47 protein-coding genes are annotated in these 45,928 nt (G+C 70.2%); 31 read left to right on the top strand and 16 right to left on the bottom strand.

Features of this window, described 5'->3' with window-relative positions:
- The 6 genes from AB0395_RS36120 to AB0395_RS36095 form a co-directional block, all read left to right on the top strand.
- Window positions 1-623 (top strand): S41 family peptidase (locus AB0395_RS36120; protein WP_366288774.1); only part of this gene is annotated, 623 nt, incomplete at its 5' end.
- Window positions 624-714: 91 nt separating this feature from the next.
- Window positions 715-1,773: an ABC transporter ATP-binding protein gene (locus AB0395_RS36115; RefSeq protein WP_366288772.1), complete on the top strand. Its 1,059-nt coding sequence runs from the start codon at window positions 715-717 to the stop codon at window positions 1,771-1,773.
- Between the two features lie 124 nt (window positions 1,774-1,897).
- Entirely contained in the window at window positions 1,898-2,695 is a 798-nt protein-coding gene (locus AB0395_RS36110) for an ABC transporter permease (protein WP_366288770.1), read from the top strand.
- A 13-nt stretch (window positions 2,696-2,708) separates the two neighbouring features.
- Window positions 2,709-4,067 carry a sensor histidine kinase gene (locus AB0395_RS36105; RefSeq protein ID WP_366288768.1) on the top strand — a complete coding sequence of 453 codons (1,359 nt, stop codon included), beginning with the start codon at window positions 2,709-2,711 and terminating at the stop codon, window positions 4,065-4,067.
- The gene (locus AB0395_RS36100) at window positions 4,064-4,657 is read left to right on the top strand and encodes a response regulator transcription factor (protein WP_366288766.1); all 594 of its coding nucleotides are present in this window, start codon (window positions 4,064-4,066) and stop codon (window positions 4,655-4,657) included. The genes AB0395_RS36105 and AB0395_RS36100 overlap by 4 nt, the downstream gene beginning before the upstream one ends.
- Window positions 4,658-4,860: 203 nt before the next feature.
- Complete coding sequence (locus tag AB0395_RS36095) at window positions 4,861-5,178, top strand: STAS domain-containing protein (protein ID WP_366288764.1); 318 nt, start codon at window positions 4,861-4,863, stop codon at window positions 5,176-5,178.
- 96 nt (window positions 5,179-5,274) lie between these two features.
- Here the strand turns inward: AB0395_RS36095 and AB0395_RS36090 are convergent, their stop codons facing one another.
- The 7 genes from AB0395_RS36090 to nucS form a co-directional block, all read right to left on the bottom strand.
- Window positions 5,275-5,856, bottom strand: coding sequence for a TetR/AcrR family transcriptional regulator (locus tag AB0395_RS36090; RefSeq protein ID WP_366288762.1), 582 nt, complete (start codon window positions 5,854-5,856; stop codon window positions 5,275-5,277).
- A gap of 322 nt (window positions 5,857-6,178) precedes the next feature.
- Window positions 6,179-6,802 carry a response regulator transcription factor gene (locus tag AB0395_RS36085; RefSeq protein WP_366288760.1) on the bottom strand — a complete coding sequence of 208 codons (624 nt, stop codon included), beginning with the start codon at window positions 6,800-6,802 and terminating at the stop codon, window positions 6,179-6,181.
- A 3-nt stretch (window positions 6,803-6,805) separates the two neighbouring features.
- The gene (locus tag AB0395_RS36080; protein ID WP_366288758.1) at window positions 6,806-8,191 is read right to left on the bottom strand and encodes a sensor histidine kinase; all 1,386 of its coding nucleotides are present in this window, start codon (window positions 8,189-8,191) and stop codon (window positions 6,806-6,808) included.
- Window positions 8,188-9,363: a sensor histidine kinase gene (locus tag AB0395_RS36075; RefSeq protein ID WP_366288756.1), complete on the bottom strand. Its 1,176-nt coding sequence runs from the start codon at window positions 9,361-9,363 to the stop codon at window positions 8,188-8,190. Before AB0395_RS36075 ends, AB0395_RS36080 begins: the two co-directional genes overlap by 4 nt.
- Complete coding sequence (locus AB0395_RS36070; protein WP_366288754.1) at window positions 9,360-10,202, bottom strand: ABC transporter permease; 843 nt, start codon at window positions 10,200-10,202, stop codon at window positions 9,360-9,362. The genes AB0395_RS36075 and AB0395_RS36070 overlap by 4 nt, the downstream gene beginning before the upstream one ends.
- Window positions 10,203-10,309: 107 nt before the next feature.
- A complete protein-coding gene (locus AB0395_RS36065; RefSeq protein ID WP_366288752.1) occupies window positions 10,310-11,152 on the bottom strand; it encodes an ABC transporter ATP-binding protein in 843 nt (280 codons plus the stop codon).
- Window positions 11,153-11,294: 142 nt separating this feature from the next.
- Window positions 11,295-11,954 carry an endonuclease NucS gene (gene nucS, locus AB0395_RS36060; protein WP_366288750.1) on the bottom strand — a complete coding sequence of 220 codons (660 nt, stop codon included), beginning with the start codon at window positions 11,952-11,954 and terminating at the stop codon, window positions 11,295-11,297.
- 160 nt (window positions 11,955-12,114) lie between these two features.
- Between nucS and AB0395_RS36055 the strand changes: the two genes are divergently transcribed.
- From AB0395_RS36055 to AB0395_RS36040, 4 genes are all read left to right on the top strand, one after another.
- Window positions 12,115-13,584, top strand: a complete 1,470-nt coding sequence (locus AB0395_RS36055; protein ID WP_366288748.1) for a 3-hydroxybutyryl-CoA dehydrogenase — start codon at window positions 12,115-12,117, stop codon at window positions 13,582-13,584.
- Entirely contained in the window at window positions 13,581-13,901 is a 321-nt protein-coding gene (locus AB0395_RS36050) for an ATP/GTP-binding protein (RefSeq protein ID WP_366288746.1), read from the top strand. The genes AB0395_RS36055 and AB0395_RS36050 overlap by 4 nt, the downstream gene beginning before the upstream one ends.
- Window positions 13,902-13,973: 72 nt before the next feature.
- Entirely contained in the window at window positions 13,974-14,687 is a 714-nt protein-coding gene (locus AB0395_RS36045) for an alpha/beta hydrolase (RefSeq protein ID WP_366288744.1), read from the top strand.
- A gap of 75 nt (window positions 14,688-14,762) precedes the next feature.
- Window positions 14,763-15,548 carry an alpha/beta fold hydrolase gene (locus AB0395_RS36040; protein WP_366288782.1) on the top strand — a complete coding sequence of 262 codons (786 nt, stop codon included), beginning with the start codon at window positions 14,763-14,765 and terminating at the stop codon, window positions 15,546-15,548.
- Here the strand turns inward: AB0395_RS36040 and AB0395_RS36035 are convergent.
- The 3 genes from AB0395_RS36035 to mce all read right to left on the bottom strand — a co-directional run bounded on the left by AB0395_RS36035 (window position 15,508) and on the right by mce (window position 18,677).
- The gene (locus tag AB0395_RS36035) at window positions 15,508-16,650 is read right to left on the bottom strand and encodes an AI-2E family transporter (protein WP_366288742.1); all 1,143 of its coding nucleotides are present in this window, start codon (window positions 16,648-16,650) and stop codon (window positions 15,508-15,510) included. The two genes, AB0395_RS36040 and AB0395_RS36035, sit on opposite strands and share 41 nt — an antisense overlap.
- A 124-nt stretch (window positions 16,651-16,774) precedes the next feature.
- Window positions 16,775-18,055, bottom strand: a complete 1,281-nt coding sequence (locus tag AB0395_RS36030; protein WP_366288740.1) for a DivIVA domain-containing protein — start codon at window positions 18,053-18,055, stop codon at window positions 16,775-16,777.
- A 199-nt stretch (window positions 18,056-18,254) separates the two neighbouring features.
- On the bottom strand, window positions 18,255-18,677 hold the full coding sequence (gene mce, locus AB0395_RS36025; protein ID WP_366288738.1) for a methylmalonyl-CoA epimerase: 423 nt from the start codon (window positions 18,675-18,677) through the stop codon (window positions 18,255-18,257).
- 84 nt (window positions 18,678-18,761) lie between these two features.
- Between mce and AB0395_RS36020 the strand changes: the two genes are divergently transcribed.
- Complete coding sequence (locus AB0395_RS36020) at window positions 18,762-19,949, top strand: acetyl-CoA C-acetyltransferase (protein WP_366288736.1); 1,188 nt, start codon at window positions 18,762-18,764, stop codon at window positions 19,947-19,949.
- 86 nt (window positions 19,950-20,035) lie between these two features.
- Entirely contained in the window at window positions 20,036-20,974 is a 939-nt protein-coding gene (gene meaB / locus AB0395_RS36015) for a methylmalonyl Co-A mutase-associated GTPase MeaB (protein WP_366288780.1), read from the top strand.
- Between the two features lie 39 nt (window positions 20,975-21,013).
- On the opposite strand, the gene AB0395_RS36010 is transcribed toward meaB, so the two are convergent.
- Together AB0395_RS36010 and AB0395_RS36005 are read right to left on the bottom strand one after the other, a co-directional pair.
- A complete protein-coding gene (locus tag AB0395_RS36010) occupies window positions 21,014-21,688 on the bottom strand; it encodes a DUF4230 domain-containing protein (protein ID WP_366288734.1) in 675 nt (224 codons plus the stop codon).
- 264 nt (window positions 21,689-21,952) lie between these two features.
- Window positions 21,953-23,581, bottom strand: a complete 1,629-nt coding sequence (locus AB0395_RS36005) for a hypothetical protein (RefSeq protein WP_366288732.1) — start codon at window positions 23,579-23,581, stop codon at window positions 21,953-21,955.
- A 299-nt stretch (window positions 23,582-23,880) separates the two neighbouring features.
- On the opposite strand from AB0395_RS36005, the gene AB0395_RS36000 reads away from it, so the two are divergent.
- The 5 genes from AB0395_RS36000 (at window position 23,881) to AB0395_RS35980 (ending at window position 29,465) form a co-directional block, all read left to right on the top strand.
- A complete protein-coding gene (locus tag AB0395_RS36000) occupies window positions 23,881-24,414 on the top strand; it encodes a MarR family transcriptional regulator (RefSeq protein ID WP_366288730.1) in 534 nt (177 codons plus the stop codon).
- Between the two features lie 125 nt (window positions 24,415-24,539).
- Entirely contained in the window at window positions 24,540-26,207 is a 1,668-nt protein-coding gene (locus tag AB0395_RS35995; protein WP_366288728.1) for a methylmalonyl-CoA mutase family protein, read from the top strand.
- Window positions 26,208-26,335: 128 nt separating this feature from the next.
- Window positions 26,336-27,268 carry a tetratricopeptide repeat protein gene (locus AB0395_RS35990; protein WP_366288726.1) on the top strand — a complete coding sequence of 311 codons (933 nt, stop codon included), beginning with the start codon at window positions 26,336-26,338 and terminating at the stop codon, window positions 27,266-27,268.
- A 73-nt stretch (window positions 27,269-27,341) separates the two neighbouring features.
- Complete coding sequence (locus AB0395_RS35985; RefSeq protein WP_366288724.1) at window positions 27,342-27,971, top strand: cytidylate kinase-like family protein; 630 nt, start codon at window positions 27,342-27,344, stop codon at window positions 27,969-27,971.
- Window positions 27,972-28,052: 81 nt separating this feature from the next.
- Window positions 28,053-29,465 carry an NAD-dependent malic enzyme gene (locus AB0395_RS35980; protein WP_366288778.1) on the top strand — a complete coding sequence of 471 codons (1,413 nt, stop codon included), beginning with the start codon at window positions 28,053-28,055 and terminating at the stop codon, window positions 29,463-29,465.
- Here AB0395_RS35980 and AB0395_RS35975 read toward each other — a convergent pair.
- Window positions 29,360-29,866, bottom strand: coding sequence for a hypothetical protein (locus AB0395_RS35975; protein WP_366288722.1), 507 nt, complete (start codon window positions 29,864-29,866; stop codon window positions 29,360-29,362). The genes AB0395_RS35980 and AB0395_RS35975 overlap by 106 nt on opposite strands.
- A gap of 130 nt (window positions 29,867-29,996) precedes the next feature.
- Here AB0395_RS35975 and AB0395_RS35970 point away from each other — a divergent pair, with 130 nt between their 5' ends.
- Window positions 29,997-30,575 (top strand): YqgE/AlgH family protein, encoded by a 579-nt coding sequence (locus AB0395_RS35970; protein WP_366288720.1) that lies wholly within the window; start codon window positions 29,997-29,999, stop codon window positions 30,573-30,575.
- Here the strand turns inward: AB0395_RS35970 and AB0395_RS35965 are convergent.
- The gene (locus AB0395_RS35965) at window positions 30,536-31,273 is read right to left on the bottom strand and encodes a TetR family transcriptional regulator (protein ID WP_366288718.1); all 738 of its coding nucleotides are present in this window, start codon (window positions 31,271-31,273) and stop codon (window positions 30,536-30,538) included. The genes AB0395_RS35970 and AB0395_RS35965 overlap by 40 nt on opposite strands.
- Window positions 31,274-31,433: 160 nt before the next feature.
- Here AB0395_RS35965 and AB0395_RS35960 point away from each other — a divergent pair, with 160 nt between their 5' ends.
- From AB0395_RS35960 to AB0395_RS35930, 7 genes are all read left to right on the top strand, one after another.
- Window positions 31,434-33,026 carry an MFS transporter gene (locus AB0395_RS35960; protein WP_366288716.1) on the top strand — a complete coding sequence of 531 codons (1,593 nt, stop codon included), beginning with the start codon at window positions 31,434-31,436 and terminating at the stop codon, window positions 33,024-33,026.
- Between the two features lie 214 nt (window positions 33,027-33,240).
- Window positions 33,241-33,495: a DUF3039 domain-containing protein gene (locus tag AB0395_RS35955; RefSeq protein ID WP_366288714.1), complete on the top strand. Its 255-nt coding sequence runs from the start codon at window positions 33,241-33,243 to the stop codon at window positions 33,493-33,495.
- A 315-nt stretch (window positions 33,496-33,810) separates the two neighbouring features.
- The gene (locus AB0395_RS35950; RefSeq protein WP_366288712.1) at window positions 33,811-34,644 is read left to right on the top strand and encodes a zinc metalloprotease; all 834 of its coding nucleotides are present in this window, start codon (window positions 33,811-33,813) and stop codon (window positions 34,642-34,644) included.
- Window positions 34,641-36,197: an MFS transporter gene (locus AB0395_RS35945; RefSeq protein ID WP_366288710.1), complete on the top strand. Its 1,557-nt coding sequence runs from the start codon at window positions 34,641-34,643 to the stop codon at window positions 36,195-36,197. The genes AB0395_RS35950 and AB0395_RS35945 overlap by 4 nt, the downstream gene beginning before the upstream one ends.
- Window positions 36,198-36,546: 349 nt before the next feature.
- The gene (locus AB0395_RS35940; protein ID WP_366288708.1) at window positions 36,547-38,022 is read left to right on the top strand and encodes a hypothetical protein; all 1,476 of its coding nucleotides are present in this window, start codon (window positions 36,547-36,549) and stop codon (window positions 38,020-38,022) included.
- A 214-nt stretch (window positions 38,023-38,236) separates the two neighbouring features.
- On the top strand, window positions 38,237-39,988 hold the full coding sequence (locus tag AB0395_RS35935) for a DEAD/DEAH box helicase (RefSeq protein ID WP_366288706.1): 1,752 nt from the start codon (window positions 38,237-38,239) through the stop codon (window positions 39,986-39,988).
- A 56-nt stretch (window positions 39,989-40,044) separates the two neighbouring features.
- Window positions 40,045-40,545 (top strand): hypothetical protein, encoded by a 501-nt coding sequence (locus tag AB0395_RS35930; RefSeq protein ID WP_366288704.1) that lies wholly within the window; start codon window positions 40,045-40,047, stop codon window positions 40,543-40,545.
- 117 nt (window positions 40,546-40,662) lie between these two features.
- On the opposite strand, the gene AB0395_RS35925 is transcribed toward AB0395_RS35930, so the two are convergent.
- On the bottom strand, window positions 40,663-41,235 hold the full coding sequence (locus tag AB0395_RS35925) for a nicotinamidase (protein ID WP_366288702.1): 573 nt from the start codon (window positions 41,233-41,235) through the stop codon (window positions 40,663-40,665).
- A 48-nt stretch (window positions 41,236-41,283) separates the two neighbouring features.
- Window positions 41,284-42,567, bottom strand: coding sequence for a nicotinate phosphoribosyltransferase (locus tag AB0395_RS35920; protein ID WP_366288776.1), 1,284 nt, complete (start codon window positions 42,565-42,567; stop codon window positions 41,284-41,286).
- 46 nt (window positions 42,568-42,613) lie between these two features.
- Between AB0395_RS35920 and clpS the strand changes: the two genes are divergently transcribed.
- The 6 genes from clpS (at window position 42,614) to AB0395_RS35890 (ending at window position 45,682) form a co-directional block, all read left to right on the top strand.
- On the top strand, window positions 42,614-42,901 hold the full coding sequence (gene clpS / locus AB0395_RS35915) for an ATP-dependent Clp protease adapter ClpS (RefSeq protein WP_366288700.1): 288 nt from the start codon (window positions 42,614-42,616) through the stop codon (window positions 42,899-42,901).
- Window positions 42,902-43,064: 163 nt separating this feature from the next.
- Complete coding sequence (locus AB0395_RS35910; protein ID WP_366288698.1) at window positions 43,065-43,589, top strand: DUF2017 domain-containing protein; 525 nt, start codon at window positions 43,065-43,067, stop codon at window positions 43,587-43,589.
- A gap of 9 nt (window positions 43,590-43,598) precedes the next feature.
- On the top strand, window positions 43,599-44,015 hold the full coding sequence (locus AB0395_RS35905) for a M67 family metallopeptidase (RefSeq protein ID WP_366288696.1): 417 nt from the start codon (window positions 43,599-43,601) through the stop codon (window positions 44,013-44,015).
- 110 nt (window positions 44,016-44,125) lie between these two features.
- Window positions 44,126-44,263 (top strand): hypothetical protein, encoded by a 138-nt coding sequence (locus AB0395_RS35900; RefSeq protein WP_366288694.1) that lies wholly within the window; start codon window positions 44,126-44,128, stop codon window positions 44,261-44,263.
- A gap of 110 nt (window positions 44,264-44,373) precedes the next feature.
- Entirely contained in the window at window positions 44,374-44,652 is a 279-nt protein-coding gene (locus tag AB0395_RS35895; RefSeq protein ID WP_366288692.1) for a MoaD/ThiS family protein, read from the top strand.
- An 82-nt stretch (window positions 44,653-44,734) separates the two neighbouring features.
- The gene (locus AB0395_RS35890; RefSeq protein ID WP_366288690.1) at window positions 44,735-45,682 is read left to right on the top strand and encodes a cysteine synthase; all 948 of its coding nucleotides are present in this window, start codon (window positions 44,735-44,737) and stop codon (window positions 45,680-45,682) included.
- Window positions 45,683-45,928: the final 246 nt, after the last annotated feature.

The following is a 45,928-nucleotide window of genomic DNA, read 5'->3' as shown; positions in this document are numbered from 1 at the left end:
GCTATCTGCACGTCCCGGACATGGTCGCGGAGGGCTGGGCGCAGTTCCACCGCGACCTGCGCAGGGAGATGACCCTGGAGGCACTGGTCGTGGACGTCCGGGGCAACCGGGGCGGCCACACCTCCGAGCTCATCATCGAGAGGCTGATCCGCAAGGTCATCGCCTGGGACCTGCCGAGGGGGCTGAACCCGATCACCTACCCCGAGGACGCCCCACGCGGCCCGCTGGTCGCGGTCGCCGACCACAACGCCGGATCGGACGGCGACATCGTCACCGCCGCCTTCCAGGTCTACAAGCTCGGACCCGTGGTCGGCACCCGGACCTGGGGAGGCGTCATCGGCACCGAGGGCGACCACCGGCTGGTCGACGGAACGCACATCACCGTGCCGAGATACTCGTTCTGGTTCGACGGGCTCGGCTGGGGGGTTGAGAACTACGGCGTCGACCCCGACGTCGAGGTGGACATCACCCCGCAGGACTGGGCCCAGGGGCGCGACCCGCAGATCGAGGAGGCGGTACGGCTGGCGCTGGCCGCCCTGGAGGAGCGGCCCGCCGCGACCCCGCCCGACCCCGCGACGCGTCCTTCCCGCCGCCGCCCCGTGCTGCCGCCCCGACCAAGCTGACATTTGTCATCTCATCCAGCTGACATATCCGTACCTGGCCGGTGATATCGGCGACTACCTGGCAAAAGTCAGGAAGAGCACGATTATCGCCATGAGAACCCCACAGTCCGCGGACACGGCGGACACCGGAGCCGTCGGCCTCGAGAACGTGATCGAGGTCGGCGGGCTCCGGCAGAAGTACGGTGACTTCGAGGCCGTGCGCGGCGTCTCCTTCACGGTCGGAAAGGGCGAGATCTTCGCCCTGCTCGGCACGAACGGCGCGGGCAAGACCACCACGATGGAGGTGCTGGAGGGCTTCACGCCCGCGACCGACGGGACCGTCAGGGTGCTCGGCCTCGACCCGGTCGGGCAGCGCCGCGAGCTGCGGCCCCGTGTGGGGATCATGCTGCAGGAGGGCGGTTTCTTCGGGGACCTCACCGTGGCCGAGACGGTCGACCTGTGGCGGGGGCTGAGCGAGGACGCGGGTCGTCCCGTGACCCTGTCCGGCACCGAGCTGCCCTCGCGCCTCACCTTCACGGGCTGGACGAAGGGGGCGGACCGCCGCACCATGGGGGCGCTTGAGCTGGTCGGCCTCGAGAGCAAGGCGAGGGTCAAGGTCAAGCAGCTGTCCGGTGGCCAGAAGCGCAGGCTCGACCTCACCCTCGCCGTGATGGCCGCGCCCGAGCTGCTCTTCCTGGACGAGCCGACCACCGGTATGGACCCGGAGGCCCGCCGTACGACGTGGAAGGTGATCGAGGACCTGCGGGACCGGGGCACGACCGTGCTGCTCACCACGCACTACCTGGAGGAGGCCGAGCGCCTCGCCGACCGGCTGGCCATCATGCACGAGGGGCAGATCCACACCTACGGCACGGTCGACGAGGTCGTGGCGGGCTCCGGCGACCTCATCTCCTTCCGGCTGGGCGGCGGGTCGCGTTCCTACGACGAGCTTCCGTTCCTGGACGGCGCGGCCCCCGTGCTCACCTACGCGGGCGACGGCACCGAGGTCGCCTACACCCTGACGGGCGAACGGGCGGAGATCCGCGCCCACGCGGCCCTCGGGCCGCTGCTGGCCTGGGCGGAGAGCCGCGGCGAGATCCTGGAGCGGCTGACCGTACGGAGGGGAACCCTGGAGGACGCCTTCATGCGGGTGCTCGGGGAAGCACCGTGAGCCGCGGGGACGGCACGGGGCGGGACGGATCCGGCGCCGAGCGGCGCAACGGGTCCGAAATCAGGGGCGGAGCGATCCGCGGGGAACGACAGGCCGCGCGGCGGCCGGGGAGCGACGACCGATCATGAGAACCGATGTCCTGCACGCCGTACGGCTGGCGAGGCTCGACCTGACCCTGGTGGCCAGGAACACCACGACGCTGTTCACCGTGCTGCTGATGCCCCTGCTGATGGCCTGGCTGTTCACCCAGACCCAGACGGACGCGAACATCGAGGGGGTGCCCGCGCATGTCTTCGTGCTGACCGGGGTGCCCGGCCTGATGCTGGGGTTCGCGGTCTTCATCAACCTGGTCAACTCCTTGACCGCCCGGCGTGAGGAACTGGTGCTCAAGCGGCTGCGTGGGGGCCAGCCGTCTGCGACAGCGGTCCTCGCCGGGAGCGCCCTCGGTGCGCTCGCGCTCTTCCTCGGGCAGGTAGTGCTGCTGGGGGTTTGGATCCAGCGCACCGAGGGGCTGCTTCCGGTCAACGTGCCGCTGATGGTGCTCGCGGCGGTTCTGGGGGTCGCGGTGTTCGGCCTGCTCGCCGCCGCCTTCTCCGGGATCACGCCGAACGCGGAGACGGCCCAGATCACGGTGCTTCCGGTGATCCTGGTCATGCTGATCGGCGCCCCGGTCGCCTTCCCCACGAGCACGCTGCCCGGGCCGCTGGGGGCGATCTCCGACCTGCTCCCGGTGACCCCGGTCGTGAAGATCATGCGCAGCGCCTTCCTCGGCGCCGACCACTACTCCGGCAGCGCCAAGGCGCTGGGCGTGATCGAGCAGTGGACGGGGGCGCTGCCCTCGATCGGGATCCTGCTCGCCTGGATCGCGGTGACGGCCCTGCTGGCCAGGTGGCTGTTCCGGTGGGAACCCCGGCACGGATAACGTCTACCGCGAGATGCAGACAAACAGCGAAACGGAGGAGACGGGACGCCCCGCGCGTTCCGTCTTCTCCGCGTTCTCCACCGTGTCCGGGCGCCTGCGCCGCGCGTCCTGGTTCCCCCGGATGACCGAGCCGTCCCCGGTGGCCGGCGGGCCTGCCGCCTCCTCGGATCCATTCCTGGAGGGAGATCCCCAGCCGGAGGGGAGTCTCCTCCAGGGCCTCCTGTGGTGGCGGGGGAGGGGCTCGACGGTCGAACGGCTCCGCAGGTCGACCGTCCTGTCCCTGCTCGTCGGCGTTTTCTTCGCCTGGGTCGGCGCCTTCATGAGGCTATTCGGCAGCGAGTGGCGGGTCTCGATCCCCCTGGCGATCCTCGACCTGGTGGGCGTGACGGTCTTCAGCGTCCTGTACGTACGGATGGTCAGGGCCTCCGTCGCCGGAGCCAGGGCGGACCGCGAGGTCGTCGTGTCGGGCGTGGTCGTGCTGGTCCTGATGCTGGTCCTGGACGGCGAGCTGTGGTCCCTCGGGCTCCTGGCCATCGCCTGGTCGTCCGGAGTCGCCCTGCTGCTGAGCAGGAGGGGGGCGATCGCCGTGTCCGTCGCCGCGGCCGCCGTCGCCCTGGTCCTCGTCCCCAGCGGAACCTTCGAGCCGACCGACGATCCCCGTTTCCCGATCGTCAGCTATCTCCTGATGGCCATGTTCCTTCCGTGGGCGAACCGCTTCCAGCTCTGGTTCTGGAAGGTGGCCAGATCGGCGGAGGAGGTCAAGGAGGCCAGGGCCAGGCTGGCCGTCACCGAGGAGCGGCTCCGTTTCTCCCGCGACCTGCACGACCTGGTCGGGCACAGCCTCTCCGCGATCGCGGTCAAGAGCGAGGTGGCCGTCAAACTGTCGGGCATCGACGCCGAACGGGCCGCCGCGGAGATGGACGAGGTGCGCGGGCTGGCGCGCGAGGCGCTCAAGGAGATCCGTACGGCGGTGCGCGGCTATCGCACGGTCGATCTCGACGCCGAGCTGCGCAGCATGGTCGCGGTGCTCGAGGCGGGCGGCATCCGCTGCACGCTGGAGGTTCCCGGGGAGCGGATCCCGGAGGAGCTGGCCACGCTGCTCGCCTGGGTGGTCCGCGAGGGCACGACCAACGTGCTCAGGCACAGCTCGGCGACCGGCTGCCGGATCGCGATCGTCCTGCGCGAAGGCACGGCCGTGCTGGAGATGACCAACGACGGCGTCGCACGGGCACACGGGCGCGGTGGCACCGGCCTGGCCGGGCTTTCCGAGCGGGTGACGGCCGCGGGAGGCGTCCTCACCGCGGGCGCGGGGACGGGCGGCGCGGGCGAGTTCAGGTTGCGGGCCACGGTCCCGCTGGAGGGAGCACGATGATCCGGGTCCTGCTGGCCGACGACGAACATCTGATCCGCAGGGCGATCGCCACGCTGCTGGGCCTGGAGCCGGACATCGAGGTGGTCGCCGAGGTGGCCAGGGGGGACCTGGTCGCGGCTGCCGTACGGGAGCACGGGCCCGACGTGGTCGTCCTGGACATCGAGATGCCGGGGATGGACGGGCTGAGCGTGGCCGAGACGCTGCCCGGTCACGCGGTGCTGATGCTGACCAGTTTCGGGCGTCCCGGCTATCTGCGGCGGGCACTCGCGGCGGGGGTGCGGGGTTTCGTCCCCAAGGACGCCTCGGCCGACGAGCTGGCGGCGGCGATCCGCAAGGTCAACTCCGGCGGCCGTTACCTCGACCCGGAGATGGCGGCCTCGGCGATGATGGCGGGGGAGAGCCCGCTCACCGAGCGTGAACGCGGAGCCCTCTCCCTGGCCTCGAAGGGGGCGACCGTCGGTGAGATCGCGACGTCGCTGCACCTCACGGAGGGAACCGTGCGCAACTACCTGTCCAGCGCGATCACCAAGCTCGGCGCGACCAACCGGATCACCGCGATCCGTGTGGCCCAGGAAAAAGGTTGGTTGTGAACAGCATTTTTCTTTTTGGAGGGGGCAAGGGGACCTCACGGTGACAGAAAGTCCGGCTCCGTAAGCCCGCGGAGCCAGCGGCTCTCTTCGCGCCGTGACGTTGCGTGACCGCGTCATGTGGCCGACGGTCTCGGTGACGCACGATGACGCACCGTGACCGTGTCCGGTCGTGACCACGTCGCGACCCGATCTGAGGAGGAGGCATGCGCGCCACTGGGAACCCAGAAGCGCAGGTGGTGGGCGTGGGCAACCGCCTCGACGTCGGCACCGTGGCCGGAGTGCGCCCGAGGCTGCACGGCGCCGTCGACTCCGGTGACGGCGATCTGATCGTGGATCTCTCCGAGCTTGAGATGATCGACGCCACCGGCCTCGGCATGCTGGTCGGCACACACCGCCGCGCGCTGGCCGCGGGACGCCGTCTCGTCCTGCGGGGGGTGCCGCCCCGCGTCATGCGGGTGCTGGCGGTGACCCGGCTCAACCGGGTGCTCATCGTCGAGTTGTCCATGGTCGCGGTGGCCTGACCCGGCCTGCCCGGCCGCCGGCCGCGCGCCGTGGCCCGCGGTCCGATGTCCGCGGGCGCGCCCGCGAGGGAGGCCGGGCGAGGGGTCGGCGAGGGGTCACAGCACGAACGACCGGTGGAAAATGTGCACGGCCGTGCTGATCAGGCTGTCGACCTGGGGCGGATCCTCGGCCAGTACCCACTCGATGAGCAGTTCCTGGATGGCGCCGATCAAGCCCAGCGAGAGCAGGTGCCGGTTGGCCTCTATGGTGTCCGGCAGATCGAAGATGTTGGCTTCTATGATCTTGGTGAAGGCCTTCACCGCCTTCTGCCGTGACGTGGTGAGGCAGTCGCCCGCCCTGCGCACCTCCAGGTGCATGATCCGGGCACGTCGTCTGTCCTCGGTGACAAAGGTGATGTAACCCGCGAGGCCTGCCTCGACCCTGCTGAACAGCGTGTCGGGGGCCTGTTCGACGGCCTTCGCCACCGAGGCCAGTGTCTCCTGCACACACCTGTCGTGCAGTGCCTGCATGAGCTCGTTGCGTCCGGAGAAGCACTCGTAGAACGCGCGGTTGGAGATGCGCGCCGCGGCGCACAGCTTCTCGATCGTGGTCTCTGGGAAACCGGGGTCGGAGTAGAGGGTGTACGCTGCGGCGATCAGGCGTTCCCTGCGTTCCGCAAGACGCTCCTCGGCTGACATTCCTCGGTACGATCGGCCATTCATGTCAAGTCTCCCGCCCTGGTGCGGGGTTGACAAATATTCGTTTTATCACTTCCACCTCATGGTCCTGGCCCCCAGAATCCACCATTATGGGTGCAAGATCCTTTTTGTGGAAGAGTAAGTGTTCTATCGCTTGAGTCTTCCATGCAAGAAGGTCACGAGCCTGACTGGCCAGTCAAGTCACCCGTGCCCGAGGGCGCGGCGCGGCGGGCCGGACGGAAGCGGCGCGTCCGCGACGACCTCCACCGAAAGGGGAACCATCTCGCGGCGGTGGATCATCCCTCGCCCGGTGAATTCGTCCTCACCGGACGAGGAGCCCCCGGTCCAGGGCCGTGGTGACGGCGGCGGTGCGGTCGGAGACGCCCAGCTTGCCGAAGATGCGCAGCAGATGGGTCTTCACCGTGGTCTCGCTGATGAACAGGGCCCTGCCGATCTCGGCGTTGGTCAGCCCCTTGGCCACCAGGGCGAGTACCTCGGCCTCACGGGGCGACAGCGACTCGGCCACCGGTGCCCGCATCCTGGTGACCAGCCGGGTCGCGACTGACGGCGACAGCACGGTCTCCCCTCGCGCGGCCGAGGTGATCGCGGCCAGCAGGTCGGCCATCGAGGTGTCCTTCAACAGGTATCCGGCCGCCCCCGCCTCGACCGCCCGCACGATGTCCTGGTCCGTCTCGTAGGTGGTCAGCACGACCACCCGGCTCTCCGGCCGGTCGGCGAGGATGCGGGAGGTGGCGCTCACCCCGTCGCCGTTCGGCATGCGGAGATCCATCAGGATCACGTCGGGCCGCAGCTCCCTGGCCCGCACGACCGCCTCATCCCCCGAAGCGGCCTCGCCGACCACGGTCATCCCGGAGGCCGCCTCCAGCATGCCTCGCAGGCCCTCACGGACCACGGGATGGTCATCAACGATCATCAGACGCAGCACTCGTCACACTCCTCGTCGGGCAGGGGGATCGCCGGGCCCGCGTGCCGGGACGACGTCGGCATGGGGGGTGCCGGGCTCGCGCGTGGGGACGACGTCGGCGGGAGAGGGGCAGGGGTCGTGGGTGGGGACGACGTCGGCGGGAGAAGAGCAGGATCCGTGCGTGGGGACGACGACCTCCAGGAGGGTGCCTCCGCCGATGGGGCTGGTCAGGGACAGGGAGCCGCCGACCTGCTCGACCCGGGCTCGCATGCCGTGCAGACCGTACCCCTCGGCAGCGGACGGCCCGAAGCCGACGCCGTCGTCGAGGACGGCCAGCCGGGTCGCCAGGGGAACGTACTCCAGCGTCACCGTGACGGCTGTGGCACCGGCGTGCTTGCGGACGTTCGCCAGCGCCTCCTGCGCCGCGCGAAGCAGGACGACCTCGGCCCTGGTCCGGGTCGGCCTGGACTCGCCCAGCACCTCGAACGCGGCGGTCACGGCGAGTTCCTCACCGAACCGCGAGACCATCCGCCTCAGCGCCTCCTCCAGCGTGGCACCGGAAAGCGGCGCCGGGCTCAGCGCGGTGACCAGCGCGCGGGCCTCGGCCAGGTTCTCACGCGCCGTCTGCACGGCCAGCTCGATCCGCCGCTCGTCAGGCTGCTGGAGCAGCATGATGATGCTGGTGAAGCCCTGGGCGAGGGTGTCGTGGATCTCCCCGGCGAGCCGCTCCCGCTCGGTCACGACCCCCCGCTCGACCGAGAGCCTGGCGACCTCGGCGCGGCTGCGTTCCAGCTCCTCGATGAGCGACGCGCGTCCCCTGCTCTGCTCGACGACGTCCTGGATCCACGGCCCGAAGACCAGGGTCGAGGCCAGCGAGAGGACCGTGGCGATGGGGAAGGCGATCAGGTCCTCCTCACGCGGCAGGAGGGGCAGGTACAGCGCGGGAAGCAGGTTCAGCGCCACGGCCGCGATCATCGCGTGTCTCTTCGGCAGCAACATGTAGTACTGCGGTCCGAAGGCGAACAGCAGGAACCGGGTGGGCGGGCAGAGGGTGGAGGCCGGGGTGAAGAGCACGATCGACAGCACGATGTAGACCCGGCCCCTGGTCGTGCCGTAGGCCTCGCCCGGAATGCGCCTGCCCAGGAACACGTAGGCCATCGCGCAGCCGCTCAGCAGGAGCAGCACGATGACCTTCCACACGGGGGTGAGCGTGTCGTCGAAGGCGGCGAAGGCGACGGAGACCACGAAATCAAGGAGATACAGCCGCTCCCAGCCGTTCATGCGGTGGTAGGCGTGCCGTTCCCCCGAGACGGGGACCGCCTGCGGCTCCGCGTCCGAGGCAGAGAAGGGCCTTTCCCCCGGGGCCACGGAGACCGGCTCCCCCGGGGAGGGCACGTCTCCCGCGCTCATCCCGCGACCTCGACGGTGAGCGTGGTCCCGGCCCCCCGTGAGCTGCGCACCCGCAGGGAGCCACCGACCTGCTCGACCCGGCTGCGCATACCACGCAGACCGTACCCCTCGGCGGCGGACGGCCCGAAGCCCACGCCGTCGTCGCGGACCTCCAGCGCGACCCTCCCCGGCCCGTAGGCCGCCGAGATGTCCACCCGTTCCGCGGCGGCGTGCTTGCGCACGTTCGCCAGGGCCTCCTGGGCGGCGCGGATGAGCACCACCTCGACGGCGGGTTGCAGCGCGCGCGACTCGCCGTGGACGGCGAACGCCACCGCGATCCCCGTCTCCTCGCCGAGGCGGTCGGCCAGCCGTACGAGTGCCTCGTCCAGGGTCGAGCCGTCCAGCGGGGCCGGACTGAGCGCGGCCACCAGCGCGCGGGCCTCGGCCAGGTTCTCACGCGCCGTCTGTACGGCCAGCCCCAGGTGACGCCCCGGGTCCGGCTGCGCCTGCGCGGCCTGGAGCAGCATGATGATGCTGGTGAAGCCCTGGGCGAGGGTGTCGTGGATCTCCCCGGCGAGCCGTTCCCGCTCGGCCATCGCCCCCCGCTCGGCCGACAGCCTGGACACCTCGGCCCGGCTGTCGACCAGCTCCCTGATGAGGTCGGCCCGGTCCATGCTCTGCGCGGCGACGCGATCCATCCACAGGCCGAAGACCGCGGAGAACAGGATCGCGATCACGGTGACCGTCAGGAACTCGAACCCGTCGGGGCCGCCCCCGGGGAACAGGTGGCGTGGGATGTGGGCCACGCTCAGCACGATCACCGGGATCATGGCGCCCTTGGTCGGATAGACCATGAAGCACTGCGGGCACAGCCCGAACAGGGCGAACGTCGCGGTCGAGGAGATGGAGGCGGAGCAGGCGAACAGCACGATCAACAGCACGATGTAGACCGTCCCGCGCCGCCGGTTCTCCGCCACGATCGCCGGACGGCCGAACAGCAGGTAGAGCGGCAGGACGGCGACCAGGCAACCGGCCGCGACGGCCTTCTCGGGCACGGAGATGTCGTGGAACACGATGAACACGGCGGGCAGGAGGATCGCCACGACCAGCAGGATCTCCCAGACCGCCAGCGACTCCCACACATGCTGCCCAGCCGGGTCCTCGGCCCGGCCGGGCCGGTTTTCGGGGATCATCCGTCGCGACGGCTCTTCCACCGGAACGTCAGCAGGCACAGCACCAGTCCTCCGACGACCCAGGCTCCCAGGACCAGGGCGACCCGGTCCAGTTCGTACGACTTCGTGATCTCAAGTGTGGCGCCCGCGTCACCGAGGAAGACCGAGCGGAACCCCTGGCACATCCACTTCAGCGGGAACACCGAGGAGATGTTCACCAGCCAGCCGGGAAGCTGGCCGATGGGGATGTACACCCCGGAGACGAACTGCAGCACCACGAACGGGAGCGTGATCACCGCGGTGGCGCTCTTGCCCGAGCGGGGCAGGCTGCTGATCGCGACGCCGAGCAGCGCCGAGGCGAGCACACCGAGCACGAAGACCCAGACGAAGGTCACCCAGGTCGAGACCTCGGAGGGAAGCTTCAGGCCGAATGCCAGCACCCCGATGGCCAGGAGGATCACCACCTGGCAGAAGGACAGGAACAGAGTGTTGAGCGCCTTGCCGACGAAATAGGAGCTGCGTGGCAGCGGCGTGCCCACCAGCCGCTTGAGCGTGCCGTTGTCGCGGTCCATCGCGATGTCGATGCCGAGATTCTGGAAGCCCGTCATCGCCGCGGAGCCGATCAGCCCGGCCACGTAAAGCTGGGAGACGTTGAGTCCCGTCCCCTCCAGATCGCCCGCGAAGATCGACCCGAAGATCGCCAGCAGGATGATCGGGAAGGAGAAGGTGAAGATGACCGCGTCCCGCTCGCGGAAGAACAGCTTGGTCTCGAAGGCCGCCCGTGAGAGCCCCAGTTGTATCGCGGACGGCCGCCAGGACACCGCGGGTGCGGCGGGAGATCGAGTGGTTGTCTCGCTCATGGAAGTGGATCACCTCGAAGGGATCGGTAGATGGCAGTGCGGAGTGATCACCGGTTCCCGGCGCGCCCGCTTTCCGGACGGGAGCGACGGGGGATGGGAGGCGACGGTCAGGCGGGAGCCTCGATGAGCTGGAGATACATTTCCTCCAGGGTTGGCCGGGTCACCGTCAGCTCAGGAACCTCACCGTCGAACCGCCTGGTCAGCTCCAGCACGGCGCGGGTCGGAGTGTCCGTCTCCAGCGTTTTGCGCTCGCCCTCGTCCGACCAGCTCACCCTGGCCTTCGCGTTCGCCCTGCCGCCCAGCGTCGCGGGCTCGCCCTCGGCCACCACACGGCCCTTCGCGACCACGGTCACCCGGTTCGCCAGCGCCTCGACCTCGTCCAGGTAGTGGGTGGTCAGCACGATCGTGGTCCCCTGGTCCGCCAGATGCCGGATCAGGTCCCAGAACTGCCGCCGCGCCTCCGGGTCGAACCCGGTGGTCGGCTCATCGAGGAAGAGCAGCTCCGGGTTGCCGATCACGCCCAGTGCCACGTCCAGCCGCCGCCGCTGGCCGCCGGAGAGCTGGCGGATCCGCTTGTCCGCCTTGTCCGTCAGGCCGACCTGCTCGATCACCTGGTCCGGGTCGTTCGAGACCGGGTAGTAGCTCGCGAAGTGCCGCACGGTCTCCCGTACCGTCGCCTCGGTCATGTCGTTCGCCGTTTGCAGCACGACCCCGATCCGTGAGCGCCACTCGCGGGTCGGCCTGTCGGGGTCGAGGCCCAGGACGCTGACCTCCCCGGCGTCCCTGGTCCGGAACCCCTCCAGGATCTCCACCGTCGTCGACTTCCCCGCCCCATTGGGGCCGAGGATCGCGAACACCTCACCGGCGTCGATGTCGAGGTCGATGCCCCCGACCGCCTGTACGTCGCCGTACCGCTTGGTCAGGCCGCGTACTTTCACCGCTGTCTTCATGCCTCAAGCGTCGGCCCTGTACGGCTTGCGCAGCACCCACGACCGGTGGAACGTCCCTGTCCTCCGAACGAAGGACAAGACCTCCCGGCCCGCCCTCGCCCTCGTTGAAACCCGGGCTCCCGTTGAACCCCCCGCGCCTCCGTCAGAACAGAGTGTCGTTGCGCTCGATGCCCCGCAGCTCGTCGTAGTCGAGGGTCACGCAGCGGATGCCGCGGTCCTCCGCCAGCGTCCTGGCCTGCGGCACGATGGCCTGGGCGGCCAGGATCCCGGTGACGGGGGCGAGCAGGGGATCGCGGTTCATCAGCTCCAGATAGCGGGTCAGCTGCTCAACGGCGTCGATGCCCGCCCTGCGCTTGAGCTCGACGGCCACCGACGCGCCGGTGTGATCACGGCAGAGGATGTCCACCGGGCCGATCGCCGTCATGTACTCGCGGCGGACCAGCGTCCAGCCCGCGCCCAGCGTGGTGATGTGCTCGGCCAGCAGCTCCTGCAGGTGCGCCTCGACACCGTCCTTGACGAGCCCGGGATCGACGCCCAGCTCATGGCTGGAGTCGTGGAGGATCTCCTCCATCGTGAGGACGAGCTTCTCGCCGGTCTTGCCGTGCGTGACCGTCCAGGTGCCCTCCTCCTCGCGGAGCTTGCAGGGCGGATTCATCCAGTTCAGTGGCTTGAAGGCCCGGTCGTCCGCGTGAATGGAGACCGAATTGTCCGCTTTGATAAGGATGAGCCTGGGCGCCATCGGAAGATGAGCGGTGAGCTTTCCCACGTAATCCACGCTGCATCGCGCGATGACCAGACGCATGGCACACAAGACTAGTCCCAGGACTCCGCCGCCGATCCCGAATCGGCTCACGAGGGAGCCGGACGAGAGTGTCCGGAAGGCGGACGGCGCCTTGACCCGCGGCTGTCGATTGCCCGGGCTGGTTTTGGGATGAGACGGACACCTCTGGGAGACTGGCGGCATGACGCGCAGCTTTGAGAAGGTCGGAGTTGTCGGGCTCGGCACGATGGGGGCGGGGATCGCCGAGGTCTTTGCCCGCGCCGGGCTCGCGGTGGTCGGCGTCGAGGCCGACCCCGCGGCGCTTGAGCGTGGCCGAGGCCACCTGGAGGGGTCGACCGGAAAGGCCCTGGCGAAGGGCAGGCTGAGCGAGGCCGAACGGGCGGAGATCCTCGGCAGGGTGACCCTGACCACCTCGCTGGACGACCTCGCGGACGCCGACCTGGTGGTCGAGGCCATCCCCGAGGTCATGGACTTCAAGCGAACCCTCTTCACCGACCTGGATCGGATCTGCAAGCCGTCCGCGGTGCTCGCGACCAACACCTCCTCGCTCTCGGTGACCGAGATCGCCGCGACCACCACGAGGCCGGGCCAGGTCGTCGGCATGCACTTCTTCAATCCCGCGCCGATCATGAAACTGGTCGAGGTGATCCACACGGTGGTCACCGAGGACGGCCTGGCGGACGAGATCGCGGCCCTCGCGCGCAGGCTCGGCAAGACGCCGGTGAGCGTCGGCGACCGCGCCGGGTTCGTGGTCAACCGGCTGCTGCTGACCTATCTCAACCATGCCGCCGTCCTGCTGGAGAACGGCCTGGCCACCCGCGACGACATCGACGCGGCGATGAGACTCGGCGTCGGGCTGCCGATGGGTCCCTTCGCGCTGCTGGACCTGATCGGCCTGGACACCTCGTACGAGGTGATGTGCGTGCTGTTCCAGGAGAGCCGTGACCGCCGCCACGCCCCCGCGCCGATCCTGCGGGAACTGGTCACCGCGGGGCTGCTCGGCCGTAAGGCGGGTGCGGGCTTCTATGACGGGGACGGCCCCGCGCCCGCGCACACGGACGGCAAGCCCTCGGTCGGCTCGGTCGCGGTGCTCGGCGAGGGCGCGGAGGAGTTCGCCGCCAAGCTCAGCGCCGCCGGTTTCAAGGAGGGGCTCGCCGACGACGCGGACGTGGTCGTCGCGCTGTCGCACAACCCGGTGATCGAACTGGCCGCGCAGCTCCCGCACCCGGGGCGTCTGGTCGGCCTGCACCTGGTCGGGGAGAAGGTCGCCGAGATCGCCTCGACCGTGCTCACCTCGCCGGACGTGACGCGCGCCGTCGAGGGCCTGGTCCGGATCATCGGCCGTACCCCGGTGCACTGCAAGGACCGGGCCGAGTTCGTGGTCGACGCGCTCCTGTACCCGTACCTGAACGACGCCGTGCGGATGTACGACTCCGGCTACGCGGGAATCGAGGCCATCGACGCGGCCATGAAGCTCGGTTGCGGCTACCCGGCGGGCCCGTTCGAGATGCTCGACGCGCTGGGCCTTGAGACCGTCCGCGACGGCCTGCGCGCCCTGTACGCCGAGTATCGTGACCCGGCCTTCGCCCCCGCGCCGCTGCTCGACCAGCTCGTCACGGCCGGGGTGCGGAGCATCCGCGACCTGTCATGAGCCCCCGCAGAGCCCGAAGGGCCGACCCTTTCGACCGGGGCGGCCGGGCCGCCCCCGCACGTCCCGTCGGCGGGTCCGTGCCCGGTGTCGACCAGGTCGAGGAGTGGCCTGACGGCGACTGGCACGTGCGCCGGGTCACCGGCTCCGGCGCGGACAAGGTCTACCGGTGTCCGGGCTGCGACCAGGAGATCAGGTCCGGCCTGCCGCACCTGGTGAGCTGGCCTGCCTGGTCGGGCGGGGAGGAAGAGCGCAGGCACTGGCACACCGTGTGCTGGCGCAACCGGGTCAGACGCGGCCCGGGGCGGAGCAGGTACTGAGAGCGGCCCGGAGCACCGGGTAGGCCGGGCCGGAGGGGTCCGGACGGCGGTAGTGAGGAGACACGGAGACACATGGAGATCAGGTCCTCGACGGTCCTGCCCGCGCGCAGGGAGCCGATCGAGCTGCACACCGGGGACGGGCTGAAGCTCGTCGGCGAGCTGGCCCTTCCCGCTGACAAGCCGCCGGTGGCCACGCTGATCTGCCTGCACCCGCTGCCGACGCACGGCGGCATGATGGACAGTCACCTGTACCGCAAGGCCGCCAACCGGCTGCCCGCGCTGGCGGATCTGGCGGTGCTGCGGTTCAACACGCGCGGCACCTCCTCCGAGCGCGGCACCTCGGAGGGCGCGTTCGGCGGCGGTGAGGAGGAGCGGTTCGACGTCGCCGCGGCGCTGGAGTACGCCGACTTCCACGATCTGCCCCATTCGTGGCTGGTCGGCTGGTCCTTCGGCACCGAGATCGCGCTCAAGTGGGGGCGCGACCCGCTCGTGACGGGCGCCGTCCTGCTTTCCCCGCCGCTGCACCGGGCCACCGACGCCGACCTCGACGCCTGGGCGGCGTTCGGCCGTCCGGTGACGGCGCTGGTCCCCGAGTTCGACGACTACCTGAGGCCCCAGGAGGCCAGGACGCGGTTCGCCAGGGTGCCCCAGGCCGAGGTCGTCGGGGTCGAGGGCGCCAAGCACCTGTGGGTCGGCGAGCCGTACGTACGGATCGTCCTCAACGAGATCGTCCGGCGGGTCAACCCGGCGGCCTACCCGCTGCCGTCGGAGGTCGACGGCGCCTGACCTCTCGGTGTCCGACCCGCCGCGCATCGTGGGGTGCCAGATCGCGGGCCCGGGACTACGGTGGACAGCGTGCACATGTACACACGGTCAGCGGGCGAGGGGCTTCCGCTCGTCCTCCTGCACGCCTTTCCGCTGTCGTCGGCCATGTGGCTGGCCCAGCGAGAGGGCCTCGCCGCGGTCTGCAAGGTCATCACCCCCGACCTGCGGGGCTTCGGCGGCTCGGCGCTCGGTGAGGACGAGCCCTCCGTCGACGTGATGGCCGACGACGTCGCGCGCCTGCTTGACCGTGAGGGGGTCGACAGGGCCGTCGTCGGCGGTCAGTCCATGGGCGGTTACGTGACGATGGCCATGTGCAGGCGCCACCCCGACCGGCTGCTCGGGGTGATCCTCGCCGACACCAAGGCGGGCGCGGACACCGAGGCGGCCAGGGCGAACCGGGAGCGGGTCGCCACGGCGGTGCTCGGCAGCGGGTCGTCCGTCCTGGTCGAGGAGATGCTGCCCGCGCTGGTCGGGCGGACGACCGCGCAGCGTAGGGCGATGGTGTTCGGCCGGGTGCGCGGGCTGGTCCAGTCGGCGCCGCCGCAGGCGGCCGCCTGGGCCCAGCGGGCCATGGCAGGCCGTCCCGACTCCTTCGACACCCTGCGCGGGCTCAAGGTCCCGGCCCTGGTGATCGTGGGCGAGGAGGACGAGATCTCCCCGGTCGCCGACGCGGAGGCGATGGTCGGAGCCGTGCCCGACGGACGCCTCGCCGTGATCGAGAAGGCCGGGCATCTGAGCGCCCTTGAACAGCCAGAGGCGTTCAACCGCGCCGTCGCCGGTTTTACAGCTGAGCTTGCCGGGGCAGCACGACCTCACGGATGATCAGCGCGATCGCGGCGGCGACCGGGATGGCCAGCAGCGCCCCCACGATGCCCATCAGCGTGCCGCCGAACAGCGCGGCGATCACGGTGACCGCCGGTGTCACGTCCACGGAGCGCTTCATGACGCGCGGGTAGATCAGGTAGTTCTCGACCTGCTGGTAGACCAGGAAGAAGATCCCGCAGGCGATGCCGAGTGTCCCCGACTGCAGCAGCGCGACCAGGGTCACCAGCGCGGCGCCGATCGTCGCCCCGACCAGCGGGATCAGGTCGGCGACCGCCACGACCAGGGCCAGGGCCAGGGCGTACTGCATGTTCAGGACCGCGAGGAACAGCCAGGTGACGACGCCGGCGATCACCGAGATCAGCAGGTTTCCGGCCACGTAGCCGCCGATGCCGTCGAGAATCTCGTCGCCGAGTGCCTCGGAGCGCGCCCTGCGGCTCTTCGGCACGAGCCTGAAGAGGTACTCCTTGATCGAGGGCAGCGAGCCGAGGAAGTACAGCGTCAGCACCAGCAGGGTGACCCCGGAGAAGAACGCGTTGAACACCACGGCCCCCGCGCCGACCAGGCCGCCGGCCACGGTCTGGGCGAGGCCGCCGCTGGTGATGTAGTCACCGATCCTGGTGAGGATCTGGTAGTCGCTGTCCAGCCCCTTGAGGGTGGGATTGGCCAGCAGTTCCTGGACGTATCCGGGCACCGCGCTGACGAAGGAGGCGGCCTCCCGGCTCACCGGTGGGACGATCGCCAGGCCGAAGAGCACGAAGAACAGAATCACCCCGCCGAAGACGATCGAGATCGCCCCTCGGCGGGGCATCCGGCGCCGCTGCAACGACTCGACGGCCGGGTTGAGCCCGACGGCCAGGAACATCGCGACCACGATCAGCACGATCACGCTGCGCGCGGTGATCAGGGCCTGGGCCAGCGCCCACGCGGTCAGCAGGCCCAGGCCCGCGGTCAGTCCCACGAGGAACGGGTTCCTGGTCAGGGGCTTGCCCGGCTCGCCGTACGGCGCCGCAGGCTCGGCACGAGCCTTCGGCGGAGCGAACGGATCAGGGGCGGGCGCTGGAGTCTCGGCGACGTCGGCTGTCTGGGACGCTTCGGGCACGGCTGCTCCTGGCGGTGGGGGACGCGAGGCCGTACGAGACGGCGGGAACGTGACAAGAGAGCCTAGCGACCATCCAGGCCGCCAGACTCTCTTGTAGCCGTCGAGAACGCCCCGTGAACCGGCGCTACTCCTGCCACCACTCCGCGTCGTCGTCCTTGCTGGAAGCCTTCGCGGAGGCCGTGACCGGCTTCTCGCTGCCGTTCGAGGCCGGGATCGCCGGCTTCGGCGGGGCCGCGGTGATCGCGGGCTCCGGCTCCGCCGCCGGGAGCGGCGCGCCGCCGAGCAGCTGGCGCAGCTGCGCGAGGTGGCTGGTGATGCTGTCGCGCTGGCGGGTCAGCTCGTCGACCTGGCGCTGGGCCACGGAGCGGCTCCGCTCGGCCTCGGACTTGGCCTCGGAGACGATCGACTCGGCGCTCGCCTTGGCGTCGGCCACGAGCTGGTCGGCGTTCTTGCGCGCGTTGGCGAGCAGCTGCTTGGCGTGGGTGTCCGCCTCGCGGCGAGTCTGCTCGGCCTGCTGGGTCGCCTTGGTCGCGCGCTGTTCGGCGGTGGCCGCGCGCTGCTCGGCCTCGGAGACCAGCTTCTGGGTGTTGGCCTGCGCGGTGGCGTGACGCTCTGCCTCCTGGCGCTCCGCCTCCTCGCGGCGGGCGGCGAGCTGGATCTCGAACTCGGCCTCGTCCTGGGCGCGCTTGGCCTCGGACTCCTCAAGAACCCGCTGGGCCTGGGCGCGCATCTCGTCGGCCTGGCGCTTGGCGGTGGTGAGGATCTCGTCGCGCTCGCGCTTGGTCGAGGCGCGCAGCTGGGCGACCTCGCGCTCGGTGGTCGTGCGCAGCTTGGCGATCTCGCGCTCGGCGTCCGCGCGCTTCTCCGCGACCTCGTGGTCGGCGGTCGCCCGTAGCTTGGCGACCTCGCGCTCGGTGGTCGCGGTCAGCTCGTCGGACTCGCGGCGAGCGGTCGAGCGGATCTCCTCGGCCTCCCGCTCCGCGGTGGTGCGCATCTCGTCGGCCTCGCGGGTGGCGAGGGCGCGCTTCTCCGCCGCTTCGTTCTCGGCGGCGGCGCGCAGATCGGCGGCGTCGACCTTGGACGCGGCCTTGATCTCGTTGGCCTCTGAACGGGCGGCTTGGACCAGCTCGGTCGCCTGCTCCTCGGCGAGACGGAGGAGCTGCTCGATCCGCGCGCCGAGACCCGAATAGGTCGGGCGCTCCTGCTCCTGCAACTGGCGCTGGGAGTCGGACAGATCCCGCTGCAGGCTCTGGAGCTGTTCCCTGGTCTGGCGCAGTTCGTTGTCGACTTGCTTGAGATGGTCGTGGACCTGGTGCCGGTCATAGCCACGGAGCACCACGTCGAATTCCCGGGCGGGGGTGTCCTCGAAGAAATTGTTGAGCTGGGCGTCGATGTCGGACTGCATGGAGGCTCGATCCTGGGTTGTCGAGACGGCTACACGGGCCGGACGGGGGATTTCGGACATCCGAGGCGGGAGCCGTGGCGGGATCCACACGTCCGGTGGTAGGCCAGCGTACTCTGGAGTTGCCGAGTTGTCGGTCTCCTCTGGCTTTCTGCGTGACTTGTTACGTATGAACGTTTCTTACATTTGACATGGCGCGCCTTTAGTGCTTTGGAGCCTGAACAAGTTCGGTGAGCATTCCTCCGACATCCTTCGGATGCAGGAAAGCGATCGAGGAGCCCATCGTGCCGTGCCGGGGCCGCTCGTCGAGAAGCCTGACCCCCCGATCGCCGATCTCCCGCATCGCCTCGGCGACGTCCGGAACGCCGAACGCGACGTGGTGCACCCCTTCACCGCGCTTGGCCAGGAATTTGCCGACCGGTGTGTCGGGGCCGAGCGGTTCGAGGAGCTGGATGTAGGACCCGCCTCCGTTGCCGTCCGCTATGTGCAGCATCGCCTCCTTGACGCCCTGCTCCTCGTTGACCTCGCGCGCCACCACCGTGAGCTCGAAGGTGCGTTCGAAGAGAGCGATCTTCTCCTCCAGGTCGTGGCATGCGATTCCCACATGATCGATGCGCATGAACATATGACCAACCTCCATGGCGGTTGCTTGGGTACCCATGGGTATGGTGGCAAAGTCGTCCCAAGCCTGCCAGGGAGGCCCCTGCTTATGTCTGGTTCCGTCATTGTCGCCGGAGCTCGCACCCCCATTGGGCGGCTGCTCGGCTCACTGTCCGGCCTGTCGGCCGTCGAGCTCGGCGGCATCGCCATCAAGGCCGCTCTGGAGCGCTCCGGTGTCGCTCCAGAGGCCGTACAGTATGTGATCATGGGTCAGGTCCTCCAGGCCGGAGCGGGTCAGATCCCCTCCCGCCAGGCGGCCGTCAAGGCCGGTGTCCCGATGACCGTCCCGTCGTTGACGATCAACAAGGTCTGCCTGTCCGGCCTCGACGCCATCGCCCTCGCCGATCAGCTCATCAGGGCGGGTGAGTTCGACATCGTGGTCGCCGGAGGTATGGAGTCCATGTCGAACGCCCCGCACCTGCTGCCAGGCCTGCGCAGGGGGGTGAAGTACGGCGACGCGGGCATCGTGGACTCGATGGCCTTCGACGGCCTCACCGACGCCTACGATCAGGTCTCCATGGGCGAGTCGACCGAGCGCCACAACGCGCGCCTCGGCCTGACCCGCGAGGAGCAGGACGCGTTCTCCGCCCGCTCCCACGAGCTGGCCGCCGCCGCGATCAAGAACGGTGTGCTCGACGACGAGATCGTCCCGGTGTCGATCCCGCAGCGTAAGGGAGAGCCGGTGGTCTTCTCCGCCGACGAGGGCGTGCGGGCGGACACCACGGTCGAGGCCCTCGGGCGGCTGCGGCCCGCGTTCAGCAAGGACGGCACGATCACCGCGGGGTCTGCCTCGCAGATCTCGGACGGCGCCTGCGCGGTGGTCGTGATGTCCAAGGCGAAGGCCGAGGAACTCGGCCTGGAGTGGCTGGCGGAGATCGGGGCGCACGGCAACGTGGCGGGCCCCGACAACTCGTTGCAGTCCCAGCCCGCGAACGCCATCAAGCACGCCCTCGGCAAGCAGGGCCTCTCGGCCGACGATCTCGATTTGCTGGAGATCAACGAGGCCTTCGCCCAGGTCGTCCTCCAGTCGGTCAAGGAGCTCGGCGTCCCGCTCGACAAGGTCAACGTCAACGGCGGCGGCATCGCCGTCGGCCACCCGATCGGCGCCTCCGGCGCCCGCATCGTTCTGGCGCTCGCCCACGAGCTCCGGCGCAGGGGCGGCGGGCTCGGCGCCGCGGGCCTGTGCGGCGGAGGCGGCCAGGGCGACGCCCTGATCATCCGCGTTCCCTCGGCGTGACGGTGCGCGACTCAGGGCCGGTCACCCGGGACGGGCGGCCTCAGGCCGCTGAGGCAGAGCTCTCCTCGCCCTCCTCGACGGCCGGGGTGGCCGATCTGGTCGCGCGGGCGCGGGCCGGGCAGCCGCGCGCCGTGGCCAGGCTGATCTCGCTGGTGGAGAACGGCTCGCCGCTGCTCAGGGAGATCATGACCCGGCTCTGCGCGGACCGCCCGCTCCGGGCCCGGATCATCGGGCTGACCGGTTCTCCCGGCGTCGGCAAGTCCACCTCCACCGGGATGCTGGTCCAGGCATTCCGCAAGCAGGGCAAAAGGGTCGGCGTGCTCGCCGTCGACCCTTCCTCGCCGTTCACCGGCGGCGCGCTGCTCGGTGACCGGGTGCGGATGCAGGACCATGCGACCGACCCCGAGGTGTTCATCCGGTCGATGGCCAGCCGCGGCCACCTGGGAGGCCTGTCATGGGCGACTCCCCAGGCGCTGCGTGTCCTGGAGGCCGCCGGGTGCGAGGTCATCCTCATCGAGACCGTCGGGGTGGGCCAGGCCGAGGTCGACATCGCCTCGCTCGCCGACACCACCATCGTGTTGCTCGCCCCGGGGATGGGCGACGGCGTCCAGGCGGCCAAGGCGGGCATCCTGGAGATCGCGGACGTGTTCGTGGTCAACAAGGCCGACCGCGACGGCGCCCAGGCGGCCATCAGGGAGCTTCGCAACATGATCGCCCTGGTCGAGCGCGACTGGAAGCCGCCGATCGTGCCGACCGTCGCCTACCGTGGCGAGGGGTCCGAGGATTTGGTGGACGCCCTCGACGCGCACTGGGCCCACCTGGAGAAGTCAGGTGAGCTGGCCCGCAGGCGCCATGTCAGGGCTCGCGACGAGATCGAGGCGATCGCCCTGACCGCCCTTCGCTCCCGCTTCGCCGACCTTCACGGCGACCTGCGTCTGGACGCTCTGGCCTGCCGCGTCCTTGAGGAGGGCCTCGACCCCTACCGGGCCGCCGACGAACTGCTGGCGGCCGCCGACGGCAACTGAACGACCGGCGGCCCGGGGAGGCAGGAGGCCGGTGGGAGGTCAGGGCTGGTCGGCGAACTTGACGGTGACCTTGTCGAAGCCGAGGCCGTTCAGCATGCCCTGCAGCATGGTCTTGGTGTTCTGGTCGGCGCGGCTGAGGAGGTCGCTGCCCTGCGCCGCCTCGGCGATCTTCTTCTCGGCCAGCACGTAGAGCTCCTGCTGGTCGCCGGGGGAGGAGGACAGGAAGTCCTGGACCCGGTCGAAGAGACCGCGCTGCTGGGCGTAGACGTAGGAGCGCTTGTTGTCGAGGTTGGGCTTCTCCAACTGGGCGTGGGGCAGCCTCACCGTGACCTCCTTGCGGTCGGGTGAGACGGTCAGCGCGCCCGTGGTGAGGCCGCCGAAGTCGACGTAGGCGTCCACTCCGCCCGCGCCGACGAAGAGAGTGCGGCTTCCCTTGATGGCGTCGGGCAGGAAGGCGGCGTCCTTCTCCAGGTCCACGACGACCTGGAAGTTACCGGTTGCCGCCTCGAAGCGGCTGAGGTTGTGGATGGACTCCAGCAGCACGGGCTGGCTGCGGTCGACCGTGTTCTCGCCGAACGGGTTCAGCCACGACCAGGCGAGACGAGCGCCGACGACGAGGAGGACCACGACGACGAGCAGCCCTGCGAGCAGGCGCCAGCCTTTCCGCCGGGGGACGGGCATCGCCTCCGGCGGCGCTTCCATGGGGGCATTCACGGCGATTTCCTTCCCTCGGTGGCCGCGTTCTCACATCGAGCGGGGGCCGCGTTCCCACGTTCGAGCCTATGCCGATCTTGTCGCTTCCGCCGAGGCGGTTTTCCGCCCTTCTTTCCGACTCTCCCCGGCGGGGACCGCTCCGCCGGCCGTTCGGCGAACCGCTCCGCCGGCCGTTCGACGGACCGGTCCTTTCACGGCCCGTCGGCGGACCGGGGGACAGGTGGCGGCGGTGCGCGCCGGGGGACGGGCCGGGGTCCCCGAGGCTCAGCGGCTCCTGGGAGGGCCGCTCAGGCCATCGAGGTAGGCCGGCCCCTTGTCGAGGTCGCCCGGGTTCTCCGGTCCGGCCGGATCTTCCCGCCCCACGGGGCCCTCCTGATTCGGTCGCGTCACCCGGCCGGTCCGCGCCGCCCGTCCTGCCCGGCCCGCGTGCCGTACCTGGTCCGCCCGGCGAGGCCGGTCCTGCCGCGTGAGCGGGCCCGTCTGACCGGTCCGGCTTGTTTGACCGGTCCGGTCGAGCCGATCGGTCCAGCCGGGCTGGTCGAGCTGGCCGGGCTGATCAAGCTGACCGGTCTGGCTGGGCTGATCAAGCTGATCAAGCTGATCGAGCTGGCCGGGCTGACCGGTCTGCGTGGTCTGTGTGATCTGAGTGGCCTGTTCCGCCTGGGCGCCGAAGTGACCGCTCTGCAGCCTGCACGCCGCGAAGTCGGCGTAGTACAGCCGCAGCCACTCGCGCCGCTGGCTCTCCGTCAGACCGGAGAACCAGGCGGCGGCGTACTGGTGCTCGGGAAGCGGGCCGCTGGGCAGCGGCTTGCCGCGCAGCCACGCGATCACGATGTCGCGGTACCCGCCCGCCGGGGTGCCGTCGCACTCCTGGGCCAGACTCTCGACGAACTCGTCGGCCGCCTCGTCGGCGAACCCGCTCGACAGGTCGTCCACATGGATCGGGATCGCGCCCGAGGGAAGGGACGCGTCGTCACTGCGGGGACGCTGTTCGAGACGGGAGAACTCGCCCGGCGTCCCCGCCAGACGGGATGCGATCTTGACGAACGCCGAGCCGAGCTCGGGCAGCCCCGTCCGCATCCCCGGGTGCACACAGACCGTGATCGGCCACTCCTGGCAGCTGTAGACCACCCGCTGGGCGGAGATCGTCGATGGCTCGCTGAGCAGCCTGGCCATTCCGGTGCCCGCGGCCAGCACCGCAAGCAGTGCCCCGGCCAGCACCAGTGCCTGGCGCGTCACCAGCGCGGCCCAGCCGAGTAGCAGCGCGGCGCTGACCCCCAGCAGCCAGAGCGTCTGGTCGGTGAAGGCCGTCGAGCTCAACCCCCGGAACACGTCGTACGGCTCCCGCGTGGTGGGAGCGAGCCGGTCGGCCCAGGTCTCTCCCCGCGCCAGCCAGGTGAACAGGCCATAGCAGCCGAGTCCGGCGAGCACCGGAGTGATCGTCCACGGCAGCAGCCACCCGGTCACCCAGCCGATGGTGACGTACAGGGTCAGACCCGCGACCCCCATGACCAGGCCGCTGGGCAGCAGCCGCCCCACCTGCTCGGTGAGCATCGTCCTGACCGCAAGGACCAGCACCGTCGCGGTGAAGGAGCCGGTTACGACCACCAGGATGGCCAGCGGCGCGCGCACCGCCTGCCAGGTGGTCAGCGACCGCCGTCCCGTCCCGCGCCGTCTGCGCACCGCGACCCAGGCGGCGAAGGCGGCGGCGACGGGCCCGGTGAGCCGCAACGAGCCGATCACCGCGACGATGATGTTCTCCCACGCGCTGACGCCGGGAATGAGGACGCTCCACGCCGCGACCACGCCGAGCACGAGCAGGACGGCGACCGCCACCAATGCGCTCTGCTGGAGTTCCTCGCGTGAAACGCCCCTGTGCTCACGCACCGCCACGCGTGGAACGAATCCACGCCGTGCCGGTCGAGCCCGAGCGCGTGCCAAAAATCACACGGCGTCTGAACGCCGTCGAGTTGTCGTTCATCAAGCACCCCCCAGTGCTGTGAATGTGCGGTGGCCGGTCCCCTCGGCCACCGGTCCGGCCCGCGTCCCCCGCAGACCGCACCGAGCGCACGCGACCTCTTGGCCACGCCCTCACCATTCGATGTGGGAACCATAACCGAGCGTGACGTTTGACGCCCGGGTTCTTGGTGAAGCCATCAGTCCGGTTACTCTACGTATATGGGCGAACTGGGATGAGGCCGCGCTACCGTAGCCCTGTGGCTACAGGTCAGCTGAATTTGCCGTTCGACCCCATCCAGCGCGCCGCGGAGACGTGGCGCATTCACTTCGGGCAGTCCTCGGCGATGGCCGCCGTCACGTCGATCATGAGAGCGCACCAGATCCTGCTCTCGCAACTGGACACGCTCCTTAAGCCGTATGACTTGACCTTCGCCCGCTACGAGGCGCTGGTCCTGCTCACCTTCAGCAAGTCGGGCGCGTTGCCGCTGTCCAGGATCGGTGAGCGCCTGATGGTGCATCCCACGAGCGTGACGAACACCGTCGACCGCCTGGAGCGCGCCGGTCTGGTCCGCCGTATGCGCAACCCCAATGACGGTCGCGGGGTGCTGGCGGAGATCACCAACCAGGGGCGGAGTGTCGTGAGCGAGGCCACGAACGACCTGATGGGGGCGGGCTTCGCCATGACCATGTACGGCGAGGCGGAGCTGGAGCAGATGTTCGGCCTGCTCAGGACCATCAGGGTGGCCGCGGGGGACTTCGAGGGCTGATCGCTCGACGCGGTGATCCGGGGGAAACCTGGCCAAAAATTAGTAGGACGTCCTAGTATCTTTCTGAGGCCACAAGCCGTACGAGAAGCCGAGCCGTACACGGGCCGTTAAAGGGAGTTGGCTATATGGACGCCGAGGAGATCGAGGCGGGGCGGGCGCGCTGGCAGGCGCGCTTCGACAAAGCAGCCAAGCGCGATTCCGAGTTCCGGACGCTTTCCGGCCTCGACGTGGCGCCCGTTTACGGGCCCGCGGGAGAGGACTCGCGCTTCGAGCGGATCGGCTGGCCGGGGGAGTACCCCTTCACCCGGGGTCTGCACCCGACCGGATACCGAGGGAAGGCGTGGACCATCCGGCAGTTCGCCGGGTTCGGCAACGCCAGGCAGACCAACGAGCGTTACAAGATGATCCTCGGCGCGGGCGGCGGCGGCCTGAGCGTCGCCTTCGACATGCCGACGCTGATGGGCCGCGACTCCGACGACCCGCGCTCGCTCGGTGAGGTCGGTCACTGCGGCGTCGCCATCGACTCCGCGCTGGACATGGACCTGCTCTTCGAGGGCATCCCGCTCGGCGACATCACCACCTCGATGACGATCAGCGGCCCGGCCGTGCCGATCTTCTGCATGTACGTCGTCGCGGCCGAGCGACAGGGAGTGCCCGCGGGCAAGCTCAACGGGACGCTCCAGACCGACATCTTCAAGGAGTACATCGCGCAGAAGGAGTGGCTGTTCGCCCCCGAGCCGCATCTGCGGCTGATCGGCGACCTGATGGAGTTCTGCAGCACGGACATCCCGGCCTACAAGCCGCTCAGCGTTTCCGGCTACCACATCCGCGAGGCCGGTTCCACGGCCGCGCAGGAGCTGGCGTTCACCCTGGCCGACGGGTTCGGCTACGTTGAGCTCGGGCTCTCCCGCGGACTGGACGTCGACGTCTTCGCGCCCGGTCTGTCCTTCTTCTTCGACGCGCACATCGACTTCTTCGAGGAGATCGCCAAGTTCAGGGCCGCGAGGCGGATCTGGGCGCGGTGGCTGCGCGACGTCTACGGGGCCAAGACGGACAAGGCCCAGTGGCTGCGCTTCCACACCCAGACGGCGGGCGTCTCGCTGACGGCGCAGCAGCCGTACAACAACGTGGTGCGCACCGCCGTCGAGGCGCTCTCCGCTGTGCTCGGCGGCACCAACTCGCTGCACACCAACGCGCTGGACGAGGTCCTGGCACTGCCCTCGGAGAAGGCCGCCGAGATCGCACTGCGCACCCAGCAGGTGATCATGGAGGAGACCGAGGTCGTCAACGTGGCCGACCCGCTGGGCGGATCCTGGTACGTGGAGGCGCTGACCGACCGGATCGAGGCCGAGGCCGAGGCGATCTTCTCGAAGATCCGGGACATGGGGACCGACGGGTCGATGACCTCGGGCATCCTGCGCGGCATCGAGGACGGCTGGTTCATGTCCGAGATCGCCGAGGCCGCCTTCGACTACCAGCGCAAGCTGGAGAAGGGCGAGAAGCGGATCGTCGGGGTGAACTGCCACCCGAGCTCCATCGACGAGCCGCTGGAGATCCTCAGGGTCAGCCACGAGGTCGAGCGTGAGCAGAACCGCGCCCTCTCCGAGCGGAGGGCGGCCCGCGACGAGCAGGCCGTCGAGCGCACGCTGGCGGTGCTGGTCGAGGTCGCCAAGGGGGAGGGCAACCTGATCCCGTCCATGCTCGACGCGGCCCGTGCCGAGGCGACCCTCGGCGAGATCTGCGACGCGCTGCGCGGCGTGTGGGGCGTCTACACCGAGCCCGCCCGCTTCTAGGCTCCGGGTCCATCCGCCCGCCCGCCGGGGTCACGGCGCCCGCCCGCGCCTTGCGGAGGCGGGGCCGTACGGCTCCGGCGGAAGGGTGCTGAGTCTGCGCAGCCGCCGGGATGCGGCAGGATTGGAGTATGAGCCCAGCGGACTTCAATCGAGCAGGATCGCTCTACGGTGCCGTCGACCTCGGCGCGCGCAAGCAGGCGCTAGAGGCGCAGGCGCGCCGGGAGGCCACCGCCCAGGAGACCGGCGGCGTCCCGGCGCCGGTCATTGACGTGGACGACGCCAACTTCGCGACGGAGGTCGTCGAACGCTCCATGAACAGCCTCGTGCTGCTGGAGCTCACGGTGACCAGGGCCGAGCAGGCGAGGGAGTACAGCCAGCTGCTGGAGAAGCTGGCCGCGGAGAACGCGGGCCGGTGGACCCTGGCCAGGGTGGACGTCGAGGTCAGCCAGCAGATCGCGCAGGCACTCCGGGTGCAGAACGTGCCCGCCCTTTACGCCATCTTCCAGGGCCAGCCGGTGGCCGTCGTCCCCGGCATCGCCACGGAGGCACAGCTGCGCGACTGGCTCTCGCAGCTCATGGAGGCCCTGGCCCAGTACCTCCCCCCGGTTCCCGAGGGCGCCACGGCTGAGGAGCGGCCCGCGGAGCCTCCGGCGGACCCGGACCTGCTCGCCGCCGAGCAGGCGATCGACGCCGGTGACCTCGACGCCGCAGTCGCCGCCTACGAGCGACTGCTGGCACGTTCCCCGAACAACGAGGACGCCAAGCTCGGCCTCGCGGGGCTCGGCCTGATCCGGCGCACTCAGGACGTCGACCCCGCCGACGTGCAGAGCCGCCTCGCCGACCCGGCGGACATCGAGGCCCAGCTCCTGGCCGCCGACTTCGAGATGCTCTCGGGTGACGTGGACACCGCCTTCGACCGGCTCATCGCGGTCGTGCGGCGGACCTCAGGCGAGGAGCGCGACCGGGCCAGGGTGCACCTGCTCGGCCTGTTCGAGACGCTTCCCGTCGACGACCCGTCGCTCGGCAGGGCTCGCAGGAACCTGGCCAGCGCGCTGTTCTGAGAACCCCGTCCCCGCGGGGAGACCCCCGGTCCTCGGCGCGTGAAAAGCCATGCGTTCCGGGCATGAACAGGACATGCGGGTCGTCACCATCTCAGCGACGTACGGCACCGCCGGCAGCGTGATCGGCCCGGCGGTCGCCGGACGCCTGGGAGTGCCCTTCCTGGACCGGGCCATCCCCAGCGCGGTGGCCGTCGAGCTCGGCTGCAGCCTTGAGGACGCGCTCGTCCACGACGACCGGGCCGAACACGGGCTCGGCAGGTTGCTGTCCGGAGCCATGCGGCTGCCGACGGCGAGCTTCGGCGGCCTGGACATATACATCCCCGGATCCATGCCTCTGCCCGCCGAGGACTTCGTCGCCCACACCGAACGGGTGATCAGACAGGTCGCCCGGGGCCAGGGCGGCGTGATCCTCGGCAGGGCGGCCGCGCTCGTGCTGGCCGACCACCCCGGCGCGTTGCACGTGCGGCTCGACGCCCCGCTGAGCCGCAGGGTGATCCAGACCGCGACCCTGACCGGGGTGACCGAGCGCGAGGCGCGCAGGCTCATCGAGGACAACGACCGGGCGCGGGGCGCCTACGTCCGCCACTTCTACCGCGCGGACCCGGCCTCCCCGACCCTCTACCACCTGGTGCTGGACAGCACGAGCCTTCCCGTCGACACATGCGTCGAGCTGATTGTGACCGCATCGACAGCTCTGAGCTGACTCAGGTCGGCGCGGACACCCGCCGGTTGGTGGCACGATGGAGGGACTCCAACCAGTCCGGTCGCAAAGGAGCGGATGACTGTGGCCACCGTGCCGAGCGTGTCTTACTCCATTACCGTGCGCCTTGAGGTGCCCGCGGGGGGCAAGGCCGTCAGCCAGCTCACCCACGCCGTAGAGTCCGCCGGAGGTGTGGTCACCGCCCTCGACGTCACCACCGCCGGGCACGAAACCCTGCGCATCGACGTCACCTGTGCCGCGCGTGACACCGACCACGCCCAGGCGATCGTCGACAAGCTGGAGGCCGTGGAAGGCGTCGTCATCCACAAGGTCTCCGACCGCACCTTCCTCATGCACCTCGGCGGCAAGATCGAGATGAAGTCGAAGGTGCCGCTGCGCAACCGTGACGAGCTGTCCATGGCCTACACGCCCGGTGTCGCCCGGGTCTCCATGGCCATCGCGCGCAACCCCGAGGACGCCAGGCGGCTGACCATCAAGCGCAACAGCGTCGCCGTGGTCACCGATGGCTCCGCGGTGCTCGGCCTCGGCAACATCGGCCCCGCCGCCGCGCTCCCCGTCATGGAGGGCAAGGCGGCGCTCTTCAAGCGCTTCGCCGACATCGACGCCTGGCCGATCTGTCTCGACACCCAGGATGTCGACGAGATCGTGCGGACCGTCCAGGTCATGGCCCCCGGCTTTGGCGGCATCAACCTGGAGGACATCTCCGCGCCGCGCTGTTTCGAGGTCGAGCGGCGCTTGCGTGAGCTGCTGGACATCCCGGTCTTCCACGACGACCAGCACGGCACCGCGATCTGCGTGCTCGCCGCGCTCACCAACGCGCTGCGCGTGGTCGGCAAGGAGCTGGGCGAGGTCCGCATCGCCCTCGCCGGGGCCGGTGCGGCCGGTACGGCCGTGCTGCGCCTGCTGCTCGCGGCCGGCGCCCACAACGTGATCGTCTGCGACTATCTGGGCGCGGTGCACAGCGGACGTGACGACCTGGACGACTCGCTCAGGTGGATCGCCGACCACACCAACGCCGAGGGCTACGCCGGTGACCTGCGCGGCGCGGTCAAGGGCGCCGACGTGTTCATCGGCGTCTCCGCTCCCGGCATCCTCAACGGCGACGACATCGCGACGATGGCCGACGGCGCGGTGGTCTTCGCCCTGGCCAACCCGGAGCCCGAGGTCTCGCCCGACGACGCGCGCGAGCACGCGGCCGTGGTCGCCACGGGCCGTTCCGACTACCCGAACCAGATCAACAACGTGCTCGCCTTCCCCGGCGTCTTCCGCGGCCTGCTCGACGCGCAGGCCAGCGTGGTGACCCAGGAGATGCTGCTGGCGGCGGCCAGGGCGCTGGCCGCCGTGGTCACCCCCGAGGAGCTCGGCCCGAACTACATCATCCCCAGCGTGTTCCACGCGGACGTGGCCGGCACCGTCGCGGCGGCCGTGCGCGAGTCCGCGGGTGGCAGGGCGCGCAGCGGCATGACCGAGGCGTGACAGCCAAGGCTCCGGGGCCGTAGCGGCTCCGGAGCCGTCGCGCGGGGCCGCCGCCTCTCGCACGAGGACCTGACGGTCCTGCTGGTCTCGTCCTGTCCCTCGACGTTCACCGCGATCCTGGCCGAGTGGCCCGGTGGGACGCGGACGGTTACCGTGCGGTTCTTTCCGGGGCCGATTTTGCCCTCGTGCACGGCCCGCCCGTCCCGGTGGACGCTGAATCCCGTCTCATGGTCGAGCCCTTCCCCCGCCGACAGTGTGACCGTGGCCTTGCCGGTCCGGCAGGAGACAGGCGAGACCGTGACGTCCACCTGGGCCGGGGAGACGGTGGCCGCCATGGCCAGGAAGGCCAGGGCGAAGAACGCCGCGGGTGTCATCGCGGTCAGCTGGCCGACCTGCCTCATTAATCCCCCATTTAGCGATCTATACGTAGAGTTCCCATTTGACTGCTTTATGTAACGCAGTGTGAGATTCAGAAGATCTGGACTGGAGGTAGCGCAGCACGACACGCCTTTCACCCATCATGATGGAGACATGGCGGAGGCGATCTACGTCGGTGGCCTGCTGGTGGCGACGCCGCAGCTCGACGACCCCAACTTCCGGAGGAGCGTGGTCCTCGTCCTGGAGCACGACCTCGACGGCGGCACTCTGGGCGTGGTGCTCAATCGGCCCAGCGACATCTCGGTGACGCAGGTGCTGCCCACCTGGGACGCCATGGTGACCGGCCCGTCCGTGCTGTTCCAGGGAGGGCCGGTGCAGACCGACAGCGCCCTGGCTCTGGCCGCGGTCCCGAGCGGGCAGGAACCCCTCGGCTGGCGGCGGCTGCACACGGGCATCGCGGCGGTCTCCAGGCTCGGCACCGTCGATCTCGACGCCCCGCCTGAGATCCTCGCCGGGGAGATCGCCCAGATGCGGATTTTCGCGGGATACGCCGGATGGTCGGCGGGACAGCTGGAGGCCGAGATCGGCCAGGGCGCGTGGTACGTCGTGGACTCCGAGCCGGGCGACACCTTCTATCACGACCCCGGATCACTGTGGCGGGCGGTGCTCCGCCGCCAGCCCGACGAGCTCGCCTACGTGGCGACCTGTCCCGACGATCCGTCGATGAACTGAAAGGCGGGGCCGGGGCGGGCGTCGGGACGGGCGGGGGCAGGGGCGCCGGAACGGGCGGGGGCGTCGGGGCGGGTGCCGGGGCGATCCCAGCCGGGGCGCAGCGAATCCTCGGCCAGTGACAGCACCGCCTCGAGGCGGTGCGCGATGGCGTCGATCGCGTGGACGCCGGTCACTCGGCACTGCTCGAAGCCCGTCCTGGCCACCGAGGTGAACAGCGCGACGACGAAGTGCGCCAGCAGGTCGTCGTGGTCCACGCCCTCGCGCCGGGCGATCTCCGCGACCAGCCGCTGCTCGTTGCCCATCATCCGGCGCATGCTCCCGGCGAAGAGCGCCGGGGTGTTCTCGATCAGCTCGCGCGCCTTGAGGAACCTGGTCGTGTCGGCGAGATCCCCCTCCCCTAGCATGGTGACCACCGCACGCATGGCGTGACCGAGCGCGGTGAACGGGGGCTCCTCGGGCGGGCGGGCGGCCAGCTCGGCGAGCATGACCTCCTGGCCGTCGAGGGGCAGCGAGAGGGCGACGTCCTCCTTGGTCGCGAAATAGCGGAAGAACGTGCGAGGCGAGATGTCCGCCGCGGCCGCGATCTGGTCAACGGTCGTGGCCTCGTAACCCTGCTCGGCGAACAGGTCGAGGGCGGCGTCGATCAGCGCAAGCCGGGTCTTCTGCTTCTTCCGCTCGCGTAGGCCGAACTGACCCATGCGTGTCACCTCTCCGGAACGTATTGTTCACAGTCTGCCATAAGTCATGGGGTGCCGCATGCAAGAATTTGTCACTTGTCAGCAACTGTCATAAATTACCGTGAGTTGACGCCTCAAGCGACTCAAGCGGGGGCGAAGAACTCACGAGGGGACCCCTTCCATGGCACAAGCCAAGACGGTGGCCGCACCACCACCGTCGCATCCGGACACGGCGAAGCAGGGGCACCCCTGGCTCACCCTCCTGTCGGTATCACTTGGCGTGATCATGGTGATGCTCGACGGCACCGTCGTCTCCATCGCCAATCCGGTGATCGCTCAGGACCTCAAGGCCTCTCTCTCCGACCTGCAGTGGGTGACCAGCGGTTACCTGCTCGCGCTCGCCGTGTTCCTGATCACCGCGGGGAAGCTCGGTGACCTGTTCGGACACAAGCGGATCTTCCTCATCGGAGTCGCGGGCTTCGCGCTCAGCTCGCTCGCGATCGGCCTCAGCTCCTCGGTCGGGGTGCTGATCGGGCTGCGTGTGCTCCAGGGCCTGTTCGGCGCCCTGCTGCAGCCCGCCGCCCTCGCGCTGCTGCGGGTCGCCTTCCCCGGTGAGCGGCTGAAGATGGCGATGGGTGCCTGGGGTGGCATCATCGGCCTGTCCAGCGCCGCGGGCCCGATCGTCGGCGGCCTGCTGGTCGAGAACGTGAGCTGGCAGTCTGTCTTCTTCATCAACGTCCCCGTCGGCGTCGTCGCCCTGGCTATGGGCCTGTGGGTGCTCACCGAGAGCAGGGCGAGGAGCCTGTCGAAGGTCGACTGGCTGGGGGTCGTACTGCTGTCCGTCGCGATGTTCGCCCTGGTCTGGGCGATCATCAAGGCTCCCGAGTGGGGCTGGGGCGACCCGCTGACCATCGGCTTCCTGGCCGCGGCCGTGGTCGTCGGGGCGTTGTTCGTGTGGTGGCAGAGCTATTCGGCCGAGCCGCTCCTGCCGCTCAGCCTCTTCGGCAACACGTCGGTCTCCATCGGCACCGGCCTGATGATGCTCGTCGCGTTCTCCATGTTCGGCGCGATGTTCTTCCTCACGTTCTTCTTCCAGGGCGTGCATGGCCTGTCACCCCTGGAGTCGGGCCTGCGAATGCTGCCGATGAGCGCGGGCATGATCGTCGCCTCGCCACTGGCCGCCGTACTCATCGGCAAGTTCGGCACCAAGGTCACGGTCGCGGGCGGCATGCTGATCACCGCGCTGGCGATGTTCCTGATGTCCCGGCTCAGTCTCGACGCGACGTTCATGGACAGCGGGATCCCGTTCGCCCTGCTCGCCTTCGGTCTCTCGCCGGTCTTCGTCGGCGCCACCGAGATCATCGTCGGCAACGCGCCCGAGGACCTCAGCGGCGTCGCGGGCGGCGTCCAGCAGTCGGCCATGCAGGTCGGCGGCGCGCTCGGCACGGCCATCCTCGGCGCGATCGTCTCCGCGAGGGTCGCGGACGTCTTCCCCGGCCACTGGGCGCAGGCCAAGCTCCCCGAACTTCCCGCAAAGCAGGCCGACGGGCTGCAGCAGCTGGCGACGTTCGGCGGGGCGCCGACCTCCCAGATGATGCCGGGCGTGCCCGAGCCGCTCGTGCAGGCCATGGCCAAGGTCTCGCACCTGTCCTTCCTGGACGGCATGCACCTCGGCTTCATGGTCAGCACGGGCGTCGCGATCCTCGCCGCCGTGCTCGCGCTGTTCGTCAAGGCAGGCCGCAAGTCTGAGGACGCTCCGATTCACATCGGGTGATCCCGCCCTCTCAGGTACGGCTCCCGCCATCGCTCGGCGGGAGCCGTACCCGTTCCCGGGCCGTCGAGGCTGGTCTCGGCGTCTAAGCAGGACCGCTCGCCGCCGAGCCGGCCGCGGGCCTGGTCCGGGGACGCGCCCGGTCTGACGGCCGGGTTCGGGACATCGGCGCGCGCCGGATCCGAACCCGTGGTGTCGCGGGCATAAAATCGTCAGGGTGAGCACGAAGATTCTCCCTGAGAGCGACATCCGCCCCGACCTCTCGCACGGTGACGGCGACCATGAGCGGTTCGCCCACTACGTCGAGAAAGACAAGATCATGGAGAGCGCGTTCACCGGCACCCCGGTGCGCGCGCTCTGTGGCAAGGTCTGGGTGCCGAACCGGGACCCCCAGAAGTTCCCGGTCTGCCCCGAGTGCAAGGAGATCTACGAGGGGCTCCCCAAGGGCGGGGACGACAACAAGAACGAGTGAGTGTTGTTCATGGGTGATCGCCGCCGATGAGGTTACGGTCGGGGTGTCGCCGGGGGCCGGCTGACAGCCAGCGAACGTGACACCTCGGGGGAGTGCATGGCTCGGCGTGCGATCGCCGTCGTTTCGGCGTGCCTGTTCACAGCGGGTGCCCTGCCTGCTCTCCCCGCCTCGGCGGCAGTTTCGACCGGACTCTCCGGGTGCCACGCGGGGGCGCGGGCCGTGCCGCAGGGAGTGGCAGCGCGGGGGCGCGGGATCGCGTCATCCAGGCGGGGCCGCGCGACGCCTGTACGGGGCGGTGCTTGGCGTGGACGGGGCGTGTCGTCTGGACAGGCCGCGTCGCTTGGACGGGGCGGCGCGACGCCGGAGCGTGGGGCCGAGCCGTACGCCCCGGGCCGGGCACAGGTCGCGGAGATGCTCGCCGACCTCGGGGTGCGCCGGTCGAGGGCGCGGCGCGGGCCCACGACGCCCATCACCGTCCCCACCTGGGTGCACGTCTTCACCGAGGGCGTCCTGGGGGCGCAGGACAGCGCGGTGAACGCCCAGGTCGCCGCGCTCAACGGCGCGTACGGCGGCCAGTACGGCGGAGCCGACACCGGGGTCCGGTTCCGTCTCGACGGGATCACCAGGATCGAGAACCCGACCTGGTTCCGCAACCCGCTCGGTTTCGAGCGTTCGATCAAGCAGGCGCGCAAGGGTGGTCCCGAGACCCTCAACCTCTACGTCGCCCAACTCGGCGAGCTGGTGCTCGGCTACTCGACCTATCCCTACTGGTACCGGAACGAGCCCCAGCTCGACGGCGTGGTCGTCGACTGGCGGACGCTGCCCGGCGGATCGCTGCGGAACTTCGACCGGGGGTTCACCGCCGTCCACGAGATCGGCCACTGGCTGGGCCTGCTGCACACCTTCGAGAACGGCTGCGAGCCGCCTGGCGACGCGGTCGCGGACACCCCGCCGGAGGGACTGCCGACCGAGGGCTGTCCCGCGCGCAAGGACACCTGCAAGGGGGGAGGAGCCGACCCGATCCACAACTTCATGGACTACGGCCAGGACCGCTGCATGTCGGAGTTCACCGCGGGGCAGGCGCTCAGGATGCATGAGATGTGGGCGCTTTACCGAGGCGTGGGAACGGACACTACCCTTGACGGGTGACAGTACCGAAGACGCTTGACGCTCCGTACCAGCCTCCCCGAATCTTCGGTCCGAATTACCGCACGGCAACCTTCGGCATCCTGCTCGTCGTCACACTGATCGCTTTCGAGGGCATGTCCATCGGTGCGGTGATGCCGGCGGTCTCCGAGGACCTCGACGCGCTCGACCTGTACGGCATGAGCTTCTCCGCCTTCCTCATCGCGGGCCTGTTCGCCAACGTCGTCGCCGGGCTTTGGTCAGACCGGCGAGGGCACGCCTGGCCGTTCCTGCTCGGCGTCGGCCTGTTCGTGGTCGGCATGGCCGTCGCGGGCGCCGCCGTTTCCAAGGAACTGTTCATCGTGGCGCGGGCCGTACAGGGGTTCGGCGGTGGCGCGATCATTGTGGCGATCTACGTGATGATCGCGCGCGTGTACGAACCAGTGGCCAGGCCCAGGGTTTTCGCCGCCCTGTCGGCGGCCTGGGTGCTGCCCGCCCTGGTCGGGCCGGGGCTCGGCGGGCTCATCGCCCAGACGGCCGGATGGCGGTGGGTCTTCTACGGCATCGTGCCGCTGGTGATCCCCGCCCTGGTGATGCTCCTGCCCGCGCTACGCCTGCGCGAGGACCGGGCCGCCGCCCCGGAGAGCGTGTCCCAGGACGCGCCCGAGTCCGCCTTTCACGAGGTGCCCGGCGTGTCCCTGGAGGCGTCCGGGACCGCGCGGGGAAGCGGCTCTCCGGACGGCGGAAGCGGCTCCCCGGACGAGCCCGGGACGGAGGTGGCGCCCGCGGGGGCCGCGGGGGCCGCGGGGGCCGCGGGGGCTCGGTCAAGGCCGCTGGCGATGACCCTGGCGGCGGCGGCCACCGCGATCGGCGCGGGGGCGCTCCTGTACGGCGTCGACCGGCTGCACACAGCCCCGGTGCCCGGCTGGATCGCCACCGTGGCCGGGCTCGTCGTCCTGGTCGCGGGCCTGCCCAGGCTGCTGCCGTCAAGGGCGCTCCTGTTCGGTAGGGGCCTGCCGACCACGATCATGATGCGTGGTGTGCTCTCTTCGGCCTTCTTCGGGATCAACGCGTTCATCCCGCTGCTGCTCACCCAGGTGCGAGGCTTCTCGGTCATCGAGGGCGGGGTCGCGCTCACCATCGGCGCGCTCGGCTGGACGACCGGTTCCTACCTGCAGACCCGGCGTGACTTCGACCGTCCCCGGCTGGTACGGCTCGGCGCCGTCTCGGTCACCGTCGGTGTCCTGCTCACGCTGCTCGCGCTCGTGCCGGGAGTCACCGGCTGGGTCACCGTGCCCGCCTGGGTGGTCGCGGGATTCGGCATGGGCATCGGCATGACCAGTGTCAACATCACCGCGATGCGCCAGTCGCCGGACGCGGAGCAGGGGGCCAACTCCGCCGCCCTCCAGGTCGTCGACACGCTGGGCAGCGCGCTCACGATCGGCTTCGGCGGAGCCCTCATCAACGTGATCGGTCACGACGACATCGCCACCGGCTACACCACGATCGCCGTCCTGATGGCGGTGATCGGGGCGCTGGGAGTGGTCGTCGCCGGCCGGATGAGAGAGGCGGCCTGACTCATTCGTCCCTTCGGTAACGACGATCACCTATAGCCGGACCGTGGCCGGGCGGGCATGGTAGGACGGTAGGACCGTGACCACTGGGAGGGCAGGCGTCGTGGACGAACGACCTCGCCAGGTGTGGCCGTCTCAGGAAGCCGGCCACGATGGCGATCGCCGGGCCTGGCCGCCTGACGACCCCGCAGGGGACGACGGCGTCGGCACGCCCTACGCCCCGGCTGCGAGGCCCGCGCGCGCACGTCACGGGCGTCGCAGGACCGCGCCCTACGGGGAGCCTTCGTCCCGGGCCAAGGCTCCTCCATACGCTGCTCCCTTCTATGATCCCGTCCCTCTGGGGGAGGAGCCGGTGCCCTCCGATGAGGAGGACCTGCCGGGCGTGGACGGTGAGGAGAACTCGCTGGGCGCGGGCGCTTCGCCGTCCGGCGGCGATACGGAGGTGGACGGCGGGCTGCGGCCGTGGCGGCCAGGAGAGCCCGCTCGGGACGACGGCCTGACAGGAGAGCCTGCTCGGGGCGGTGACCCGACGGGAGAGCCGGAGGTCCAGGCAAGTGGCGGCACCGGGACGCGGGATCCGGGAGGAGCGTGGAGCCCCGGCAGGCCCGGGGAGTCTGAGCGGTCCGGGGATTCCGGCCATGACGAGGACCGCCTGGTGTGGTCCCCCAGGGAACCGCTCGACGACGGGCGCCGGCCGTGGCCGCCGGAGAGACGTCCACGCGGCCAGCACCGGGCCTCTCTCTGGGAGACGGCCGGGCAGGAGACCGGTCCTCGGCAAAAGGCGTGGGAGGAGTCCGTGGGCGCTTCGGCGGACCCTGCCGCAGAGCGCCCTGCGGAGGGGGCTCCGGACGGTTCCGGGGACGGCACCGGCCTCTGGGAGCGCGCCTCGGGAGATCCCGCGGACGAGACGGCCGACCGGGAGGCGGCACCCGTGGGCCCGGCGGACGGCGGTGACCGCTCCGGCTGGGTTTCCGAGGCACCGGCTGACGATGGTCGGCAGGGGTGGACGTCCGAGGAGTTCCGAGGGGAGGACCACCGGCCCTGGGAGATCTGGAAACGCGGGCGAGCGGGACGACGCGGGACGCGGCCCTCAGGGAGGGCGAGACGGGACGAGGAGCAGATATGGCCAGAGGAGTCCGTGTGGGAGGTTCACAAGCCCTGGCCGCTCAACGACGACGACTCGACGCAGGACGAACTCCCGCCTTCGGCCCGTTGGTACGGCGCGCCCACGGCGCCACCTCCTCGCCGCGCCGCGGGACGCCTGCGGCGCCTGCTCGTCGGGCTGGTCGCCGCCGCGGTCGGCCTCGCGATCGGCTTCGGAGTCGCCGTCCTGCTGCCCCCGCTGCTGCTGCAACAGGTTCCGCGCCGGGCGGTGAGTGACTCCAGGCCCGCCAGGGTGAGCGACCCCGCCACCGGCATCGGGTATCCGCTGCCCGCGGGCTGGCGGGTCGGCGCGGTGCCTCCGGTCACCGGGTTCACCACCATAGCGGGCGGAGAAGGAGTGGTGACGGTGATGACGGGGCCCGCCGAGCCGGTGACCGACCTGCGCGGGACGACGGCCGAACTGGCGGACCTGTACGGACGGCTCCTGCTCCACGGTGACGAGATCAAGGTCGTGGACGACAAGGCGATCACCGTCGGCGGGCGGAGCGGGCACAGCCGTTCCCTGCGAGCCGAGTACCGCGACGTGGTCAACCGTCCCGCGTACCTCAGGCTGGTCCTGCTCACCGGCGCGGGGAAAAAGCCGGTCGTCGTGGTCGGTGTGGCTCAGCCGGACGATCCTCGCCTCCGCACGACGATCGACACGGTGATCGCCGGGATTCGCTAGGTCATGACCGCGAAGATCCACCGGGCCGGGCGTTGCGGGGGGTGGGGGCGCGCCCGGTTGGCGCCTGTGACGGGGCGTCGTGAGGCGGAGGGAGGCGGCCGGGGGGCGAAGCCGTACGCGAATGTGGAGGCCCCTAGCACGCGGAGGCGACCTTGACGAGGATCTCGTCCGATCGGCACGTCCTGACGGTGACGGCGATTACGCTGATGACACTGTGAGCACTTTCGCCGCCTCCCACCTGTCCCCCTCGTTTCCGGACCGTGCCGCCTGGGGCACCGCGCCGAAGCTGCGCGCGTGGCAGCAGGAGGCGTTTGACCTGTACTCCAGGCGTGAGCCACGTGACTTTCTCGCGGTCGCGACGCCGGGCGCGGGCAAGACGACCTTCGCCCTGCGCATCGTCAGCGATCTGCTGTCACGAGGGATCATCCGGTCTGTGACGATCGTCACACCCACCGAGCATCTCAAGCAGCAGTGGGCCGACGCCGCCTCCAGGGTCGGCATCGCCATCGACCCCGAGTTCAAGAACAGCCAGGGCGCGACCTCCCGCGACTACGTCGGGGTCGCCGTCACCTACGCCCAGATCTCGATGCACCCGGCGCTGCACCGCGCCAGGACCGAGGCGCGCAAGACCCTGGTCATCTTCGACGAGATCCACCACGCGGGCGACGCGAAGTCCTGGGGTGACGGGGTTCGCGAGGCGTTCGAGCCCGCCGCCCGGCGCCTGGCGCTGACGGGCACGCCCTTTCGGTCCGATGTCAACCCGATCCCCTTCGTCACCTACGCCGAGGACGGCGAGGGCATCCGGCGCAGCGTCTCCGACTACTCCTACGGGTACGGCCCGGCCCTGGCGGACGGCGTCGTCCGGCCGGTGATCTTCCTGGCCTACGCGGGCGAGATGCGCTGGCGGACCCGCGCGGGCGACGAGATCGCCGCGACGCTGGGCACACCGCTCACCAAGGACCAGCTCGGCCAGGCGTGGAAGGCCGCGCTCGACCCCAAGGGCGACTGGATCCGGCAGGTGCTCCAGGCGGCCGACAGGCGGCTGACCGAGGTGCGCAGGGGCGTGCCCGACGCGGGCGGCCTGGTCATCGCCACCGACCACGAGACGGCCCGCGCCTACGCCAAGCACATCCGCGCGATCACCGGAGAGGGCGCCACGGTCGTGCTCTCCGATGACCCCGAGGCGTCCAAGAAGATCAAACAGTTCTCCGCGTCCCAGGACCGCTGGCTGGTCGCGGTCCGGATGGTCTCGGAGGGCGTCGACATCCCGCGCCTCGCGGTCGGCGTCTACGCCACGAGCACCTCGACGCCGCTGTTCTTCGCGCAGGCCGTCGGCCGTTTCGTGCGCGCCCGCAAGCGCGGGGAGATGGCGTCGGTCTTCCTGCCTTCGGTGCCGACTCTGATGGGGCTGGCCGGGGAGATGGAGGCCGAGCGCGACCACGTGCTCGACCGCAAGCTGCCCGAGGAGGGCCTGGACGACTTCCTGCTCGAAGACGCCCAGCGCAAGAAGGACAATCCCGACGTCGTCGGCGACGAGCTGCCGTTCGAGACGCTGGAGGCGGTCGCCACCTTCGACCGCGTCCTGTTCGACGGCGGCGAGTTCGGCACCGCCGCCGAGCCGGGCTCGCCGGAGGAGGAGGACTTCCTCGGACTGCCCGGCCTGCTGGAACCCGACCAGGTGCGGACCCTGCTGAGCAAGCGCCAGTCCGACCAGCTCAAGGCCAAGCGGAACAACCCGGAGCCGAAGGAGCCCCAGCTCAGCCCGCACGAGCTCATCGCCAACCTCCGCAAGGAGCTCAACGGTCTGGTCGGCGCGTGGAACCACCGCACCGGCCAGCCCCACGGCGTCATCCACGCCGAGCTCCGCCGGGCCTGCGGCGGTCCCGCTATCGCGCAGGCGACCGCCGAGCAGGTTCAGGAGAGGATTGACAAGATCCGCCACTGGGCCACCCAGCGATCACACTGACCAGGGTCGGGCAGCGGGCTTCCGTCCTGCCGGGCCCCTTGGCCGACGAGGGCGCGGTGTTCCTCGGGGCTTTCCCGGCCCGCTGTGTGCCGTGCCTGCCCGCCGTACGGCGCGGTGGCCGCCCGGTGTCGCCGGGCCTTGCCTCGGGGACGGACGGTGTCCTGAGCGTGGCCGCCGACGGGAGGGGAACCGGGGCGGGGGACAGAGGCGGGCGTCCCGGCGGCGCGGGGAACGGGGTCGGGGACAGCGTGGGGGAGAGCCGGGCGGACGGCGCGGGGAACGGGGACGAGGAGAGCGCAGGGGAGGGGGCAGCGGGCGGGGTTGCGGGCGGGGTTGCGGGCAGGGCGATCGGAATCGACGGCCTGGCCAGAGCCGAGCCGTTGACCCAGAACGTGGTCGCCTCAAGGCCGACCAGCGCGAACGCGGCGCCCAGCCGGGCCGAACCCCGTCCCCGCATCAACAGCCACAGGCCAAGCGGGGCCAGAACCAGCCACGAGAGACCGAGCACGAGCATGTGGGATCACCACCAGAGGTCAGAGGATTACGACTCTCCGTGATACTCCTGTCGCGTCACGTGGTGGCCGCTTTGGGCGTCTCATGACCCGCCTGTGGGGTCCGCAGCACCTTCGGCGCCCCGCCGGGCGGGGGATCGCCGGGCGCGGGGCGGGACGGGGTCAGGAGCGGATCACCGGTTCGCCGGTCAGGACGGCCCCCGAGGCCTTCAGTTCGGCCAGCGCCGCCTCTGTCGTCTGCCTGGCCACTCCCGCGGTCAGGTCCAGCAGCACCCGTACGGCCAGGCCGTTGCCGACCGCGTCCAGGGCGGTGGCGCGCACGCAGTGGTCGGTGGCGATGCCGACGACGTCGACCGCCTCGACCCGCCGTTCCGTGAGCCAGTCGGCCAGGCTCGTGCCGTCGGGCGAGCTGCCCTCGAAACCGCTGTAGGCGGCGGTGTTGGCGCCCTTGCTGAAGACCTCCTCGACCTTGGCGGTGTCGAAGGCGGGATGGAAGTCCGCGCCCCCGGTTCCGGCCACGCAGTGGGCGGGCCAGGAGTCCACATAGTCGGGTGCGTCCGCGAAGTGGGTGCCGGGATCCACGTGGAAATCACGGGTGGCCACGACGTGGTCGTAGTCATGCGAGGCGGCGTACCGGGAGATGGCGGCGGCGACCTCCGCGCCGCCGCCGACCGGCAGGCTGCCGCCCTCGCAGAAGTCGTTCTGGACATCGACGATGATCAGCGCGGTTGCCATATGGCTAGTCAAGCACGGCCAAGGACTGGTTACAGGCCCGGGCACAACCTAGTCGAACACGGTCGGGATGGCCTCGTAGCCCCGGGCCAGCTGGCGGGCCGTCGACGGCAACTCGGCGACGGCCTGCCGGTGCCGTTCGCGGGCGGCGTCCAGCTCCTCCCAGCCGACGATCTCCCCGCCGCGCACCAGCTCGGCCTGGAGCGGGCGGCTGTCGGCGGGCCGGTCTCCGGAGACGGTGACGAGCTCGGCGGCGGCCGTTCCCGAGGTGTCGAGCCGCCGGAAGGCGTGCTTGCGCCCGCCCCGGCTGGGCTTGCCAACCGACTTCTTCGCCACGGGACGCACGATCCCCTCCGCGTCCTCCCGGGCGACGAGCTTGTAGACCAGCGCCGCGGTCGGCGCCCCCGAGCCGGTGACCAGCGAGGTGCCGACGCCGTAACCGTCGACGGGGGCGGCGGCCAGCGCCGCGATGGTGTACTCGTCCAGGTCGCTGGTGACGATGATCCGGGTCTTGTGGGCGCCCAGCGCGTCGAGCTGCCCGCGGACCGCGTGGGCGACCTCCGCCAGGTCGCCCGAGTCGAGGCGGACCGCGCCCAGGTCGGCGCCCGCCAGCTCGACGGCGGTTCGTACGGCCTCCGCCACGTCGTAGGTGTCGACCAGCAGGGTGGTGCCCGCGCCGAGGGAGTCGATCTGCGCCTGGAACGCCTCCTCCTCCGAGTCGTGCAGCAGCGTGAACGCGTGAGCCGCGGTCCCCGCGGTCGGCACGCCGTACATGTGGCTCGCCATCAGGTTGGAGGTCGAGGCGAACCCGCACAGGTAGGCGGCCCGCGCGGCGGCCACCGCGGCCATCTCGTGGGTGCGCCGCGAGCCCATCTCGATGATCGGCCTGGATCCGGCGGCGTGGACCATGCGGGAGGCCGCCCCGGCGATCGCGCAGTCGTGGTTGAGGACCGACAGGATCACCGTCTCCAGCAGTACGGCTTCGGCGAACGTGCCTTCGACGGTGATGATGGGGGAGCCGGGGAAGTAGCACTCGCCCTCGCGGTAGCCGTACACGTCGCCGGAGAACCGGTAGCCGGAGAGGAACTCCAGGGTGCGGGCGTCGACCACCTGGTTCTCGCTGAGGAAGGCCAGTTCCTCCGCGCCGAACCGGAAGTCGCGCAGTGCCTCCAGCAGCCGCCCGGTGCCCGCGACCACCCCGTACCGTCGCCCCTCGGGCAGATGCCTGGCGAACACCTCGAACACCGCGCGACGTGACGCGACTCCGCTGCGCAGCGCCGCCTGCAGCATTGTCAGCTCATAGTGATCTGTCAGCAACGCCCTGCTCATGCTCATCGTCACGAGTCGAAGACTAAGCCCGCGGTAGGGCAGACTGGTGTATGTGGGTAGCACCGCTCCAATGGAGGTCGAGCGTCCGTCAATCGACGTGCGGCCCGATCTGCCGTGGTTGACGATTGTCTGGAATGACCCGGTCAACCTGATGTCCTATGTCACGTACGTCTTCCAGTCCGTCTTCGGCTACTCGAAGGAGAAAGCGGAGAAACTGATGCTGGACGTGCACCGCAAGGGCAAGGCGGTGGTGTCGAGCGGCACGCGCGAGGAGATGGAGCGCGACGTGCAGATCATGCATTCCTACGGGTTGTGGGCCACCCTGCAGCAGGATTCGTGATCGAGGGCACCCGTACGGCACGGGCCGTGGCGGCGCCGGGCACCGTCGCGGCGCGGGGTGCGAGATCTGACACGGGGTGAGGTCCGTTAGGGTGCGGGGCCCGGCACGGCGTGGGGCGTGCGGAAGAGACAGCGGGGAGACGAGCGGGAGTGGTGAGCGAGCGGTGAGTTCGGGGTTCAGGCGGGGCCACGGAGGCAGTGTCATCACCGTCTTCGACGCCGCGGAGGTCTCCATCCTGCGTTCGCTGGTCTCCCAGATCCTGGGCCTGATCGAGCCGGGGGAGACCGGGGACGACCCGCTGGAGCGCGCGCTGGGCATCGGCCCCTCCGAGCAGTCCGCCGATCCCGTCCTGGCCAGGCTCTTCCCCTCGGCCTACGAGGACGCGGAGCAGTCCGCCGAGTTCCGCCGCTACACCGAGGCCACCCTGCGCGACGGCAAGCGGGCCGACGCGCAGACCATGCTCGACAGCGCGGAGCCCGGCAGGGTCGAGCTCACCCGCGAGCAGGCGCAGGCGTGGATGCGCGCGCTGAACGACGTACGGCTGGCACTCGGCATCCGTCTTGAGGTGACCGAGGAGGTTCACGACGAGATCGCCGGGATGACGGAGGACGACCCACGCTACCCGGCGTTCGTCACCTACGACTGGCTGACCTACCTCCAGGACACCCTGGTCCGTGCCCTTTGGTAACTTCCAGACATGCTCACGATCTCCAGGGAACTGGTTGACAAGATCATCGCGCACGCCCGGGCCGACCACCCTGACGAGGCCTGCGGCGTGATCGCCGGACCGATCGGCTCCGACTCCCCGGAGCGGTTCGTCGCGATGGAGAACGCCGAACGGTCGCCGACGTTCTACCGCTTCGACTCGCTGGAGCAGCTGCGCGTCTGGCGCGAGATGGACGACCGCGACGAGGAGCCGGTGGTCATCTACCACTCCCACACCGCGACGGAGGCCTATCCCTCGCGCACCGACATCAGCTACGCCTCCGAGCCGAACGCCCACTACGTGCTGGTCTCCACCCGCGAGGAACTGGGGGAGGAGGCCGAGTTTCGGTCGTACCGCATCCTCGACGGCGTGGTGAGCGAGGAAGAGGTCACGGTCGTCTCCGGGTGACCGATATCCAGGGGCCTGACGGTGGTCGTCCGGGGCGTTTCCGGGTGACCGACGTCCCAGAGGGCGATACGGCCGTGAGGGAGAAGACCCCTTTGGGTAGACTGGTCGTCATGATGACCGCTGACCCGAGCCTGGAGGACGTCGTGCTCTCACGTCCCGGTGCGTGGGTCCGGCGCGTGGGTCTCGCGCCCGTGCAGAACTTCCTGTTCGCGCACACTCCTTCCGACGTCGTCTACGACTGTCGCTGACCGGCAGCTCTGGAATCCCTTCCGGAATCCCCCCGTGCCCGCCGGTGTTCCGATCCGGTGGACGGCACACCCCTGACGACAGCATGACGACACAAGGAGATTGACCCGCGATGGCCATCGAGGTTCGCATTCCCACCATCCTGCGCACCTACACCGACGGTGCCAAGGCCGTTGACGCCAAGGGCGCCACGCTGGAGGAGCTGATCGGCGACCTGGACGCCCGGCACCCCGGGCTGAAGGACCGCCTGATCGACAAGGGCGCGCTGCGCCGTTTCGTGAACGTCTACCTCAACGACGAGGACGTCCGTTTCCTGGGCGGCCTGGAGACCCCGCTCAGCGATGGCGACACGGTCACCGTTCTGCCCGCCGTGGCCGGCGGCTCCCGCTAGCGACGTATGAGCCACCGCCGGACCGGGCGGTGGCTCACGCCGATGTTTCTTGTTTGTTAACACGAGGCGGAAGCCCTACACCATGCGCTTTGACTCACTGATCGACTCGGTTGGCCGTACCCCCCTGGTCGGCCTCCCCCGCCTTTCCCCCTCAGCGGACGTGCGGATCTGGGCCAAGCTCGAAGACCGCAACCCGACGGGCTCGATCAAGGACCGCCCGGCGCTCTGGATGATCGAGCAGGCGGAGAAGGACGGGCTGCTGCGGCCCGGCTGCACGATCCTCGAACCCACCAGCGGCAACACGGGCATCTCACTGGCGATGTCCGCCCGGCTCAAGGGCTACAAGCTGATCTGTGTGATGCCGGAGAACACCTCGGAGGAGCGCCGCCAGCTGCTGCGGATGTGGGGAGCGGAGATCATCTCCTCCCCGGCGGCCGGTGGCTCCAACGAGGCCGTACGGGTCGCCAAGGGCCTGGCGGCGGAAAACCCCGACTGGGTGATGCTCTACCAGTACGGCAACCCGGCCAACTGGCGTTCCCACTACGAGACGACGGGCCCGGAGATCCTGGAGGACCTGCCCTCCGTGACCCACTTCGTCGCGGGCCTGGGCACGACCGGAACCCTGATGGGCGTCGGCCGCTTCCTGCGCGAGCGCGTCCCGGACGTGAAGATCGTGGCCGCCGAGCCCCGTTACGGCGAGCTGGTCTACGGCCTGCGCAACGTGGACGAGGGCTTCATCCCGGAGCTCTACGACCCCGAGGTCCTGACCACCCGCTACTCGGTCTCCTCCGGAGACGCGCTGCGGCGGACGAGGGAGCTGCTGTCCACCGAGGGCATCTTCGCCGGTGTCTCGACGGGGGCCGCCCTGCACGCGGCACTCGGCATGGCGACCAAGGCCGTCAAGGCGGGTGAGCGCGCCGACATCGTGTTCGTGGTGGCGGACGGCGGCTGGAAGTACCTGTCGACCGGAGCCTACGAGGGCACCCTCGACGAGGCGGAGGAGCGCCTCGAGGGCCAGCTCTGGGCCTGATCCCTTCCCGGCTTTCCGTCCCGCCTCCCCCTCTCCTGTCTTTCCGTCCGCCCTCCTCCTCGGCTCCGTGATTCTCCGGGGCTTGTGCCTCTCCGGCCCTGTGGCCTCTCCCGCCCGGGAGCTCCGGCCCGCGCCTCACCCGCGCGGGGGGGGGGCGCCGCGCCGGGGGCCGGGGCGGGCGGGGCGCCCCCCGCGACGCCAGCAGGACCCCGCTGTTCCAGACGATCTTCGCCCTGCACACCGAGG

It is taken from the genome of Streptosporangium sp. NPDC051023 (genome assembly GCF_040689595.1).
Taxonomy (GTDB): domain Bacteria; phylum Actinomycetota; class Actinomycetes; order Streptosporangiales; family Streptosporangiaceae; genus Streptosporangium.
The sequence above is the reverse complement of the archived record's forward strand: the minus strand, read 5'-3'. Positions and strand labels throughout refer to the sequence as shown.

Excerpts from the sequence above, each read along its gene's own strand:
- AB0395_RS36075 (WP_366288756.1), bottom strand. The coding sequence starts at position 9,363 with ATGATCCCCGAAAACCGGCCCGGCCGGGCCGAGGACCCGGCTGGGCAG.
- AB0395_RS36115 (WP_366288772.1), top strand. The coding sequence starts at position 715 with ATGAGAACCCCACAGTCCGCGGACACGGCGGACACCGGAGCCGTCGGC.
- AB0395_RS36070 (WP_366288754.1), bottom strand. The coding sequence starts at position 10,202 with ATGAGCGAGACAACCACTCGATCTCCCGCCGCACCCGCGGTGTCCTGG.
- AB0395_RS36050 (WP_366288746.1), top strand. The coding sequence starts at position 13,581 with ATGAGCCCCCGCAGAGCCCGAAGGGCCGACCCTTTCGACCGGGGCGGC.
- AB0395_RS36105 (WP_366288768.1), top strand. The coding sequence starts at position 2,709 with ATGCAGACAAACAGCGAAACGGAGGAGACGGGACGCCCCGCGCGTTCC.
- AB0395_RS36080 (WP_366288758.1), bottom strand. The coding sequence starts at position 8,191 with ATGAGCGCGGGAGACGTGCCCTCCCCGGGGGAGCCGGTCTCCGTGGCC.
- AB0395_RS36095 (WP_366288764.1), top strand. The coding sequence starts at position 4,861 with ATGCGCGCCACTGGGAACCCAGAAGCGCAGGTGGTGGGCGTGGGCAAC.
- AB0395_RS35900 (WP_366288694.1), top strand. The coding sequence starts at position 44,126 with ATGATGACCGCTGACCCGAGCCTGGAGGACGTCGTGCTCTCACGTCCC.
- AB0395_RS36090 (WP_366288762.1), bottom strand. The coding sequence starts at position 5,856 with ATGTCAGCCGAGGAGCGTCTTGCGGAACGCAGGGAACGCCTGATCGCC.
- AB0395_RS35905 (WP_366288696.1), top strand. The coding sequence starts at position 43,599 with ATGCTCACGATCTCCAGGGAACTGGTTGACAAGATCATCGCGCACGCC.
- AB0395_RS35895 (WP_366288692.1), top strand. The coding sequence starts at position 44,374 with ATGGCCATCGAGGTTCGCATTCCCACCATCCTGCGCACCTACACCGAC.
- AB0395_RS35960 (WP_366288716.1), top strand. The coding sequence starts at position 31,434 with ATGGCACAAGCCAAGACGGTGGCCGCACCACCACCGTCGCATCCGGAC.
- AB0395_RS35975 (WP_366288722.1), bottom strand. The coding sequence starts at position 29,866 with ATGAGGCAGGTCGGCCAGCTGACCGCGATGACACCCGCGGCGTTCTTC.
- AB0395_RS35995 (WP_366288728.1), top strand. The coding sequence starts at position 24,540 with ATGGACGCCGAGGAGATCGAGGCGGGGCGGGCGCGCTGGCAGGCGCGC.
- AB0395_RS36055 (WP_366288748.1), top strand. The coding sequence starts at position 12,115 with ATGACGCGCAGCTTTGAGAAGGTCGGAGTTGTCGGGCTCGGCACGATG.
- AB0395_RS36030 (WP_366288740.1), bottom strand. The coding sequence starts at position 18,055 with ATGCAGTCCGACATCGACGCCCAGCTCAACAATTTCTTCGAGGACACC.
- AB0395_RS35985 (WP_366288724.1), top strand. The coding sequence starts at position 27,342 with ATGCGGGTCGTCACCATCTCAGCGACGTACGGCACCGCCGGCAGCGTG.
- AB0395_RS35890 (WP_366288690.1), top strand. The coding sequence starts at position 44,735 with ATGCGCTTTGACTCACTGATCGACTCGGTTGGCCGTACCCCCCTGGTC.
- AB0395_RS36100 (WP_366288766.1), top strand. The coding sequence starts at position 4,064 with ATGATCCGGGTCCTGCTGGCCGACGACGAACATCTGATCCGCAGGGCG.
- AB0395_RS36040 (WP_366288782.1), top strand. The coding sequence starts at position 14,763 with ATGTACACACGGTCAGCGGGCGAGGGGCTTCCGCTCGTCCTCCTGCAC.
- AB0395_RS35990 (WP_366288726.1), top strand. The coding sequence starts at position 26,336 with ATGAGCCCAGCGGACTTCAATCGAGCAGGATCGCTCTACGGTGCCGTC.
- AB0395_RS35925 (WP_366288702.1), bottom strand. The coding sequence starts at position 41,235 with ATGGCAACCGCGCTGATCATCGTCGATGTCCAGAACGACTTCTGCGAG.
- AB0395_RS36110 (WP_366288770.1), top strand. The coding sequence starts at position 1,898 with ATGAGAACCGATGTCCTGCACGCCGTACGGCTGGCGAGGCTCGACCTG.
- AB0395_RS36045 (WP_366288744.1), top strand. The coding sequence starts at position 13,974 with ATGGAGATCAGGTCCTCGACGGTCCTGCCCGCGCGCAGGGAGCCGATC.
- AB0395_RS35970 (WP_366288720.1), top strand. The coding sequence starts at position 29,997 with ATGGCGGAGGCGATCTACGTCGGTGGCCTGCTGGTGGCGACGCCGCAG.
- nucS (WP_366288750.1), bottom strand. The coding sequence starts at position 11,954 with ATGCGTCTGGTCATCGCGCGATGCAGCGTGGATTACGTGGGAAAGCTC.
- AB0395_RS36065 (WP_366288752.1), bottom strand. The coding sequence starts at position 11,152 with ATGAAGACAGCGGTGAAAGTACGCGGCCTGACCAAGCGGTACGGCGAC.
- AB0395_RS35920 (WP_366288776.1), bottom strand. The coding sequence starts at position 42,567 with ATGAGCATGAGCAGGGCGTTGCTGACAGATCACTATGAGCTGACAATG.
- AB0395_RS36020 (WP_366288736.1), top strand. The coding sequence starts at position 18,762 with ATGTCTGGTTCCGTCATTGTCGCCGGAGCTCGCACCCCCATTGGGCGG.
- AB0395_RS35965 (WP_366288718.1), bottom strand. The coding sequence starts at position 31,273 with ATGGGTCAGTTCGGCCTACGCGAGCGGAAGAAGCAGAAGACCCGGCTT.
- mce (WP_366288738.1), bottom strand. The coding sequence starts at position 18,677 with ATGTTCATGCGCATCGATCATGTGGGAATCGCATGCCACGACCTGGAG.
- AB0395_RS36000 (WP_366288730.1), top strand. The coding sequence starts at position 23,881 with ATGAGGCCGCGCTACCGTAGCCCTGTGGCTACAGGTCAGCTGAATTTG.